This window comes from Bradyrhizobium diazoefficiens (genome assembly GCF_016616885.1).
Lineage (GTDB): Bacteria > Pseudomonadota > Alphaproteobacteria > Rhizobiales > Xanthobacteraceae > Bradyrhizobium > Bradyrhizobium diazoefficiens_F.
In genome coordinates this window covers 7,992,840-8,050,510 of record NZ_CP067102.1, presented here as the reverse complement: position 1 = coordinate 8,050,510, position 57,671 = coordinate 7,992,840, and the positions used below count along the sequence as shown (strand labels likewise).

General features: G+C 63.9%; 44 protein-coding genes and 1 pseudogene (2 of these 45 cut by a window edge). 18 read left to right on the top strand and 27 right to left on the bottom strand.

Annotated elements, in window-relative coordinates; all coding sequences use genetic code 11:
- The 13 genes from JJC00_RS37540 to JJC00_RS37480 all read right to left on the bottom strand — a co-directional run.
- On the bottom strand, positions 1-724 hold the 5' portion of the coding sequence (locus JJC00_RS37540) for a sensor domain-containing diguanylate cyclase (RefSeq protein WP_200470728.1). The gene continues 356 nt to the left of window position 1, outside the view; only the first 724 of its 1,080 coding nucleotides appear in the window; the start codon lies at positions 722-724; the stop codon falls past the left edge of the window.
- Position 725: 1 nt separating this feature from the next.
- Positions 726-3,815, bottom strand: a complete 3,090-nt coding sequence (locus JJC00_RS37535; protein WP_433996539.1) for a bifunctional diguanylate cyclase/phosphodiesterase — start codon at positions 3,813-3,815, stop codon at positions 726-728.
- 195 nt (positions 3,816-4,010) lie between these two features.
- Positions 4,011-5,096, bottom strand: a complete 1,086-nt coding sequence (locus JJC00_RS37530) for a branched-chain amino acid ABC transporter permease (protein ID WP_200470726.1) — start codon at positions 5,094-5,096, stop codon at positions 4,011-4,013.
- The gene (locus JJC00_RS37525; RefSeq protein ID WP_200470725.1) at positions 5,093-6,103 is read right to left on the bottom strand and encodes a branched-chain amino acid ABC transporter permease; all 1,011 of its coding nucleotides are present in this window, start codon (positions 6,101-6,103) and stop codon (positions 5,093-5,095) included. Before JJC00_RS37525 ends, JJC00_RS37530 begins: the two co-directional genes overlap by 4 nt.
- Positions 6,100-6,822, bottom strand: a complete 723-nt coding sequence (locus JJC00_RS37520) for an ABC transporter ATP-binding protein (RefSeq protein WP_200470724.1) — start codon at positions 6,820-6,822, stop codon at positions 6,100-6,102. Before JJC00_RS37520 ends, JJC00_RS37525 begins: the two co-directional genes overlap by 4 nt.
- Positions 6,819-7,595, bottom strand: a complete 777-nt coding sequence (locus JJC00_RS37515; RefSeq protein WP_200470723.1) for an ABC transporter ATP-binding protein — start codon at positions 7,593-7,595, stop codon at positions 6,819-6,821. The genes JJC00_RS37520 and JJC00_RS37515 overlap by 4 nt, the downstream gene beginning before the upstream one ends.
- Before the next feature lie 68 nt (positions 7,596-7,663).
- A complete protein-coding gene (locus tag JJC00_RS37510; RefSeq protein ID WP_200469293.1) occupies positions 7,664-8,851 on the bottom strand; it encodes an IS481 family transposase in 1,188 nt (395 codons plus the stop codon).
- A gap of 189 nt (positions 8,852-9,040) precedes the next feature.
- Positions 9,041-10,225 carry a substrate-binding domain-containing protein gene (locus JJC00_RS37505; protein WP_200470722.1) on the bottom strand — a complete coding sequence of 395 codons (1,185 nt, stop codon included), beginning with the start codon at positions 10,223-10,225 and terminating at the stop codon, positions 9,041-9,043.
- Between the two features lie 111 nt (positions 10,226-10,336).
- Positions 10,337-12,376 (bottom strand): acyl CoA:acetate/3-ketoacid CoA transferase, encoded by a 2,040-nt coding sequence (locus JJC00_RS37500; protein WP_200470721.1) that lies wholly within the window; start codon positions 12,374-12,376, stop codon positions 10,337-10,339.
- 81 nt (positions 12,377-12,457) lie between these two features.
- Entirely contained in the window at positions 12,458-13,768 is a 1,311-nt protein-coding gene (locus JJC00_RS37495) for an MFS transporter (RefSeq protein ID WP_246774050.1), read from the bottom strand.
- A gap of 195 nt (positions 13,769-13,963) precedes the next feature.
- Complete coding sequence (locus JJC00_RS37490; protein WP_200470719.1) at positions 13,964-15,406, bottom strand: sigma-54 interaction domain-containing protein; 1,443 nt, start codon at positions 15,404-15,406, stop codon at positions 13,964-13,966.
- Positions 15,407-15,666: 260 nt separating this feature from the next.
- Positions 15,667-17,403, bottom strand: coding sequence for a putative bifunctional diguanylate cyclase/phosphodiesterase (locus tag JJC00_RS37485; RefSeq protein ID WP_200470718.1), 1,737 nt, complete (start codon positions 17,401-17,403; stop codon positions 15,667-15,669).
- A 262-nt stretch (positions 17,404-17,665) separates the two neighbouring features.
- Positions 17,666-18,631, bottom strand: coding sequence for a sensor histidine kinase (locus tag JJC00_RS37480; protein WP_200470717.1), 966 nt, complete (start codon positions 18,629-18,631; stop codon positions 17,666-17,668).
- 194 nt (positions 18,632-18,825) lie between these two features.
- Here JJC00_RS37480 and JJC00_RS37475 point away from each other — a divergent pair.
- A pseudogene (locus JJC00_RS37475) lies at positions 18,826-18,966 on the top strand (SDR family NAD(P)-dependent oxidoreductase); the annotation flags it as partial.
- Between the two features lie 172 nt (positions 18,967-19,138).
- On the opposite strand, the gene JJC00_RS37470 reads toward JJC00_RS37475, so the two are convergent.
- Positions 19,139-20,515, bottom strand: coding sequence for a cytochrome P450 (locus JJC00_RS37470; protein WP_200470716.1), 1,377 nt, complete (start codon positions 20,513-20,515; stop codon positions 19,139-19,141).
- Positions 20,516-20,656: 141 nt separating this feature from the next.
- Positions 20,657-21,892 (bottom strand): LLM class flavin-dependent oxidoreductase, encoded by a 1,236-nt coding sequence (locus JJC00_RS37465; RefSeq protein WP_200470715.1) that lies wholly within the window; start codon positions 21,890-21,892, stop codon positions 20,657-20,659.
- A gap of 237 nt (positions 21,893-22,129) precedes the next feature.
- Between JJC00_RS37465 and JJC00_RS37460 the strand changes: the two genes are divergently transcribed.
- Entirely contained in the window at positions 22,130-23,533 is a 1,404-nt protein-coding gene (locus tag JJC00_RS37460) for an MFS transporter (protein ID WP_200470714.1), read from the top strand.
- Between the two features lie 140 nt (positions 23,534-23,673).
- Positions 23,674-24,843, top strand: a complete 1,170-nt coding sequence (locus JJC00_RS37455) for an extracellular catalytic domain type 1 short-chain-length polyhydroxyalkanoate depolymerase (protein WP_200470713.1) — start codon at positions 23,674-23,676, stop codon at positions 24,841-24,843.
- Positions 24,844-24,877: 34 nt separating this feature from the next.
- Here JJC00_RS37455 and JJC00_RS37450 read toward each other — a convergent pair whose 3' ends face one another.
- Positions 24,878-25,570 carry an MBL fold metallo-hydrolase gene (locus JJC00_RS37450; RefSeq protein WP_200470712.1) on the bottom strand — a complete coding sequence of 231 codons (693 nt, stop codon included), beginning with the start codon at positions 25,568-25,570 and terminating at the stop codon, positions 24,878-24,880.
- Positions 25,571-25,741: 171 nt separating this feature from the next.
- Here JJC00_RS37450 and JJC00_RS37445 point away from each other — a divergent pair, with 171 nt between their 5' ends.
- Entirely contained in the window at positions 25,742-27,346 is a 1,605-nt protein-coding gene (locus JJC00_RS37445; RefSeq protein WP_200470711.1) for an alpha-amylase family glycosyl hydrolase, read from the top strand.
- 51 nt (positions 27,347-27,397) lie between these two features.
- Here the strand turns inward: JJC00_RS37445 and JJC00_RS37440 are convergent, their stop codons facing one another.
- Positions 27,398-29,071 (bottom strand): alpha-amylase family protein, encoded by a 1,674-nt coding sequence (locus JJC00_RS37440; RefSeq protein ID WP_200470710.1) that lies wholly within the window; start codon positions 29,069-29,071, stop codon positions 27,398-27,400.
- Positions 29,072-29,205: 134 nt separating this feature from the next.
- Here JJC00_RS37440 and JJC00_RS37435 point away from each other — a divergent pair, with 134 nt between their 5' ends.
- Entirely contained in the window at positions 29,206-29,697 is a 492-nt protein-coding gene (locus tag JJC00_RS37435) for an MmcB family DNA repair protein (RefSeq protein WP_200470709.1), read from the top strand.
- A 98-nt stretch (positions 29,698-29,795) separates the two neighbouring features.
- Here JJC00_RS37435 and JJC00_RS37430 read toward each other — a convergent pair whose 3' ends face one another.
- Together JJC00_RS37430 and JJC00_RS37425 are read right to left on the bottom strand one after the other, a co-directional pair.
- Positions 29,796-30,350 (bottom strand): ActR/PrrA/RegA family redox response regulator transcription factor, encoded by a 555-nt coding sequence (locus tag JJC00_RS37430; protein WP_276575394.1) that lies wholly within the window; start codon positions 30,348-30,350, stop codon positions 29,796-29,798.
- 103 nt (positions 30,351-30,453) lie between these two features.
- Positions 30,454-31,764: an ActS/PrrB/RegB family redox-sensitive histidine kinase gene (locus JJC00_RS37425; RefSeq protein ID WP_200470707.1), complete on the bottom strand. Its 1,311-nt coding sequence runs from the start codon at positions 31,762-31,764 to the stop codon at positions 30,454-30,456.
- 134 nt (positions 31,765-31,898) lie between these two features.
- Here JJC00_RS37425 and JJC00_RS37420 point away from each other — a divergent pair, with 134 nt between their 5' ends.
- The 4 genes from JJC00_RS37420 to JJC00_RS37405 all read left to right on the top strand — a co-directional run bounded on the left by JJC00_RS37420 (position 31,899) and on the right by JJC00_RS37405 (position 36,122).
- Entirely contained in the window at positions 31,899-32,705 is an 807-nt protein-coding gene (locus JJC00_RS37420; protein WP_200470706.1) for an ABC transporter ATP-binding protein, read from the top strand.
- Positions 32,702-33,520: an ABC transporter permease gene (locus JJC00_RS37415; protein WP_200470705.1), complete on the top strand. Its 819-nt coding sequence runs from the start codon at positions 32,702-32,704 to the stop codon at positions 33,518-33,520. The genes JJC00_RS37420 and JJC00_RS37415 overlap by 4 nt, the downstream gene beginning before the upstream one ends.
- 121 nt (positions 33,521-33,641) lie before the next feature.
- Positions 33,642-34,970 carry a polyhydroxyalkanoate depolymerase gene (locus JJC00_RS37410; protein ID WP_200470704.1) on the top strand — a complete coding sequence of 443 codons (1,329 nt, stop codon included), beginning with the start codon at positions 33,642-33,644 and terminating at the stop codon, positions 34,968-34,970.
- A 312-nt stretch (positions 34,971-35,282) separates the two neighbouring features.
- A complete protein-coding gene (locus JJC00_RS37405; RefSeq protein ID WP_200470703.1) occupies positions 35,283-36,122 on the top strand; it encodes a M48 family metallopeptidase in 840 nt (279 codons plus the stop codon).
- A 323-nt stretch (positions 36,123-36,445) separates the two neighbouring features.
- Here JJC00_RS37405 and JJC00_RS37400 read toward each other — a convergent pair whose 3' ends face one another.
- Positions 36,446-38,665: a transglycosylase domain-containing protein gene (locus JJC00_RS37400; protein WP_200474365.1), complete on the bottom strand. Its 2,220-nt coding sequence runs from the start codon at positions 38,663-38,665 to the stop codon at positions 36,446-36,448.
- Between the two features lie 169 nt (positions 38,666-38,834).
- Here JJC00_RS37400 and JJC00_RS37395 point away from each other — a divergent pair, with 169 nt between their 5' ends.
- Positions 38,835-39,260: a DUF1330 domain-containing protein gene (locus JJC00_RS37395; RefSeq protein ID WP_200470702.1), complete on the top strand. Its 426-nt coding sequence runs from the start codon at positions 38,835-38,837 to the stop codon at positions 39,258-39,260.
- A gap of 59 nt (positions 39,261-39,319) precedes the next feature.
- Here the strand turns inward: JJC00_RS37395 and JJC00_RS37390 are convergent, their stop codons facing one another.
- From JJC00_RS37390 to JJC00_RS37380, 3 genes are all read right to left on the bottom strand, one after another.
- Complete coding sequence (locus tag JJC00_RS37390) at positions 39,320-40,546, bottom strand: ABC transporter substrate-binding protein (RefSeq protein WP_200470701.1); 1,227 nt, start codon at positions 40,544-40,546, stop codon at positions 39,320-39,322.
- 261 nt (positions 40,547-40,807) lie between these two features.
- Positions 40,808-42,049, bottom strand: coding sequence for an ABC transporter substrate-binding protein (locus tag JJC00_RS37385; RefSeq protein WP_200470700.1), 1,242 nt, complete (start codon positions 42,047-42,049; stop codon positions 40,808-40,810).
- A gap of 162 nt (positions 42,050-42,211) precedes the next feature.
- Positions 42,212-42,616 carry a DUF1304 domain-containing protein gene (locus JJC00_RS37380; RefSeq protein WP_246774321.1) on the bottom strand — a complete coding sequence of 135 codons (405 nt, stop codon included), beginning with the start codon at positions 42,614-42,616 and terminating at the stop codon, positions 42,212-42,214.
- Between the two features lie 47 nt (positions 42,617-42,663).
- Between JJC00_RS37380 and JJC00_RS37375 the strand changes: the two genes are divergently transcribed.
- Positions 42,664-43,194 carry a methylated-DNA--[protein]-cysteine S-methyltransferase gene (locus JJC00_RS37375; protein ID WP_200470698.1) on the top strand — a complete coding sequence of 177 codons (531 nt, stop codon included), beginning with the start codon at positions 42,664-42,666 and terminating at the stop codon, positions 43,192-43,194.
- A 7-nt stretch (positions 43,195-43,201) separates the two neighbouring features.
- On the opposite strand, the gene JJC00_RS37370 is transcribed toward JJC00_RS37375, so the two are convergent.
- Positions 43,202-45,991, bottom strand: coding sequence for a [protein-PII] uridylyltransferase (locus tag JJC00_RS37370; protein WP_200470697.1), 2,790 nt, complete (start codon positions 45,989-45,991; stop codon positions 43,202-43,204).
- A gap of 251 nt (positions 45,992-46,242) precedes the next feature.
- Between JJC00_RS37370 and JJC00_RS37365 the strand changes: the two genes are divergently transcribed.
- Both JJC00_RS37365 and JJC00_RS37360 read left to right on the top strand, forming a co-directional pair.
- Positions 46,243-46,752 carry an OsmC family protein gene (locus tag JJC00_RS37365; protein ID WP_200470696.1) on the top strand — a complete coding sequence of 170 codons (510 nt, stop codon included), beginning with the start codon at positions 46,243-46,245 and terminating at the stop codon, positions 46,750-46,752.
- Positions 46,753-46,792: 40 nt separating this feature from the next.
- Positions 46,793-47,599, top strand: a complete 807-nt coding sequence (locus tag JJC00_RS37360) for a hypothetical protein (protein ID WP_200470695.1) — start codon at positions 46,793-46,795, stop codon at positions 47,597-47,599.
- A gap of 29 nt (positions 47,600-47,628) precedes the next feature.
- Here the strand turns inward: JJC00_RS37360 and mutS are convergent, their stop codons facing one another.
- Positions 47,629-50,367: a DNA mismatch repair protein MutS gene (gene mutS, locus JJC00_RS37355; protein ID WP_200470694.1), complete on the bottom strand. Its 2,739-nt coding sequence runs from the start codon at positions 50,365-50,367 to the stop codon at positions 47,629-47,631.
- 307 nt (positions 50,368-50,674) lie between these two features.
- Here mutS and pcaF point away from each other — a divergent pair, with 307 nt between their 5' ends.
- The 5 genes from pcaF to JJC00_RS37330 all read left to right on the top strand — a co-directional run bounded on the left by pcaF (position 50,675) and on the right by JJC00_RS37330 (position 55,476).
- The gene (gene pcaF, locus JJC00_RS37350; protein WP_200470693.1) at positions 50,675-51,883 is read left to right on the top strand and encodes a 3-oxoadipyl-CoA thiolase; all 1,209 of its coding nucleotides are present in this window, start codon (positions 50,675-50,677) and stop codon (positions 51,881-51,883) included.
- 116 nt (positions 51,884-51,999) lie between these two features.
- Positions 52,000-52,893: a dioxygenase gene (locus JJC00_RS37345; RefSeq protein WP_200470692.1), complete on the top strand. Its 894-nt coding sequence runs from the start codon at positions 52,000-52,002 to the stop codon at positions 52,891-52,893.
- 115 nt (positions 52,894-53,008) lie between these two features.
- Entirely contained in the window at positions 53,009-53,710 is a 702-nt protein-coding gene (pcaH, locus tag JJC00_RS37340; protein WP_200470691.1) for a protocatechuate 3,4-dioxygenase subunit beta, read from the top strand.
- A gap of 1 nt (position 53,711) precedes the next feature.
- Complete coding sequence (gene pcaG / locus JJC00_RS37335) at positions 53,712-54,326, top strand: protocatechuate 3,4-dioxygenase subunit alpha (RefSeq protein ID WP_200470690.1); 615 nt, start codon at positions 53,712-53,714, stop codon at positions 54,324-54,326.
- A gap of 88 nt (positions 54,327-54,414) precedes the next feature.
- Positions 54,415-55,476, top strand: a complete 1,062-nt coding sequence (locus tag JJC00_RS37330; protein WP_200470689.1) for a phosphotransferase — start codon at positions 54,415-54,417, stop codon at positions 55,474-55,476.
- Positions 55,477-55,480: 4 nt separating this feature from the next.
- Here the strand turns inward: JJC00_RS37330 and JJC00_RS37325 are convergent, their stop codons facing one another.
- Positions 55,481-57,037 carry an MDR family MFS transporter gene (locus JJC00_RS37325; protein WP_200470688.1) on the bottom strand — a complete coding sequence of 519 codons (1,557 nt, stop codon included), beginning with the start codon at positions 57,035-57,037 and terminating at the stop codon, positions 55,481-55,483.
- Between the two features lie 4 nt (positions 57,038-57,041).
- On the bottom strand, positions 57,042-57,671 hold the 3' portion of the coding sequence (locus JJC00_RS37320; RefSeq protein WP_200470687.1) for an HlyD family secretion protein. It continues 540 nt past the right edge of the window; 630 of the gene's 1,170 nt are visible here — the last part of the coding sequence; its start codon lies off the right edge, out of view; its stop codon occupies positions 57,042-57,044.

Sequence of the window (57,671 nt, the reverse complement as noted above, 5' to 3'; positions counted from 1 at the left end):
CCTCGCCACCATAGCGGCTGGCCAGGTCGAGCGGGCGCACCGCATGGCGGCTGACGACGCGCGCGACCTCGCGCAGGCATTCGTCGCCGGACTGGTGGCCGTGCTCGTCGTTGAACAACTTGAAATGATCGACGTCGACGAACAGCAGCGCCAACGGCTTCTGCGTCCGCTGCGCGCGCGCCCATTCGGTCATCAGCATCTGGTCGAAGGAGCGGCGGTTCGATAGCCCGGTCAGCCCGTCCTTGGTGGCGAGCTCCTTCAGCGCCATCTCGGCGCGCTTCTGGTCGGTGAGGTCGCGCAGCGTCTCCACCACGGCGATCAGATTGCCGGCCTCGTCATGGATGGGGCCGGCGTCGATCGCGAGATAGAGCTGGCTGCCGAGCTTCGGCATCACGCACCAGTTCTCCGCGCTGAACCCGAGCCCGTTGTGGCCGCGCGCGGCGTACTCCGAATAGAATTCAGGTAGCTGCTCGGGGCGGTCAAGCGCGACCAGATCGGCAAGGCAAGGGCGCTTGGTCTCGTAGAAGGCCTGCCAGTGTTTCGTCGTGCCGATCACCTCGGCGGCTGCAACGCCGGTCAGCCGCTCGCACGCCCTGTTCCAGATCACGACGCGGCGCTTCGGGTCGATCACGAAGGTCGGCACCACCAGATGCTGCATCAGCCGCACCGCGTAGGAATCCGCCACGTCGACGGTTTTGACAGAAGTCTTGATGAGTTTTGCCATCTCAGGCCACCGCCGCCACTGGCATGGCATCGCCCGGGCCGAACAACCCGCGCACCTCGGCCGCCGGCTTCGGCTTGCTGAACAGATAGCCCTGCATCTCCGTGCAGCCGAGCGCGCGCAGCATCTCGCGCTGGGCCTCGGTCTCGACGCCTTCGGCCACCGTGGTCATATTGCTGGCGGAGGCGATGTTCACCACCGCCTGGACGATCACGGGTGATCCGCCGGAATCCGCGATGTCGGCGACGAAGCAGCGGTCGATCTTGATCTTGTCGAACGGGAAGCGTTTCAGATAGCTCAGCGAGGAATAGCCGGTGCCGAAATCGTCGAGCGCGATGCGCACGCCGATCGAACGAAGCTGGTGCAGGATCGAGAGTGCCGCCTCGTCATCGCGGATCAGCACGGCCTCCGTGATCTCGAGCTCGAGCCGTCGCGGCTCAAGCCCGGAGGCGGCGAGGGCGCCTGCGATCCGCAGCGCCAGCGTGTCGCATTTGAGCTGCACCGGCGAGACGTTGACGGCGACGCGCACATGAGCCGGCCAGGTCGCGGCCTCGTTGCAGGCCGTACGCAGCACCCAGTCGCCCAGCTCGTTGATCAGGCCGGTGTCCTCGGCGATCGGAATGAATTCGGCCGGCGAGACCATGCCGCGCACGGGATGACGCCAGCGCAGCAGCGCCTCGCAGCCGGAGACCTCGCCCGAATGCAGATTGACCAGCGGCTGGTAATGGATCTCGAAGCCGCCATTGACCAGCGCCTGGCGCAGATCCTGCTCCAGGGAGAGGCGAGCCCTGGCGCACGCATCCATCTCTGGCACGAAGAAGCGGTAGGTACGCCGCCCTTCCGCCTTGGCGCCGTACATTGCGAGGTCGGCATTCTTGATGAGCTGGTCGAGATCGGTGCCGTCCTGCGGTGCCAGCGCGATGCCGATGCTGGCGTCGGTGGAGAGCTGGTGGCCGAGGCAGTGATAGGGGCGGCGGATCGCTTCATGGAGCCGCGTCACGAAGGACAGCACGTCGGCAGACGATTCGATTCCGGTCTGGATCACGGCAAACTCGTCGCCGCCGAGCCGCGCGATCAGATCGCCCGGCCTGAGGCAGGCGCGGATGCGACCCGCGATCGCCTTCAGCAGCTCGTCGCCGACATGGTGGCCGAGCGAATCGTTGATGCCCTTGAATTCGTCGACGTCGATATAGAGCAGCGCGAACTGTTCGCCGCCGGCGACCTTCTCCAGCTCGCGCTCGATCTGCTCGCGGAACAGCGTTCGGTTCGGCAGGTCGGTCAGCGCGTCATAATGCGCCATATGCGCGATCTTCTCGTGGGCGCGCCGCCGCTCGGTGACATCCTCGACGACGTTGATGAGGTAGCGCGGCTCGCCCGACGTGTCGCGAATGCCGATTCGGGTCGAGGTGATGTAGCGCAGCCCCATGGTCAGGCTCGGCCAGGGATGCTCGTCCCTGAACAATCCCTCGGTCGTCTCCAACGCCTTGCTGTCGTCTTCGGTAACTTTCCTTGCGGTGTCACCCGGATAGATGTCGAAGGGGGTCTTGCCGACTACCGCTTCGCGCGATTGGCCGAACTGCTCTTCGGCGGTACGGTTGATCAGCAGATATTGCCGTGTCCGGGCATCCTTCACCGTGATCTGCGATGGGATGTGGTCGATGATCTCGCGGAGGAACGTGTAGTTGCGGTCGCGCTCCTGCTCCAGATTGCGCCGTTCGGTGATCTCCTCGATCGTGGCGACCCATCCGCCCTGCGCGAGCGGGGTGTTGATGACCTGGAAGGCGCGGCCGTTGGGCAGCAGGTGAGCTCTCGTCGAGACCTCGCCTTCGGCCACGACCTTCATGACGTCGGCGCAAAACGCTTCGACATCGCCGCCGAACGCGTTACGTTCCTTGCGATGAGACATCGCCTCGCGAATGTGACAGCCGGGCTTGATGACGTCGTGGGAGAGGCCGAACATGTCGGCATAGCGGCGATTGCAGGTGACGATGTACCCGGCTGCGTCGTACAGGATCAGCCCTTGGGACATATTGTTGAGGGCGGTGTCGAGCCGCAGCCGCTCCGCCTCCAGGCGCTGCTGGGCCTCGCGGTTCTGCCGGTCGATCTGGCGGATGATCATGAACAGGATCAGCGCGATCACGGCCGCCGAAAGCGTCGCGGTGGTGACCATGAAGCCGGTCTGCTGCCGCCAGTCGGCAAGCGCGGACGACATGGTGTTGGTGGCGACGATGACCAGCGGGAAATGCGTGAGCGACGCAGCCGAACCGAGCTTCTCCTCGCCGTCCACCGGGCTCTTGACGCGAAGCGTGTGCTGACCGCCGCGGGTCAGCACCTTCTGCATCAGCGGCGCACTCTTGTAGCTGACCCCGATCATCGATTCGACATTCGGGTAGCGCGCCAGCATCACGCCTTCGCGGTCGAACAGCGAGATGGCGGCGCCATCAGCCAGAGCGACCGAGGCGAAATAGCGCTGATAGCTGTCGGGATCGATCCGCCGGACCATCGCTCCGACGAAGGTGCCGTCGGGCAGGCTCAGCCGGCGGGCGACGATGGTGGTCCATTTGTCGATGATGAAGCTGCGCACCGACTCCAGCAGCACCGGCTCCGACATCGGACTCGATTTGAAGGTCTGGAAATAGGTGCGTGAGGAGATGTTGATCTTGGGCAGGGGCTCGGCCCGAGACCAGCTGATCAGGTCGCCGTCGGCATCGTAGATCGCGATGTCGCCGAGATAGGAGACCGGGCTGATTTTGCTCCTCAGCATCCGGTTCGCTTCGGGCCCCGACATGCGCTCGCGGAACATCTGCGGCGAGGTGATTTCCGGCAAGTGCATCTGCCCGATCAGGTCGGCCGCGATGACGTCGGAATCTTCGAATTGCTGGTCGAAGTGCCGTGCGATCAGCTGCACGGTGTTCTCCAGCTCGCGCTCGCGGTTGACCAGTGTGCGCTCGCGAAACTCGCCGGACGCCATGGCCGTCACTGCGAAGATGCCGGCGACAAGCAATGCGCCTGATAGGATCAGCCACAGCACGGGGCCGCGTCGCATGGCAGCGTCCCAGCCGCCCTTGACGGCTAGCGACAGTCTGGATGCCATCCCTGAGAATAGGTCGCGCATTTCCTCCCCCTGGGGGACAGAAATACACCGTACAAATGGCCCAATGCTTAGGAAAACCAGTTACCTGAGGATTAATCCAGGTTGCGCAAGCGTATCGGGGCCGAGCGCAGCGCGAATCGCTTCCTGGTTGCGCTGCGTTCGCGATAACCGCTGCGCTGCATCGTTAATGGAGGCTTAATGCGAGGCGCCAGCGCTCTTGTCGCCGCCGCCACTGCGCAGCCGCCCGACCACGCCGGTCGGGAAGAAATAGACGCTGGCGATGAAGAGCAGCCCGAGCCACAGCAGCCAGCGATCGGGATGCAGCAGCCCCGGCAGCAGCGGCAGACCGGCTTCGCTCGCCGCCTTGGAGGCGACGCCCATCAGCGATTGCAGATAGTTCTGCGCCAGGATGAAGATCGTCGCGCCGATGATCGCGCCGTAGATCGTGCCCATGCCGCCGATCACCACCATCAAGAGAATGTCCAGCATGATGGAGAAGCTCAGCGAGGTGTCCGGGCCGGCATAGCGCAGCCACAGCGCGTTCAGGATGCCGGCGCCCGCGGCGACGAGGGCCGCGAGGCAGTTGGCGTAGGTCAAATGGAAGACGGTGCGGAAGCCGAGTGCCTCGGCGCGAAAACGGTTCTCCCGGATCGCCTGCAGCACGCGACCGAACGGCGAGTTCACCACCCGCAGCAGCGCGAGGATCATCAAGGCCGAGACTGCGAACACCAGGTAGAAGGTCAGGATGCGGCCGTTGATCTCGAAGCCGAACAGGCTTTTGGAGATCAGTACCGTGCCGGGACGGAGCAGCTCCGGGAGCTGGAAGCTGCGCCCGTCCTCGCCGCCGGTCAACCAGGACAGCTGCGAGGCCAATACCTGGAAGGCGGAAGCGACGGCGAGCGTGATCATGGCAAAGAAGATCGCGGCGACCCGCAGCGAGAACAGACCGATGGCGAGGGCGAGTAGCGCTGCGAGCGGCAGGCCGACGACGATGCCGGTCGCGACCGCGGCCCAGTTTGGTCCCATGCCATAGAGCGCAATCGCGATCGCGTAGCTGCCGATGCCATAGAACATCGTATGCGCGAACGACACCGAGCCGGTATAGCCGAGCAGCAAATCGTAGGAGGCGACCAGCGCGGCGAACACGCAGATCTTGGCCGCCACGTTCAGCGCCTTTGCGCCCGGGAACAGGAACGGCGTCGCCGCCAGCGCCAGGATGATGACGACGAGAACAAGCGTGAGCACGCGGCTCCGCGGCGGATCGCCTGACAGGATCATCATCGGCTGGTCACCGCATAGAGGCCGCGCGGCCGCCACATCAGAATGGCGACCATCAGCAGGATGTTGGAGACGAGGGCAAGTTTCGGCACCAGGAAGCCGCCGTAATTGGCGACCATCGCCACCAGGATCGCACCGATGAAGCAGCCGCCGATCGAGCCGAGGCCGCCGATGATGACGACGACAAAGATCAAGACCGTGAGCTCGTCGCTCATGGAGGCGTGGACCTGCTCGCGATAGAGCGCCCACATCACGCCGCCGAGGCCGGCCAGCGCCGAGCCGGTCATGAACACGCCAAGGAAGAGACGACGGATGCGATAGCCGAGCGCCTCGACCATCTCGCGGTTCTCGACGCCGGCGCGGATCAGAAGGCCGAGCTTGGTGCGGTTGAGCACGAGCTGGATCGCGATGAAGACGGCAAGCCCGATCAGCGTCGCCAGCACGCGGTATTTCGCGATCGCGACGTCACCGAGGATGAAGGAGCCGCGCAGCGAGGCCGGCAGCGGCATCGGGATGATCTGCGGCCCCCACAGCGCATAAAGCGTCTGTTCTGCGACAATCAAGCCGCCCGTGGTCATCAGGATCTGCTTCAGATGCTGGCCGTACACGGGAAGGATCAGCACGCGCTCGACGACCAGGCCAAGCGCGCCGGACACCGCCATCGACAGCAGCGCTGCCGGCGCCAGCACCGCGAGGTTCACCCACAGCGAATCCGCCTGCACCGAGGCCGCGAACGGCGCGAACACCAGCGTTGCCACATAAGCGCCGACGGCGATGAAGGCGCCGTGGCCGAAATTCAGCACGTCCATGAGGCCGAAAACCAACGTCAGGCCAGAGGCCATGATGAAGATCATCATGCCCATCGCGAGGCTCGCGGCGGTCAAGGTCAGCCAGGTGCTGGGCGAGCCGATCAGCGGGATCGTGACAAGCGCGAGCGCGATCGGCAGCAGGATCGGCGCGATGTCGCGCTTCGGCTTCGGCAGCGGATCATTTGCGGCAAGTTCAGTCACTGATGCGCCTCCAGGCTCAGGCCCAGGAGTCGCTCCTGCAGCGGCACGTCGGCGGCCAAGGCCGCCATCTCGCCGCGATGGGCGATGGTGCCGTTGTCCATCACCAGCACGCTGTCGCCGAGCTCGCGGGCGGCAAAGAAATTCTGCTCGACGAGGAGAATGGTCGCGCCCTTGCGCTTGATCTCCTTCAGGCATTCGATCAGCGCCATGACGATGGCGGGCGCCAGCCCCTTGGTCGGCTCGTCGATCAGCAAGAGCTTGCGCGGCTCGATGATGGCGCGTGCGATCGACAACATTTGCTTCTGTCCGCCCGAGAGGCTACCGGCGCGCGACAGCCAGAACCGGCGCAGCGCCGGAAAGAAGCCAAAGATCCATTCCAGTTGCTGGTCGTCCATCGGCGCGTCGCGCGCCGCAAGCACCAGATTTTCTTTCACTGTCAGATCGGAGAACACTGCCATGCTTTCCGGCACGTAACCGACGCCGAGACGCGCAATCTCGGGCGTGGCGCGGCTCTCGATGCCCTCGCCGCCGAGCGTGATCTCGCCCGTGGAGGCGTGCCACAGGCCCATGATGGTGCGCAGCGTCGTGGTCTTGCCGGCGCCGTTGCGGCCGAGCAGCATCGTGACCTGTCCTTGCGGGACGGCGAGGTCGATGCCCTGGAGGATGTGGTAGCGGCCGATATGGGTGTGCACGCCCGAGAGCTTTAAGAGATCGGTCATGCGGCACTCTCTGGAGCGTTTTTGGGTGCAACGCCGAGATACGCTTCCTGCACGATCGGCGAGGCGATCACCTCGGCCGGCGGGCCGTCGGCGACGAGCTGGCCGTTATGCAGCACGATGATGCGATCGGCGAGCGAGCGCACCACGTCCATCTTGTGCTCGACCAGCAGGATGATCTTGCTCTTGTCCTGCTTGAGCTGCGCGATCAGATTCAGCACGACCGGCACCTCGTCGATGCTCATGCCGGCGGTCGGCTCGTCGAACATGAAGACATCAGGCTCCAGCGCGATCATCAGTGCCACCTCGAGCTTGCGCTGGTCGCCATGCGACAGCGCGGTTGCGGCCACGCCGCGGCGATTGCCGAGCGCGACCTGGTCGAGGATGGCGTCGGCGCGCGCGATCAGATCGCGGCGGACCGTCCAGGGCCGCAGCATGTCGTAGTGGGTGCCGTTGGCCGCCTGCACCGCGAGGCGGACGTTCTCTTCGACCGTCAGGTTCGGAAAGAGATTTGTCAGCTGGAACGCGCGTCCGAGACCCGCACGGGTCCGCAGCGGCGCGGAATGCTCCGTGATGTCGGTGCCGTCGAACAGGATGCTGCCGTGGGAGGCGCGCAGCTGGCCCGAAATCAGGTTGAAATAGGTGGTCTTGCCGGCGCCATTCGGCCCGACGATAGCGGTGAGCTCGCCCGGGCGAAACGTGCAGGTGACGTTGTTGACCGCGACATGCCCGCCGAAGCGGATGGTGAGGTCGCGCGTTTCGAGAGAGAGCGTCATTCGAGGTCTGGTGAATGATGAGATGAAGATGTATCCGCGGCCACGCTGCACTCCCTCCCCCGCTTTGTTCAGACCGGGGACATGGTGGACGGGTGTTCGGAGACATCGTGGACACTTTCGAGCCTGCCGTCGAGAGGCCGAATATCGACGGTTGCAATTGTCTGGGTTCGGAAGACGACGTCGAAGAGGCCGTCCTGTGTGGTTGGCCGGAAGGCGATCGCCTTTCCGCGGAAGGCCTTGGGGACTTTGATGGCACGGCCGAGGAAGCTGACGTGACCACCCTGCTGGACGCGGCGCACGATGTCGCCCGGGGCGTATTCGAAGGGCGCGATGGTCTCGACATAGGCGCGCTGGCTCGGCTGATAGCGGCTGGCCGGGACGGCCAGCTCGATAGCCTCGTGTGGTCGCTGCGTGTTGTAGACGTTGCGCCAGTGCTCGAAGGCGCGCGCGGCGGCGGCGAGATCGGCGAAGGGCGGAGCGGACAGCACTTCGGCCTTGAGGCTGCGGTGGAAGCGTTCGTCCTTGCCCATGGTCTGCGGATGATAGGGCCGCGAATGGCTGATCCTGATGCCAAGCTCGATCAGCCAGACGCCGAGCGGGGTGAACGGGCTGCCCGGGCCATCGCCCCAGGGCGAACCGTTGTCGGTAATCAGCCTCTCGGGCAGGCCGTAGCGGCGGAATGCGGTGATGAGTTGCTGCTGGACCGTTTCGGTCTGCTCGTTGGCGCAAGCCGCAAGCACCACGGAAAAGCGCGAGTGATCGTCGAGCACGGTCAGCGGATGAAGCCGGCCGGCGTGCATGGCCACATGGCCCTTGAAGTCCATCTGCCACAACTCGTTCGGCCGCCCGCGCTCGAAGCGGGTGAAGGGGGCCTGACCACCGCCGAATGTGCCGAGCTCGATACCATGCCGCTTCAGGATGGCCGTCACCGTGGAGGGCGCCGGAACTTCATCGTGGCCGAGATCCTTCAGCCGCCTGGCAATCTTGCGGCCGCCCCAGGCCGGATGCTCCGTGCGGACCGAAAGCACCGCATCCTCTGTCGCCGCAACGCTGCGCAGCGGCGAATGCTGCGGCCGCCGCGACTGCTCCTGAAGCCCCGTCGTCCCGCTTGTCCGCCAACGCTCCAACCACTTGTAGCCCGTCGTCGGACTGATCCCGAACCGACGGCACAATTGCCGAACGTTGGCTCCCTCTGCCGAGGCCAACATCACAAACTCCAATCTCGCGTCCATCCGAGACACCTCGCGGAACGGCATCCGACAGCCTCCTTGATTCGCTGTCGAAACTGTCCACGATGTCTCCGAACACCCGTCCACCATGTCCCCGGTCTGAACACGCTTGCGGGGGAGGGTTGGGGAGAGGGTATCGCCACAGGCGAGGACCCCCAAGAGGTGAGAGCCCTCTCCCGGCCTCCCCCGCGAGCGGGTGAGGTGAAGCAAGAAAGCTCAGCGCTTGTTGCGGACGGGAACGTTCATGTCCTCGATCTTCAGCTCGCGCACCCGCTCGAGAATGGCCCAGGCGACGTTCGGATCGACCTTGACCTTGAAGTGATACATGCTCTGCAGCGCCTGATGGTCTTCCTTGCGGAACACCATCTTGCCCTTCGGCGTGTCGAACTCCAAGCCTTCCATCGCCGTGATCAGCTTCTCGGTGTCGGTCGATTTCGCCTTGGTGACGGCGGCGACGACGGACATCGCGGCGGCGAAACCGCCCGCGGTGAAGAAGTCCGGCGGCGCGTTGAAGCGCTTCTGGTGCTCGGCGACGAGCCAGTCGTTCACCGGGTTCTTCGGAATGTCGTAGTAGTAATAGGTCGCGCCTTCCATGCCCGGCAGGCTCTTATAGGCGGCGAGCGCCGGCAGGATGTTGCCGCCGGTGGAGAGCTCGATGCCGTAGCGCTTCGGGTCCATGTCCTGGAGTTTCGCCAGCGGATTGCCGGCGCCGGCCCAGATCACCCAGATCACCTTGCGGCTCGGCTTATCTTTCAGCGCATCGAACAGGCGCTGGCCGACCGCAGTGAAGTCGGTGGTGTTGGTCGGAGCATATTCTTCCGCGGCGAGGGTCGCGCCGGTCTTGGCCAGCGCCTCCTTGAAGGCGGCGACGCCGTCGCGGCCGAAGGCGTAGTCCTGCGCCAGCGTTGCGACGGTGACGCCCTGTTTGCCGATCGCGACCGCGTTCGAGATCGCGTCCTGCGATGAATTGCGCGCGGTGCGGAAGATGTAGCGATTCCACTTCTCGCCGGTAATCTGGTCCGCGACTGCGGGCTCGACGATCAGGATCTTCTTGTTCTCCTCGGCGACGGGGAGAATCGCGAGCGCAGCCGCCGACGAGGTCGTGCCGATCGCGATGTCGGCCTTGTCGTCCTGATAGGCTTCGGCGAGCGCGGCCTTGGACAGATCCGGCTTGCCCTGGTCGTCCTTGGTAATGATGACGATCTTGCGGCCGTCGATCGTCATGGTGCCCTTGGTAGCGTATTCAAAACCCATCTGCAGGCCGGTCTCGGTCTGCTTGGCATAGGCCTCGAGCGGGCCGGTCTTGCCGTAGATCAGCGCGACCTTGAGATCGTCGGCTTGCGCGGAGGTGACCGCGGCCAAGGCGAGAATGGTTGTTGTTATGATGAATGATCGACGCACGATGGTCCCTCCTGAGTAGGATTTGTTGGGCAATAGCGATTTGCACAGCCTGAAGAACATTGCAATTCGACCTTACGGCTGAGGCTGCTGCCCGCAAGCTCTGCATTATTCTTAACCCTGCCGTGCCGCGAGCTGCGTGCCTTCGCTCGCGCCATTTGCCTCGATCTGCCAGTCCGACCGCGCCTCCTCGGCACTCTCGAAAATATGCGGCGCGACGCCGCGCCGTTCGAGCGCCTCGCCGAGCTTGATACGCAGGAAGCCGGACGTGGTGTACCGCGATACGCCGGCATAGAAGCGGTCGACCAGGCTGCGCACCATGGCCGAATAATCGTCCAGCAGCTCCGGCAGGATCGAGAAGTTGTCATAATTGACGATGGCGTAAACCTTGCGGCCGAGCGGCGCGAGCCTGGCCTCGACGATGCGCGCTATGGCGTCGATATCGGCCTTGCTGCGCAGCGGATAGCGCTCCAGATTGATGAAGAACAGGTTCTGCTGCTCGTCCAGCGCAAAGCGCTGATCGAGCGGGATGGTCAGCAGCCGTTCGCGCAGGTCCATCGGACCATCACGGAAGATGCGCGCATCCATCAGGCCGGGATCGCGCGGGATCAGCGGCCTGAAATCCATCAGGCGCAGGATGTCGCGCTCGATGTCGATGCCGGGCGCAACCTCAATCAGCTCGAGCCCGTCGGGCCGCAGCGCGAAGACACAGCGTTCGGTGACGTAGAGCACGCGCTGCCCGCGCGCCGCCGCGAACCGGCCGCTGAACGTGACGTGTTCGACCTCATCGACGAATTTGCGCGACTTTGCCTCCTCCACGATGGCGAGCTTGCCGTCGTGGATCGCAATCCGCTGCTTGCCGGCCGCAAAGGTGCCGACGAACACGACCTCCTTGGCATTCTGGCTGATATTGATGAAGCCGCCGGCGCCCGCGAGTTTTGGTCCGAACTTGCTGACATTGAGATTGCCGACGCGATCGACCTGAGCGAGCCCGAGGAAGGCGGCATCGAGCCCGCCGCCGTCATAGAAGTCGAATTGGTAGGGCTGGTCGATCACGGCCTGGGTATTGATCGCCGCGCCGAAATCGATGCCGCTTGCGGGAATGCCGCCGATCACACCGGGCTCTGCCGTCAGCGTGATGAGGTCGATGATGCGCTCTTCATTGGCGACGGCGGCGATCCCCTCGGGCATGCCGATGCCGAGGTTGACGACGCTGTTGGCCTTCAGCTCGAAGGCCGCGCGGCGGGCGATGATCTTGCGCTCGCTCAGCGGCATCACCGGTAGCGACGCCGCACGCACCCTGATCTCGCTGGAAAAAGCGGGGTTGTATTGCGTGCCAAAGGTCTGCCAGTGATGCTCGGGCTTGGCGACGACGACGCAATCGACGAGCACGCCGGGGATCTTGACCTGGCGCGGATTGAGGCTGCCGCTCTCGGCGACGCGCTCGACCTGGGCGACGACGATGCCGCCGGAATTGTGCGCAGCCATGGCAATCGCCAGCGCTTCCAGCGTCAGCGCCTCTTTCTCCATGGTGAGGTTGCCGTCGGGATCGCCCGTGGTGGCGCGGATGATCCCGACATTGATCGGAAACGTCCGATAGAGCAGGCATTCTTCGCCGCGCAGCGTGATCAGCTCCACCATGTCTTCGGTGGTGCGTGCATTCAGCTTGCCGCCGCCGTGCCTGGGGTCGACGAAGGTGCCCAGACCGACACGGCTGATGTGGCCGGGCCGATGCGCCGCGATGTCGCGGAACAGATGCGTGATCACGCCCTGCGGCAGATTATAGGCCTCGATCTGACTGGCGATCGCGAGCTGCTGAAGCTTGGGCGCAAGGCCCCAATGCCCGCCGATCACGCGGCGGACCAGGCCTTCATGCGCGAAATGGTTGAGGCCGCGATGCTTGCCGTCGCCCTGGCCCGCGGCATAGACCAGCGTCAGATTGCGCGGCTTGCCTTGCGTGTAGGGCGCATCGCCCTCGTTGGACAGATAGAGCTCTTCGAGCGCCAGCGCGATCTCCTCGGCAAAGCCGATGCCGACGAAGCCGCCGGTCGCGACCGTGTCGCCGTCGCGGATCAGCATCACGGCTTCGGCCGCAGTGACGATCTTGCCTTTTTCGAAATGGGGCAGGTCAGTCAAGGCAGGATGCAGGCTCACGGCGGTTCCTCCCATGTTGCTGTTGACCGGAGCGGCCTGCGGCCAGGCGCTCCGGTCTCGTGCGATTTGCGATCAATCGTTTCAGGACTGACCGACCTTGCGCGTTTCGGTGGCGAAATAGACCGAGACGATGGTGATGATCGCGAGCGCGATCATGTAGAGCGAGATCGGCCAGGTCGCCGGCGCATAGGCCGTCATCAGGCCGGTCGCGATCAACGGCGACAGCGCGCCGGCGAAGATCGAGGCGAGGTTGTAGCCGAGCGAGACGCCGCTATAGCGCACCTTGGTGCCGAACAGCTCCGACAGGAAGCTTGCCTGCGGGCCGTACATCGCGGCATGGCCGATCGCGAGACCCAGCACGATCGCGATCCAGGCGAGCTGCGGGTTCTTGGTCGACAGCAGCATGAACAGCGGGAACGACATCAGGGCGGAGAACACCGCGCCGAAGATGTAGATCGGCCGCCGGCCGAGGCGGTCGGACAGCGCGCCGAAAGCGGGAATGGTGAAGGTCTCGATCGCGGCCGCGATCAGCACGCCGTTCAGCATGTCCTGCTTGTTCATGCCGAGCGATTGCGTCGCATAGGCAAGCACGAAGGTGGCGTAGATGTAGAAGAAGCCGTTCTCCGCAAAGCGCGCGCCCATCGCAAGCAGGATATTCTTGGGATACATCCGGATCGCCTCGACGATCGGCATCTTCACTTCCTGCTTGGTGTCCTTGACCTTCTGGAATTCCGGTGATTCCGCGATGGTGAAGCGGATCCACAGGCCGACCAGCACCAGCGCGATCGAGAACAGGAACGGGATGCGCCAACCCCAGGCAAGCAGCTGCGCGTCCGTCAGCATCGCCGAGACCACCGAGAAGACCAGCGTGCCGAGCACGAGGCCGAGCGGGGCGCCGAGTTGCGGCCAGCTTCCATAGAAACCTTTCTTGTCCGCGGGCGCATGCTCGACCGCCATCAGCACCGCGCCGCCCCATTCGCCCCCTAGGCCAAAACCCTGGACTAGGCGGCAGGTGACGAGCAGGATCGCGGCCCAGATGCCGGCGCTGTCGTAGGTCGGAAGGAATCCGATCGCCGCCGTCGCCGCGCCCATGATCAGCAGTGTGAGATACAGCATGGTCTTGCGGCCGATCTTGTCGCCGTAGTGACCGAACACGACCCCGCCGAGCGGGCGCGCGATGAAGCCGAGCGCATAGGTCGCGAACGCCAGCAGCGTGCCGATCATCGGATCGAAGGTCGGAAAGAACAGCTTGTTGAAGATCAGCGCGGCAGCGGTGCCGTAGAGGAAGAAGTCGTACCACTCGATGGCCGTGCCGATCAGGCTCGCAGCTGCGACCGTGACATGGGACGGCTGCTTTGCCCCGAGCTCATTGACGGTGATCGCTCCACTCATCTGGCGTCCTCCCTGTTTGCGAATGCGCATGTGCGGCATGCGTCATTGTGCAAAGCGAAGAGCAAGGTCCGCGCCAGATGCGGTGGTTTTGCGCAAAATGGCTGAAAATCCGGCAATTCCGCCGATGGCTCCGGGAAAGAGGCGCATTGCGCGCTGTCAGGAATCCGAGACTCCAGACAAAAGGAGTCTCGAAACTCAGACGGAGGCCGGTCCGGAGGCGAGGCCGAACTTGGCGAGCTTCTTGTAGAAGGTCGCACGCGAGATGCGCAGCATCTTGGCGGCTTCGGAGATCTGGCCGTTGCTGGCGGCGAGCGCCTGCTCGAGCGTGTGCTTCTCGAACTCCGCCTCGGCCTCGGCATAGGGTACCACGATGCCGGCTGTTCGCACCGTCGAAGCCGGCCTCGCATCCGTGCCGACGGGGAGGATGCGGGCAAAATCATCGCCGGTGAGGCGCCCGGAATCGCTCAGGATCAGCGCGCGTTCCAGGATGTTGCGAAGCTCCCGGACATTGCCCGGCCAGTCGTAGCGGGCGAGCGCCGACAGCGCGCTCGGCGTGATCTTCGCGCTGACGTAATCGCCGGAGGCGCTGATGTCGTCGAGCAGCCGGGCGCTGATATCAGGGAGATCACCGAGGCAGTCGCGCAGCGGCGGCAGGTCGATCGAAAGTACGTTGAGGCGGTAATAGAGATCGGGCCGGAACGCGCCGTCGCTGACGCGCTTGCGCAAATCGACATTGGTGGCGGCGACCACCCGCACGTCTACCTTGGAGATCTTGTCCGATCCGAGCGGCTCGATCTCGCGCTCCTGCAACACGCGCAACAGCTTGGCCTGCAGTTGCAGCGGCATCTCGCCGATCTCGTCGAGGAACAGCGTGCCGCCGTCGGCAACGCGGAATTTGCCTTCGCGCCCCTTGCGATCGGCACCGGTATAGGCCCCGGGCGCCGTGCCGAAAAACTCCGATTCGATCAGCGTGTCGGGGATCGCAGCGACGTTGACGCTGACAAACGGCTTCTCGGCGCGGGATGATGCATTGTGAATGGCTTGCGCCAGCATCTCCTTGCCCGTTCCGGTCTCGCCGGTGAGGAGCACGGTGACGTTCTGCCGGGCGGCGCGGCCTGCGAGCTCCTTGGCATGCGCGATTCCCGCGGTCTTGCCGACGAAGTCGGCAAAGGTGAAGCGCGCCGCGCGAGCGCTCGACAATTGCCGCCGCGCCAGCCGCAAATCGCTCTCGAGCTGCGCGACGCGCGCAAGCAGCGGTTTGAGGCTTTCGAGATGATCATAAAGCACGAAGCCGATTGCTCCGATGACGTTGTGCCTCTCGTCCTCGATCGGCATGCGGGTGACGACGAGCTGCTCGCCGCCAAGCTCCATGATGTCGAGCAGGATCGGCTCGCCGGTCTCGACGACCTTCCGCATCAGGCTGTTCGGAATGACCTCCTCGATCGGTCGTCCGATCGCTTCCGCGGTCTGCTTGAGGCCGAGCGAGGCCAGGTACTTCTCATTGACGTAGATGACCCGCCCACCGCGATCGATCGCGATCGCGCCCTCGCACAGATGCTCCAGCCGCTCGAACAGCGTCACCATCGCCCGCGCGCGGACATAGGCGGGATCGCTGACGTCGGAAGAGGAAGGTGACATGGCGTGCCCCAGGGAAGGTCCGCCTGTTTATTACAAAAAGGGCTGTAATTTCAAAGGGAATTGGTGCGGCGGGCTACGGCCGATACCCGCTCGCCCGCGATCTATCTCCCGTCATCCTGAGGTGCCGGAGCGTAGCGGAGGCCTCGAAGGGCGACGGGCCCGGCTCGCAGCTCGGCCGTTCATCCTTCGAGGCTCTGCCCACGATGCGTTCGCATCGTGGGCCTTGCACCTCAGGATGACGGGATGGGGAACATGCGATGTTACCGCCGATACCCGCTCGCCCGCGAATAGCCCTGGCGGTTCTGCTGCATCGGGCGGGCGGACACGCTGGCGCGGGACTCGCTCGAGGCGGGCGTGGCGAGCTTCAGCTCCTCCAGGAAGATCGGGCGGGCGAAATAATAGCCCTGCGCGTAGCGGATCTTGGTCGCGGCCTGGAGATAGGCGAGTTCCTCGTAGGATTCGAGGCCTTCGGCGATCACGGTCATGCCCAGCGCTTCGCTTAAGGACTCGATCGCGCGCAAAATGCCCTGGCTGCGCGGGCGCTTATGGATGTCGGTGATGAAGGAGCGGTCGATCTTGATCTCGTCGGCGGTGATGTCGGCGAGCGCCGACAGCGACGAATAGCCGGTGCCGAAATCGTCGATCGAGATGCCGACGCCGAGCTTGCGGAACATCGGCAGGATTTCGCTCTGGAAATGATTTTTGGCGACGAAGGCGTCTTCGGTCACCTCGATCATGAAGCGCTGCGGAAAGCCGGTGTCCTCCAGCGCCTGCGCGAAATCACGCATGAACTCGGGATTGCCGGCCTGCTTGGCGGCGACGTTGATGCTGATGGTCGCTTCCGCGCCAAAGGTGCCGTTGATCAGGTCGATCGACTTGACGATCTCGGCCAGCACGAGATGGGTCAGCTCGTCGATCAGCCCGAGCTCGCTGGCGAGGTTGATGAACGAGCCCGGCGCCTGGATCACGCCCTCGTCGTCGCGCAGGCGCACCAGGGCTTCGATACCCATCACGGCCTGGGTGCGGATGTCGACCTTGGACTGGAAGGCACAGCAGAAGCGCTTTTCGAGGATGGCGAGCCGCAGCGACTGCTCGATCTTCATCCGCGCCAAGGCCTCGCGTTCCATGCCGGAATCGAAGAAGGCGGCGGATCCCTTGCCGTTGTTCTTGATGCGGTACATCGCGATGTCGGCATTCTGGCGCAGCATCTCGAAGCTGCGGCCATGGTCGGGAAAGAGGCTGACGCCGACCGAGGTGGAGACGAACACTTCCGAATGATCGATGAAGAACGGTGCGGTCAGCCGCTCCAATGTCGCGTTCAGGAATTCGGCGACTTCCTCCTGGCTCCGGATCGGGGAGAGCAGCAGCAGGAATTCGTCGCCGGAGATACGCGACAGCACGTCGGAATCGCGCAGGTCGCGGCCGAGCCGCTTCGACAGCTCGACCAGCAGCGCGTCGCCGACCGCGTGACCGTAATAGTCGTTGATGTGCTTGAAATTGTCGACGTCGAGAAAGGCGAGCGCAAAACGCTCGCCGCCGCGCTCCTGTGCCAGCAGGATGTTGGCACGATGCTCGATCACGCGCCGCGAGGGCAGGCCGGTCAGCTCGTCGAAATAGGCCGAGCGAAACAGCTGGTCCTCGAAATTCTTCTGCTCGGTGATGTCGGCGGAGGCCGAGATCAAGAGGTCGCGGCCGGCGAGCTGGACCGGCCGATGGGTGGTCAGCAGCACCTGGCGGGCGGCGCCGTCCTGGAGCGCTTCTTCGGAAGTGACCGGCTGTCCGGCCCTCAGCGCGCGCTCGCAGGCCTCGCGGCGTTGCGCGAGATCGGGCGATGGACGGCTGCCGTCCATGCCGAGCTGGGCGGCTGCCACATCGTTGACCAGGAGAAGCTTGCCTTGCGCGTCCTGCACGGTCAGGCCGGCAGGCAGCATTCTAACGATTTCCTTGAGAAATCCGAGTTCGGCTTCAGTCGCGCCGCTATATGCATTGTCGTTCATAGAAATCATGAATCTTGTTGTTTCAGCGCGCCTTCGCAATGGGCGCGATCATGCGCAGTTCCCTCTTAGGTTTGGTTAAGGGGTCCGCATAAATACGGGGGTGTTCTGGGGGAAACCTGTGGCGTTGCGAGGTGCGCCGCCGATCGTCATTAACAGAAGGTCAACAGCGCTTGCGAAAGCGCGAGCGTCGCGCGCGATCTCTTTCGTTTGAATCGATGCGGGCCGTCGACACCTCTCTCCGCCGGGGAGAGGTGACCGAACGTCACTCGCCCTTGGGAATACGACACTGCATGATGCAATGCAGCCCGGTTTTCAAATAAGTGACTTCGGTCTTGCCGTCGAAGGCGGAGAGCGCCGACTTCAGCAGCTTGGTGCCGAAACCAGGCTCCGAGACTTTGTCGATGCTCGGTCCCTCGGTTTCGTCCCACGTGACGGTCAGGCGATCGTCGCTGACGGTCCATGACACCTGCAGCAATCCGCGAGGTGAGGAGAATGCGCCGTATTTGCCGGCATTGGTTGCGAGTTCGTGAAACATCAGTGACAGCGTCACCGCAAGCTTCGGCGGCAGGAACAGCCGGTCGCCGTTGAGTGTGAAGCGGACATGGCCGTAAGGGCCGAGCTCGGAGATCAGAAGATCGCGGATGTCGCAGCCGGCCTTGTCGATCTTCGAGATCAGATCGTCGGTCGCGGCCAGCGAACGCAGCCGCGGGTCGATCCGGGCCCAGACCTGCGGCTGGTCGTGCAGCACCTGGTGCAGCACGGCGTGCACGGTCGACAGCTTGTTCTTCAGCCGGTGCTGCAGCTCGTCGACCAGAACCTTGCGATAGTCCTCTTCCTCGATCAGGCGCTTGGAGATCCGGCGCTGCTCCGCCAGCATCGTGCGATAGTGCTCGACGCCCCAGATGGTCAGCGCGGAAACGCCCCAATAGAGCGTGAGCAGGGCGAACCGTGCGCGATCGGCAAAGGCATCGCCGAAATTGACGACGACGCCGAGCACGCCGCCGACCAGTGCCGTCACCACGCCGATCCGCAAGCCGCCGAAGGCGGCTGCAAAGAACACGGCCGGAAAATACGGCGTGAAGTAGACGTCGGGGCGCACATGCGCGAGCCCCCAGCGCGCCAGGGTCGCGACCAGCAGGCAGGCCACCGCGAACGCAATGCTCAGGCCGAGCGATGGCGATGCCACGCCCTGCCAGCCCTTGCGGAATTCGTCGATCAGCTTCCCCATGCGCAGCCCGGTTGCGACAGCCGCCCGAAAGTCGAGAGGCGGGCCACGATGTTACGCATCTCGCATGCGCAAGCAAAGCTTGCCTTGTCGCCAGCCGGCAGGAATAGTGATTGTTGCGGCGCCGATTGTCGGCGTGACGTCATCAATCGGTGTCCGCCATTTGGCTTCAAATCATTCGAAATCAGCGACATTCTATGGGCAGGCTCGACGGCAGGGTTGCGGTGATCACGGGTGCGACGAGCGGGATCGGATTGCGGACCGCGGAAGTCTTCGTTGCTGAAGGTGCCAAAATTGTGATCGCGGGCCGGCGTATACCGGAAGGCGAGACGCTTGCGATGGACTGCGTCGCTTTGCGCAAAGCGTTTGATCGGTGAGCGTAGCAGCGAGCAGAGGTGCCGTAAGTTGGGCAAAGGCGCGCTCTTCGCGCGCCGTGCCCACCATCGATGTTCAAACGAGAAGAGAAGTGGTGGGCACGGCACTCTGCGCCTTTGCCCACGAGAGCGAAGCTCACACCGCCTTCAGCCTGACCTTTAACCCATCCTTCGGCTTCGGGATCGGCCACATCTGCCAGTCCGGCTTGTAGCCGGGCTCCAGCGACACCTCGATGTTCTGCAGGAAGTGCCGGGCAAAACATTTCGCCTGCATGTAGGCGAAGTGCAGGCCGAGGCACATATGCGCGCCGCCGCCGAACGGCACCCAGGCGAAGCGGTGGCGGTTGCGCTGGGCTTCCTCGGTGAAGCGCAGGGGATCGAAGCGATCCGGCTCCGGCCAGATGTCCTTCATGTGATGCGTAAAGAGCGGATTGACGCCGACCGCGGTGCCGGCGGGAATCGTATAGCCCTTGAAGGTGAAATCGCGCATGGCGCGGCGCGGCATCGAGGGCACCGGCGGCTTGATCCGCAGCGCCTCCTTGAAGGCCATCTCCGTCAACGGCATCTTTTCCAGATCGTCGAAGCTGCTCGGCGCGCCGGGAGCAAGCCCGAGCGCGAGAACTTCTGCGCGCAGCCTGCTCTGCCAGTCCGGATTGGCGGCGAGCTCGCCGATGAAGGACGTCAGCGACGAGGTCAGCGTGTCGTGCGCCGCCATCATCAGGAAGCTCATATGATCGATGATGTCCTGGTCGGACAACAGCGCACCATCCTCATGGGTGGCCCGGCAGAGGTGTGAGAACAGATCATCGCCGCCGTGGTTGCCGCGGCGGAGCGGAATCTGCTCGCGGAAATAGGCGATGATACGTTTGCGTCCCTTGACGCCGGCCGCCATCTGGGTGCCGGGTAGGGGACGGCGGATCGGGGCGACCGCAGCGGCGACCATATCGACGAAGGCGCGGTTGATCTCGTCAACCTCGGGCCCGATGTCGGCGCCGAGAAAGGACGTTGCGGCGAGATCCAGTGTGAGCTGCTTCATCGCCGGATAAAGCTGCATCTCGCCGGGCTTGGCCTTCCACTGCGCGACACGCGCGGAGATGCCGCGATCGAGATCGCTGAGATAAGACTTCATCGGCCCTGACTTGAATGCAACCGAGAGCGCCTTGCGATGCAGCCGGTGCTCGTCGAAATCCAGCAGCATCAATCCGCGCGGAAACAGCAGGCCGAGCACCTTGCTCCAGCCATGGGTCGACGAGAATAGCTTCTGCTGGTCGAACAGCACGAGCTCGTTCGCCTCAGGGCCGAGCAGCACGATGTTGGTTTCGCCGAAAATGTGGGTACGATAGACGAGCCCGTACTTGGCACCGTTCCTCTCGATATGCCCCTTGGGGTCGGCGAGCACCTTGAAAGTCATGCCGACGATCGGCCAGCCCTCGTCGCCCGGGATATGCGTGAGCTCGTTGCGTTTGGGTGCGGTGTAGCCGAGCTCGGGCGTGGCGACATTCTGCATCGACATGACGATTGCTCCGGTTGGCTGACCGACGGGAATCGCGCGACCGCGGCAACAATACGGCCTGCGCCAGCTGACCGGGTCAGCATAGCACAGGCCTATGTGTTTTGCTTGTGAACGTGGTTACGAGCGTAGCGCCAAGGGGGCCTATCGCTTCGCCGCCTCCTTCTGCAAATCCGGCGCGTTGACGGCGGGAATAGCGACCCGGCCGGGGCCTGTGACCTTCAGCGCCTCGGCGGCTTTCTCGTTCTGCATGATCTTGGCCATCACGGCCTGACCGGCACGCTCGAAAATCGCGCGATTCTCGATCACGAACTTTTGCGACTTGCGCAAGCCTTCGGTGTAGCCGTTGATCTCCGGCACGACATAACGCGCCACCATGTCCCAGCTCCGGCGCGTCGCTTCCGGATTGGCCCAGTCGTGCACGAAGCCGATGACGGCGCCGACGCCGCCGGACACGTCCATCACGTTCTTGATGGTTTTGACGAGATCGTCGGGCGTGCCGATGGTGGACGCCGCGCCCTCGACGAAAGCGGTCTTGTCCACGGCCTCGTCGGGCGAGGAGAATGCGGTGAGGCCCGGCCGCTGCAGTGTGCCGACATTATATTCGTTGTGCCAGCGCATCAGCCCGGCGCCGGCCTCCTTGCGCGCCTGCTCGCGGCTCTCGGCGATGTGGAAGCTCAGCAGCACGCGCCAGTCGGCGCGGCTGACCGAGGTGCCGTGCTTTTTCGCGGCATCCTCGGCGAACTGCCATTGCTGTTGCAGCGACATCAGGCCCTGCGTCGTCATCGAGCCAAGCGAGATGATGCCGATGCCGTATTTGCCGGCGAGCGTCATGCCCGATGGCGAGATCTGCGACGCCACCACGAACGGCATCTCCTCCTGCAACGGCAGGATCTGCAGCGCGGCGTCGTTCATGGTGAACCAGTCGCTCTTGGCGGTGACACGCTCGCCGTTGAACAGCCGGCGGATCACGGCGATCGCCTCGTCCTGGCGGTCCCGCTGCGTCATCGGGTCGATGCCGAGCGTGTGCGCGTCCGACGCCAGCGCGCCCGGGCCGGAGCCGAAAATGGCGCGGCCGCCGGTCATGTGGTCGAGCTGCACCATGCGCTGGGCCACGTTGAAGGGATGGTGATAGGGCAGCGACACCACGCCGGTGCCGAGCTTGATGCGCTTGGTGCGTTCCCCGGCCGCGGCCAGAAACATCTCGGGCGAGGCGATCGTCTCCCAGCCGGAGGAGTGATGCTCGCCGCACCAGAACTCGTCATAGCCGAGCGCATCGAGCTGCTCGACCAGGTCGAGATCGCGCCGGAACTGAAGCATCGGATGCTCCCCGATCGGATGATGCGGGGCAAGGAAGGCTCCAAACTTCAGGCGCGCCATGGCGTTCTCTCCGGCCGTCATTTTCTGCTTGTTAGGTAGGCGGAGGCTACGTGCCCGATGCCGCGAACGCAATCGCGCGATGTCCCGTGCAGCGGAATGCAGGCATGCGTGTTTCTCTTCCCTGTTCCCGCTCACCCGGGAGAGATGAAGAGCCCAGCAATCCTACCTCTGAGGTAATAGCAGCGCGGTGTGCAAAACTGAAATCATCGGTCGACCATCGCCCAGAGTCACGTACCGATGCATCAGACCCTCACAAAGCCTGTCGATTCGACCCGCCGCTGGTGGGTGCTCGCGATCGTCGTCGCCGCGCAGTTCATGTTCGGCGTCGACGCCTTCATCGTGAACGTTGCGATTCCGACCATTGCCGTCGACCTGCATGCGACACCGGCGCAGATCGAGTCCGTTATCGCGATCTATCTGATCGCCTATGCGACGCTGGTCGTCACCGGCGGTCGCCTCGGCGACATCCATGGCACCAAGAATGTCTTTCTCGCCGGCGTGCTCGGATTCACCGCGACTTCACTCTGGTGCGGGCTGGCACAATCCGGTGCTGAGCTGATCGTCGCCCGGCTGGCGCAGGGCGCGACCGCCGCGCTGATGGTGCCGCAGGTGCTGGCGACACTGCATCTGCTCTTCAACGACGAGTCACGCAGCCGCGCCTTCGGCATCTACGGCATCGTGCTCGGGCTTGCGGGCGCCGCGGGCTTCTTGCTCGGTGGCCTCCTAGTCACGATCGACCTCGCCCACACCGGCTGGCGATCGGTGTTCTTCGTCAACGTGCCCTGTGGGCTCATCATCGCGGTCGCCGCCTGGCGCATCATGCCGTCGGTGCCGCGCCGGGCCGGCACCAGGCTCGACATCAAGGGCAGCGTCGTGCTGTTCGCCGGGCTGTTGTGCCTGATCGGCCCGCTGCTGTTCGGTCACGATGTCGGCTGGGCGCCGTGGCTGTGGGGGGTGATGCTGGGCGGCGGCGCGATCCTCGCAGGATTCCTCAAGCTCGAACACGTCGTTGCGCGCGCGGGCATGTCGTTGATCGATCTGACGCTGTTGGCGGATGCAGCCTTTCTGCGCGGGCTCGGTGCCGCCTTCTTTTTCTTCGTCGCCAATCTCTCGTTCTATCTGGTGATGACGCTGTTCATGCAGCGCGGCCTGAAGATTGCGCCGCTCGCCGCCGGCCTCGCCTTCATTCCGCTCGCGCTGGCTTTCGTCGTGGCCTCGCGCCACAGCGGCGCGCGGGCAAAACATCGCGGCACAAAAGTGCTGATCGAAGGCTGCGCGTTGCAGATCGCGGGTCTCGCGGCGCTCGCACTTGTTGCTGGCGTTATCGACGCGCCGACGCCGGTCGCGCTCATCATGATCATCTTTGGCTATGGCCAGGGCCTGGTGATGGTGCCGCTCTCCGGCGCGGTGCTTTCGACGGTGAAGCCTGTCGCCGCAGGCTCGGCCTCGGGCATGTACGGCACCACGGCGCAGATCGGAAATGCGGCCGGAGTGGCCGCAATCGGCGCGGTGTTCTTCGCAATCGAATCGCTGCAATCAACGCGCGCAGGATTTCTGGCCTCGCTCGCGCTGTTCGCGGCGTTAATCATGATCTGCGCCGCATTCCTGACGTGGATGCGCCGCGCATCTGCACGAAGTTGAGGCATTCGGTTAATTCATGCGGATTCCTGCTGGATTCTGCGTGATCCAGGGGTAATCGACAGCACACGGCCTTTTCATTTTGCACTGCAGCAACTATCTGGTCTGGGTAAACGTTGAAAGCCGCCCACCAGGAATTTGCCGTGTCGCTTGCCCGTAATGTCGACCTCTTGAGACATCTGCCGAAGATGGATGGTCTCCGCTTGCCCGACTTTGGCGCGAGCGCTGATGCCTCCAGTCCGCTGGAGGAAGTCACAGGCTTCGGCGATAATCCCGGCAATCTGCGCATGTATGCGTTCGTGCCGGCGCAATTGCAGAAGCCGCGCGCGCTCGTTGTCGTGCTGCATGGCTGCGGCCAGACGGCTGCGGCCTACGATCTCGGCGCGGGCTGGTCGACACTCGCGCGGCACTACGGCTTTGCGCTGGTGATGCCCGAGCAGCAGCGCATCAACAACGGCAACACCTGCTTCAACTGGTTCAATCCGGAAGACACAGCGCGCGACAGCGGCGAGGCGCGTTCGATTCGCGAGATGGTCGCGCATATGGTGCAGACGCATCGCATCGATCCCAGGCGCGTCTTCATCACCGGCCTGTCCGCCGGCGGCGGCATGGCCTCGGTGATGCTCGCGACTTATCCGGAAGTGTTCGAGGCCGGCGCGATCATCGCCGGACTTCCTTACGGCATCGCGTCGAATTTACGCGAGGCGCTGGACGGCATGTTTCATTCGCCGGCGCGGCCCGAGCGCGAGCTCGGCGATCTCGTGCGGCGGGCTTCCAATCATCGCGGGCCCTGGCCAAAAATCTCGGTGTGGCACGGCGGCGCCGACCGCACCGTCAATCCCGGCAATGCCAACGAGATCGTCAAGCAGTGGCTCGATTTGCACGATCTGCCGATGACGCCGATGGCCGAGACCAATGTCGACGGCTATCCGCGCCAGGCCTGGTGGAACAAGGACGGCGAGACGCTGGTCGAATCCTACGCCATCACCGGCATGGCGCACGGCACGCCGCTGGGGCTCGCCGACAACGATCAGCGCTACGGCGTCGAAGGCGCGTTCCTGATCGAGGCCGGTATTTCGTCCTCCTACCACATCGCAAAGTTCTTCGGTCTCACCGGATGGATTCCGGACGCGACCAGGAAGAAGGTGGAGGCAAAAGCAGTGCCCGCGCGCTCGCCCGCCCCGCACCTCGCCCGCTCGATCCGCGCCGCGGTCGCCCAGGAATCGGCCGAGCCGAAGCCCGAGCAGGCCCGCGGCTTCGATCTCGGCCAGATCATCACCCGTGCGCTGACCGCCGCGGGATTGATGAAGTAGGTCCTGTCGTCCCGGATCACGCCGCCCGCGCGCTTTACGTCTCGCCGGTGATGAACGGATTGGTCATCCGCTCCTGGCCGATGCTCGAGCCGGCACCATGGCCGCAGATGAAGCCGACATCGTCGCCGAGCGGCAGCAGTTTTGTCACGATCGAATTGATCAACGTGGCGTGACTGCCGCCGGGCAAGTCGGTGCGCCCGACCGAGCCGGCAAACAGCACGTCGCCGACATGGGCAAAACGCAGGTCCTTGTTGAAGAACACCACGCTGCCCGGCGAGTGGCCGGGGCAATGGAAAATGTCGAACGTCAGGCCGCCGATCGACACGGTGTCGCCTTCGTCGAGCCAGCGGTCCGGCTCGAAATTGCGCACCCCCGTCATGCCGAAGCGCGCGCCGCTCTCGACCACGTTGTCGAGCAGATATTTGTCTGCGACGTGCGGGCCCTCGATCGGCACCTTCAGCGCATCGCGCAATTCGGCCGCGCCGCCGACATGGTCGATATGGCCGTGGGTCAGCCAGATTTTCTCGACGGTGACGCCGGCCTGCTTGATCGCCTCAAGAATCTTCGGCACGTCGCCGCCGGGGTCGATCACGACGGCCTTCTTGCCGGGCTCGTCCCAGATGATGGTGCAGTTCTGCTCGAACAGCGTCACGGGGACGATGATCGCGCCGGCCTTGGCTTGCGCGGATCCTTGCGAGGATTCCCGGGTGTCGTTTTGCTCGGTCATGGGCTCACAATGCTGATTTTTGCTGCGCCGCCAAGCAAAAAAGTCGTGGCCTGGCTGCGGAACAACCGCGCCGGCCGTCACACGGCCGTCCCAATTCGCGTGGCTGTTTGAACCGGGGCGCTGCTTCCGCGTTCTCTCGCGCAAGGCATATTCCAGGGTGGGTTTTCCGACATGGCTCAGGGCGGCGAGAACTGGTGGCGCGACGGCATCTTCTATCAGATCTATCCGCGCTCGTTTCAGGACAGTGACGGCGACGGCGTCGGCGATCTCGCCGGCATTTTACGGCGGCTGCCTTACGTGAAATCGCTCGGCGTCGACGCGATCTGGCTGTCGCCGATCTTCCCCTCGCCGATGGCCGATTTCGGCTACGACATCTCCGACTATACCGGCATCGATCCACTGTTCGGCACGATGGCGGATTTCGATGCACTGCTCGCGGCCGCGCATGACAATGGTCTGAAGCTGATCCTCGACCTCGTCCCGAACCACACCTCCGACCAGCATCCCTGGTTCGTCGAGAGCCGCTCTTCGCGCGACAATCCCAAGCGTGATTGGTACATCTGGCGCGATCCCGCCCCCGATGGCGGCGTGCCGAACAATTGGCTGTCCGAGTTCGGCGGCAGCGCGTGGCAGGTCGATGCCGCGACCGGTCAATATTACTACCACGCCTTCCTGGCCCAGCAGCCGGACCTCAACTGGCGCAACCCGGACGTCCGCGCCGCGATCTACGACGTGATGCGGTTCTGGCTGGAGAAGGGCGTCGACGGCTTTCGCGTCGACGTGATCTGGCACCTGATCAAGGATGCCGAGTTTCGCGACAATCCGCCCAACCCGCATTATGTCGAGGGCCGGCCGCCGAACGAAAAGATCCTCACCCAATACTCCACCGACCAGGCGGAGGTGTTTGACGTCATTGCCGAGATGCGGCGCGTCACCGATGCCTATGACGCGCGCGTGCTGATCGGCGAGGTCTATCTGCCGCTGCATCGCCTCATGGCCTATTACGGCAACGATCTCACCGGCGCACAGATGCCGTTCAACTTCGCGCTGCTCTCGACCTTCTGGAGTGCGCGCTCGATCGAAAAAATCATCGAAGACTATGAGAAGGCGCTGCCGAAAGGCGCCTGGCCGAACTGGGTGCTCGGCAATCACGATCGCCCGCGCGTCGCCAGCCGTGTCGGGCCCGAGCAGGCGCGCGTCGCCGCCATGCTGCTGCTGACCTTGCGCGGCACGCCGACGCTCTATTACGGCGACGAGATCGGCATGCATCAGCTCGCCATTCCGCCCGAGGATGTCCGCGATCCCTTCGAGAAGAACGTGCCCGGCATCGGGGTGGGGCGCGACGGCTGCCGCACGCCGATGCAGTGGGATTCGTCCAGCTTCTCCGGCTTCTCGGAGGTCAGGGCGTGGCTGCCGCTGCCGGAGGATCATACCCGCGAGAACGTCGTCAATCTCGACGCCGATACGCGCTCGATTCTCAGCCTGTACAAGCGGCTGATTGCGTTGCGGAAGGCCTCGCCGCCGCTGGTCTCTGGCGATTACCATCCTATCGCGGCGCAAGCCGATCTCCTGATCTATCGCCGCGAGGCCGAGGGTCGGGCACTCATCGTCGTGCTCAATCTCGGCCCCGAGCCGATCGCGGTCACCACCAGCGCCATCCGGTTTGGCAGCGAGATATTGCTGTCGACGGTTTTGGATCGCGAGGGCGAACGGCTGGAGGGCGTGCTGGATTTGCGTGGAAATGAGGGCGTGGTGGTCGTGCCGCCACATCCTTAGCTGTCGTCCCCGCCAGGCGCAGCGCGACGGTTGTGGAAACGGCGGAACAAACTAATGCGTCTCGATGTCACTCCGCTTCAGCAGATAATCCAGCCCGCCGACCCGGTACCAGCGATATCCATAAGGCTCCAGCACGATGCGATGCTGGCCGCGCTTATCGGCGTGGCTGTGGTCTTCCGCCAGCAAATTGATCAGGTGCTCGCCGGCATCGCCGGGCAGCCGCGCTGCAAACGCGATCTCGCGCGGCTTCTCGTCGAGATTATGCACGAACAGCACGGAATTGTTGCGCCAGTCATAGCGGATGATGAACACGGCGGGATCGCGGGTCGGGATGATCGCAAAGTCGCCCCAGCCGATCTCGGGCACCTCCTTGCGCATGCGGACAATGCGCTCGGTCCAGTTAAGCATCGAGTTGGGATCACGCCGCTGCTTTGCGACGTTGACATGCGGGTAGCCGTAAGGCCCCTTGTCGATGACGGGGGTGGCCGGCCTGTCGCTCTTGGTGAAGCCGCCATGCGGCTCGGTCGACCATTGCATCGGCGTGCGCGCGCAATTGCGTTCCGGCAGCGAGAGATCGTCGCCCATCGCGATCTCGTCACCATAGCGGATCACAGGCGTTCCCGGCAGCGTGCACATCAGGCTGTAGGCAAGCTCGAGCCGCCTGCGATCGCCGCCCAGCATCGGTGCAAGGCGGCGGCGAATGCCGCGGTCGTAGAGCTGCATGTCCTTGTCGGGGCCGAACGATTTGAACACGGTGTCGCGCTGCGCCTTGGTCAGCCGTCCCAGATCGAGCTCATCATGATTGCGCAGGAACAGCCCCCATTGCGCCGCGGCCGGCCGCGGCTTTGTTGCCTTCAGCGCCTTCGCCAGCGGGCGTGAATCGCTCGCGGCCAGCGCATAGAACAGGTGCTGGTTGACGTGGAAATTGAACATCATGTGCATGCGGTCGCCATCGCGGCCGAAATAGTCCATGTCCGTGTTCGGCAACACATTGGCTTCGGCCAGGATGATGGCGTCGCCCTCGCGCCATTGCAGGAATTCGCGAAACGCGCGCAGCATGTCGTATTGCTCGACCGGTGTCTTCACCTTCGCGCCCTTGGTCGCGATGATGAAGGGCACCGCGTCCATGCGAAAGCCGGAGACGCCGAGCTGGATCCAGAACCCCATGATCTTCAAAATCTCCGCCTGCACAAACGGGTTCGAGGTGTTGAGATCGGGCTGAAAATCGTAGAAGCGGTGGAAGTAGTACGCGCCGGCTTCCTTGTCCCGCGTCCAGGTCGATTTCTGCACGCCCGGAAACACCATGCCCTTGTTGGCGTTATCAGGCTTCTTGTCCGACCACACATACCAGTCGCGATAGGGCGAGTTCTTGTCGCGGCGCGCCTCCTTGAACCAGTGATGCTGATCGGAGGTGTGGTTGACGACGAGGTCGATGATGATTCGGATGCCGCGCTGCTTGCAGCCATGGGCAAACTCGACGAAATCGCCGAGCGTGCCGTAGCGGGAATCGACGCTGTAATAATCGGCGATGTCGTAGCCGTCGTCGCGGCCCGGCGAAGTCTGGAACGGCATCAGCCAGATCGTGGTGATGCCAAGGCCGTGCAGATAATCGAGCCGCCGCAACAGCCCCTTGAAATCGCCGACACCGTCGCCGTCGGCATCCATATAGGTGCCGACGGCGAGGCAATAGATGATGGCGTTCTTGTACCAGAGATCGTCGATCATGCGCGAGCGGCCTCGGTGCTGCCGCCTGTGCGGCGGCTGCGTGATAAGTGCGCGGGGGAAGGGAGGTTCCGTGCCCGATGTCGTCCTGGCTCTCCGCCAGGACAACAGCGGAGGAATCGGCTAATCTCCCCCGCATGGACAGCCCCGCCCGCAACATCGCCCTCGTGCCGCCGCTGGACCGTCGCCAGTCGGAAACTGCGCTCGCGATCGCGCGGGGCACGGCGCGGCTGCTGCGCTCGTTGGGCTTTTCCTGCATCAGCGAATTGCCGCTGCCGTCGGGCCGGCGCGCCGATCTCGTGGCGCTGAACGAGCGCGGCGAGATCTGGATCGTCGAGATCAAATCGTCGGTGGAGGATTTGCGCGCCGATCAGAAATGGCACGAATACCGCGCCCATTGCGACCGGCTGTTCTTCGCCTTCACGCAGGATCTGCCGTGCGAGATTTTCCCCGAGGGTACCGGCCTGATCATCGCAGACGCCTATGGCGCGCACATGCATTGCGAGGCGCCCGAGCACAAGATTGCCGCGGCGACGCGCAAGCAGATGACGGTGCGGTTTGGGATGGCGGCAGCGCTGCGGATCAACCGGCTGGTCGATCCGCAGGGGAACGCGGATTTTTGGGAGTGAGTCCGTAGGATGGGTAGAGCGTAGCGAAACCCATCACTTCCGGTGCAAGATACGAAGAAAGGTGGGTTTCGCTTCGCTCTACCCACCCTACGACGCCGTTACCGTGGCGCGCGCTTCGCCAAAATCCGCTGCAGCGTGCGGCGGTGCATGTTGAGGCGGCGCGCCGTCTCCGAGACGTTGCGGTTGCACATCTCGTAGATGCGCTGGATGTGCTCCCAGCGCACGCGGTCGGCGGACATCGGGTTCGCGGGCAGCTCGGATTTGTCCGTGCTGGTCGAGAGCAATGCTGCAACGACGTCGTCGGCATCCGCGGGCTTCGAGAGATAATCGATCGCGCCCATCTTCACTGCGGTCACGGCGGTGGCGATGTTGCCATAGCCGGTCAGCACGATGGCGCGGGCCTCGGGGCGCTTCTTCTTCAGCGCGGAGACGACGTCGAGACCGTTGCCGTCACCAAGGCGCAAATCGACAACTGCGTAGGCCGGCGCGGACTTGCCGATCTGTGCAAGACCATCCGAGACCGTGTCACACGACGTCACCGCAAAGCCGCGCGTCTCCATGGCGCGCGACAGGCGCTCCAGGAACGGCTTGTCGTCCTCCACGATGAGAAGCGAGCGGTCGGTCTGTTCGTTCAGTTCGGCGATGGCGTTCAAGATTTTGTCCTCTCTCCTGCGCATCCACATATGGCGTCGCAATCAGGCGGTGCCAAGGCCGCCAATAGTCGATCGGCCCTCACGTGCGACGCAAGGTCGCGGACTATCCTATTGTTTCTTCAAGGCTCTCGATAGCCTCAAAACGCTTCTTCGGCCACGCGATCTGCACCACTGCACCGTGTTCCGGAAAGGTCCGATTGGTAAACGAGACCTTGGCGCCGGTGCGTTCAAGCAGCGTGCGGGCGATGAACACGCCAAGCCCGAGGCCGCCGCCGGCATCCTGACTGCGCCGCCGCGACAAATAAGGCTCGCCGATCCGGTTCATGAGATCGGGCGGAATGCCCGGGCCGTCGTCGGAGATCACGATCTCGATCGTCTCATTGTTCCACCACGCGTTGACCTCGACCGTCGAATTGGCGAAATCGACGGCATTCTCGATGATGTTGCCGACGCCATAGAGCACCGCGGGATTGCGTGATCCGACCGGCTCGGCGGTCGCGGCCACTGCGATCCGCACCTTGATGTCGACGCCGAAGTCGCGGTGCGGCGCCACCACCTCTTCGATCAGCTCCGACAGTTTCATGCGATCGAACGGCGCGCCGGTGGAGGAGAGCTGGGTGATTTTGCTCAGGATGTCGCGGCAGCGCTGCGTCTGCTCGCGCAACGTCTTCAGGTCGGCCGCGAAGACCGGATCCGTCACGGTCTTTTCCAGCTCGCGCGAAATCAAAAAGATGGTCGCAAGCGGCGTGCCGAGCTCATGCGCGGCGGCTGCGGCCAAGCCGTCGAGCTGGGTCAGATGCTGCTCGCGCGTCAGCACCAGCTCGGTGGCGGCCAGCGCGTCGGCAAGCTTGCGCGCCTCCTCGGTCACCTGGAACGAGTAGAGACTGGTGACGCCGATCGCGACCACGATCGAAAGCCAGACACCGACGAGATAGATCGGCGGCAGCACCACGGGATCCTCGGAATCCCAGGGCAGCGGCAGATGAAAGAAGAACAGGATCGAGGCGCAGGCCACCGCCAGAAGTCCGAGCGCGAACGTCAGTCGGGCCGGCAGCGCGGTGGCTGAAATCAGGACGGGCGCGAGGAACAGGAACGAAAATGGGTTCTGCAATCCACCGGTGAAGAACAAGAGCCCGGCCAATTCCACGATATTCAGCGCCAGCAGTCCAGCGGCCTGGAGCGGCTCCAATCGCTGCATCGGGTTGGCGACGGTCTGCAGAGCCAGATTGAGCGCCGCCGAAACAGCGATGATGCTGACACAGGGAACAATCTCGACCTCGAACTCCAGCCCCTGCGCCACTATGAAGATCGCGGCGAGCTGGCCCAGCACCGCAAGCCAGCGCAGCCGCAGGATGGTGTCCAGGCGGATGTGTCGTTGCGAGGGACGGAAGTCGGAAGCGGCGGTCTCGGTCATCTCAGCCAATCTAGCGGTGCGCGTGTCCGATCACAAACACGCTGGCCCCGCACGTCCATGAGGGCAGAAGTCCCTGACATCAAGTCTTGTTACACTTGCGCTCTGCGCGGCAATGGCGGAAGAACGCCCCTAGCATGACTGAGAACTCCAAGGCTTCAAGTCGGCCGACTGTCGCGGACAGCACATTGTCCGCGGCCGTCGAGGTCGATCGCCTCGTCAAGCTCTACAAGCAGACCCGCGCCGTGGACGGCATCTCCTTTACGCTTTCCCGCGGCAGCATCACCGGGCTTTTGGGCGGCAACGGTGCCGGCAAGACCACCACCATCGCGATGATCATGGGGTTGGTGCTGCCGACCTCAGGCCGCGTCCGCGTGCTCGGACATCGGATGCCGGAGCAAAGCGCCGAAGTGCTGGGGCGGATGAATTTCGAGAGCCCTTATGTCGACATGCCGATGCGGCTCACGGTGCGGCAGAACCTCACCATTTTCGGCAAGCTCTATGCGGTCAAAAACCTCGCCGACCGCATCGCAAAGCTGGCCGATGATCTCGATCTCAACGATTTTATCGACCGCGCCAATGGAAAGCTTTCCGCAGGGCAGAAGACCCGCGTCGCGCTGGCGAAGGCGCTGATCAACCAGCCGGAGCTGCTGCTGCTGGACGAGCCGACCGCCTCGCTCGACCCTGACACGGCCGATTGGGTGCGGGCGCATTTGGAGCGCTATCGCAAGGCCAACAACGCCACCATCCTGCTGGCGTCGCACAACATGCTCGAGGTCGAGCGGCTCTGCGACCGCATCATCATCATGAAGCGCGGCCGCGTCGAGGACGATGATACGCCGGACGCTATCATGGCCCGCTACAACCGCACCACGCTGGAGGAGGTGTTTCTGGACGTCGCGCGCGGGCGGACGAATGGGGCCAGGGAGGAGGCGCCGCGATGAGCGAGCTTTCCCTCCACCACGGCATCTCGGTCCAGCGCATCGGCGCGATGATCCTGCGCTACTGGTATCTGTTGATGTCGTCCTGGCCGCGGCTGCTCGAGCTGCTGTACTGGCCGGCGCTCCAGATCATCACCTGGGGCTTTCTTCAGCTCTACATTGCGCAGAACGCTAATTTCTTCGCGCGCGCCGGCGGCACGCTGATTGGCGCCGTCATCCTCTGGGACATCCTGTTCCGCGGCCAGCTCGGTTTCTCCATCTCCTTCCTGGAGGAGATGTGGGCGCGCAACTTCGGCAACCTCATGATGAGCCCGCTGAAGCCGATCGAGTTTCTGCTCTCGTTGATGGTGATGAGCCTGATCCGGCTCGCGATCGGCGTCATCCCGATGACGCTGCTTGCGATTATCTTCTTTCACTTCAATGTTTACAGCCTCGGCCTGCCGCTGATCGCCTTCTTCTGCAATTTGATCTTCACGAGCTGGTCGGTCGGCATCTTGGTCTCGGGTCTGGTCCTGCGGAACGGCCTTGGCGCCGAGAGCATCGTTTGGACGTTGATGTTCGCGATCATGCCGCTCGCCTGCATCTATTATCCGGTCAGCGTGCTGCCCACCTGGCTGCAATATGTCGCCTGGTCGCTGCCGCCGACCTACGTATTCGAAGGCATGCGCGCGCTGCTGATCGAGAACACCTTCCGGACTGATTTGATGCTGGATGCGCTGGCCATCAATGCAGTGCTTCTGGTTGCTTCCTTTTGGGCATTCCTTGCCCTTTTGCGCAGCGCCAGGAAGCACGGCTCGTTGCTCGCGGGCGGTGAATAACCTCACTTTATCGTGGATTCCTGCTGATTTAACCGTCTGCGCCACGTAGATGTACGGAACCATGCATTGACGCAATATTACGCATTCGGCAGTATGCTGCGATGCGAAGAGGGATTTAACGATGCCTATTGGTGAGTTTGGCGGCGCGCCGCCCCTGGCGGCAGAAGGCAGCCCGGTCCTGACCACGCCGATGTACTGGATGTACGAGATGGCGCAGGCCTCCCTCAATCCGGCACGTGCAGTCACCGATGCGACCAAGCTGCTGTTTCAGAATCCGCTGAATCCCTGGGCGCGCACCGAGGTCGGCAAGTCGGTGGCTGCGGCCTGCGAATTGTTCGAGCGCACCACGCGCCGCTACGGCAAGCCGGAATGGGGCCTCGACGACACCGAGGTCAATGGCATTCGCGTCCCCGTCGAGGTCCGCTCGGTCTGGGAAAAACCGTTCTGCCGGCTGCTCTACTTCGATCGCAAATTCGCCCGTCCCCTGCGTAGCCCGCAGCCGCGCGTGCTGATCGTGGCGCCGATGTCCGGCCATTACGCGACGCTGCTTCGCGGCACGGTCGAGGCCTTCCTGCCGGCACATGAGGTCTACATCACCGATTGGGCCGATGCCCGCATGGTGCCGCTCAGCGACGGCCGTTTCGATCTCGACGATTACATCGACTATGTCATCGAGATGCTGCATGTCCTCGGCGGCAACACCCATGTCATGGCGGTTTGCCAGCCCTCCGTGCCCGTCGTCGCCGCCGTCTCGATCATGGAAGCGCGGCGCGATCCGTTCGTGCCGACCTCGATGACGCTGATGGGGGGGCCGATCGACACCCGCCGCAACCCGACCTCGGTGAACAACCTCGCCCAGGAGCGCGGCATCGACTGGTTCCGCAACCACGTCATCACCAAGGTGCCATTCCCGCATCCGGGTATGATGCGCGACGTCTATCCCGGATTCTTGCAGCTGAACGGCTTCATCAGCATGAATCTCGACCGGCACATGGACGCCCACAAGCAGCTCTTCGCCAATCTGGTGAAAGGCGACGGCGATCTCGTCGACAAGCATCGCGAGTTCTATGACGAATATCTCGCGGTCATGGACCTCTCGGCCGAATATTATCTGCAGACCGTCGACACCGTGTTCGTGAAACATTCGCTGCCGAAGGGCGAGATGACCCATCGCGGAACTCGCGTCGATCCTTCCAAGGTGACGCGCGTTGCATTGATGACGGTCGAAGGCGAGAACGACGACATCTCGGGTCTCGGTCAGACCGAAGCAACGCACGGACTGTGCAGCTCGATTCCGGATCATCGCCGCGTTCATTACGTCCAGAAGGGCGTTGGACATTACGGCGTGTTCAACGGCTCGCGCTTCAAGTCGGAAATCGTACCGCGCATCCATGATTTCATGGTCTCGGCTGCGAATCCGAGTTCGTTGCAGGCTCTCGCAGCCGAATAGAGCGTGTTTTCGAGCGAAGTGGACGCCGGTTCGCGTAAAGAAAACGCGTCAAAACCAGAATCTTGAGGCCATTCCGATTTCCATCGGAACGGAAATGGGCTTGAGACGCGTTTTTCGGCTTTCCCGTCGAAAATTAGGCCCTGCCGGGAGGGTCTGGTTCCCGCTAGATTCGAGGTATTTAGGTAGTCTTATAGGAGTGAGTCGCCCCTCACCTCTTGGGGGTGCCACATGCGTCCAGCGGGGGCGAAAAATTGGGGTTCCAACCCCAGTCTGTAGGGTCTCCCGGACGCCCGACCCCTGTATATTGGGCAAATGATTTGTTTTTGCGCCGAGCGCTTTCCGTGGCGGCGGTTATGGCAGAATCCGGGCGAACTCTTGCTCCCCGGACTGACAGACATGGCCACTCGTGCACTCCTTTATCGTCGGCCCCACGAACCAAAGACCCTTGTCATCACCCACGGATCGCAATTCTTTGCGATTCGACTGCGTAGGCACCGCCGAGCGCGCCGTTACACGCTCAGAATTCATCCGAGCGACCGCGAAGCGATCCTCACGATCCCGCCGCGCGGCACGCTCGCCGAAGCAAAAGACTTCGCGCAGCGTCACGGTGCGTGGATCGCGGCTCGTCTTGGTCGTTTGCCGAAGGCTGCACCGTTTCAGCCTGGCACAGTGATACCGCTCCGCGGCGTTCCCCATCGCATCGTGCATCGCGCCGGCGCGCGCGGCACGGTTTGGACCGAAATTCGCGACAGCGGCGAACGCATTGTCTGCGTCGCCGGCGGCCTCGATCACGTCGATCGCCGTGTCAGCGACTTCCTCAAGCGCGAGGCGCGTCGCGATCTGCAGCGCTCAGCCGAGACCCATGCCTGCGAGCTCGGCGTCAAGGTGAAGCGGCTCTCGATCCGCGACCAGTCCAGCCGCTGGGGCTCCTGCACCTCGGCGGGCTCGCTGTCGTTCTCCTGGCGCCTGATCCTAGCGCCGCCCTATGTGCTCGACTATCTCGCCGCGCATGAGGTGGCCCATCTGGTCGAGATGAACCACTCCGCGCGCTTCTGGCGCCTGTGCGGCAAGATCTGCCCGTCGATGGAGCGCGCCAAGAAGTGGCTCGACACGTATGGGAACGATCTGCACCGGTACGGGGTCGAGGATTAGGTTTCGCTGCTCGTCCAGCAAACGCTGTCATCGCCCGCGAAGGCGGGCGATCCAGTGCGCCGCGGCAGTCGTTTCAGATCTCGATGTCTCGGCGTACTGGATTCCCCGTTTTCGCGGGGAATGACAGCGGAGAATGAGGCGAGATCAGCGCGTTTCGTGCGACTCTCGGCCTACGCAACCAAGATTGCGCCAAATCGCCGATTTGCCCCGCCGCATCAACGCCTTCAACCAATCCAGCGCGCATCATGCTGTAAGCCGCCGCCTACTGTGCATGGGGTTGTTTTCGCGTTTTTGTTTGGGGTCACCACGACCTCCGGCCGAAGCTATCGATTTCCGCCAAACAGCCGGTCCATCAGCCAGCCATCAAGCCCCGCGGCAGCCTCCGGTCGCACATTGGCACGCGTCGGCGGTGGGGCACGATAGCCGCCATTGCCGACCGGCGCAGGTGCAGGCCCGGGCGTCCCCGCCTGTGTCGGCGGCGACACCTGCGATGAGATCTGCACGAGGTTCGCCGGACCCCAATTGCTTTGCAAATTCGGCAAGGCTGCCACCTGCACGCCCTCGTGCGCGGCACGCATGAAGCGCGTCCAGACTTCGACCGGCAGGCCACCGCCGGTCGCCTTCTTGGTCGGCGAGTTGTCGTCATTGCCGAGCCAGACGCCGGTAACGAGGTTGGCGGTATAGCCGATGAACCAGGCGTCGCGGTAATCCTGGCTGGTGCCGGTCTTGCCGGCCGCCTGCCAGCCTGGGATCTCGGCCTTCTTCGCGGTGCCGGAGATCAGCGTCTCCCGCATCATCGTGTTCATCATGCCGACATAGCGCGGCTCGATCACCTGGTTGTGCTCGTCCGCCTGGCGCATGTAGAGCAGTTTGCCGTCGAGCGTCCTAATCCGCGTCACCACATGCGGCACGGCTGCGAAGCCGCCATTGGCGAACGGCGCATAGGCGCCGACCAGCTCGACCACAGAGACTTCCGAGGTGCCGAGCGCGATCGAGGCGTTGGGCTCGAGCTTCGAGGAGATGCCGAGCCGGTGGGCGGTGCGCACCACGTTCTTCGGCCCGACCTCGAGGCCGAGGCGGATGGCGACGGTGTTGAGCGACATCGCCAGCGCCTGCGTCAGCGTCACCGCGCCGAAATATTCATGGGTGTAGTTCTCGGGCTTCCAGCCCTTGACCTCGATCGGTGCGTCCTGGCGCACGGTGTCGGGCGTCAGGCCTTGCTCCATGGCCGTCAGATAGACGAACGGCTTGAACGACGAGCCCGGCTGCCGCCTAGCGGTGACCGCGCGGTTATACTGGCTGTCGGAATAGTTCCGGCCGCCCACCATGGCGCGCACCGCGCCGTCGGGCGTCATCGCCACCAGCGCGCCCTGGCTGACATTGAACTTCACGCTCTTGGCCGCGAGCTCGTCGATGACGGCGGCCTCGGCCACGGCCTGGAGTTTTGGATCGATCGTGGTCTCGACCTTGATGCTGTCGTCGATCTGGCCGACGAGGTCGTCCCGCACCTCGCCGATCCAGTCGGCGACGTAGTTCACGGTGCCTGCGCCGACCGGCTTCACATTGTAGGAGGGGTGGCCGATCGAAGCCTGGGCCTGCGCCTCGGTAATGAACTTGGCATCCGCCATCGCCGCGAGCACGATCTGCGCGCGCGCTTCCGCGCCTTCCGGATTGCGGTTCGGGGCGAGGCGCGAGGGCGATTTGACCAGGCCCGCCAGCATCGCGGCCTCTGCGATGGTCACGCTCCTGGCCGGCTTGCCGAAATACTTTTGCGCGGCGGCTTCGACGCCATAGGCGCCGGAGCCGAAATAGACACGGTTGAGATAGAGCTCCAGAATCTCATTCTTGGAATGCTTGCGCTCCAGCCAGATCGCGAGCTCCGCCTCCTGCAGCTTGCGCGCCATGGTGCGTTCCTGGGTCAGGAACAGGTTTTTGGCGAGCTGCTGCGTCAGCGTCGAGCCGCCCTGCGACACGCCGCGATGAAGCACGTTGGTGACGAGTGCGCGCAAGATGCCGACGGGGTCGATGCCGAAATGCGAATAGAAGCGGCGGTCCTCGATCGCGATGAAAGCCTTGGGCAGATAGGGCGGCAGGTCCTTCAGCGACACGTTGGCGCCGGCCATCTCGCCGCGCTGCGCCAGCAGGCTGCCGTCCATGCCGACGATCTGGATCGTCGGCGGGCGTTTTGGAATTTCCAGCGACTGGATCGGCGGCAGGTGGGCGCCGACCCAGATCACGACGCCGATCACGGCGATCACGCCCCACAGGCTCAGCACGGCGCCCCAATAAACGAGGCGGCCGAGGCCCGCGCTGATGGATGATTTCGACCGGCGCTTGGCGCCGCTGCGGCTCGGTTGCGCCTTCCGCTCGCGCGGCGGCTCGTCGTCGGATATTTCGGTCTTGCGCTTGGTGGAGGACTTTTTCGGCTTGTCGTCGCCGCCGCCGGGAACGCGGTCCGCCGCCGTCAGGCGCAGATCGGCAAGCGCTGCGGGCAAGCCGAACAGCGGCTCCTTCCGCCCACCCTTTTTCTTTCCCGACCCCATACGCAAACGCCCGGTCATCCCGCCCCGCCGCACGCTAGCGGTCGCTGTTTAAGGCCCGGTTACCCCGACGTTAACGCGCGATTAGGAGGTGCGGCATTCCCAGGCCGCAGTTCCGCTCATTCCACGGCAGCGCTAGGATCGCGGCCATCAAGGAGAGGGAACCCCACGCATGGGCCACATCGATCCGACCAAGGAAATCTTTGCGCAATTCCGGGACAACGACCGCCCCGGGCCGATCCACATGCTCAATCTGGTGCGGCTGCGCAAGGACGCGGCCTATGCCGACGGCCACAAGGCCAGCGGCGCGGAAGCCTATGCGGCCTATGGTCGCGAAAGCGGCCCGGTGTTCGAACGCCTCGGCGGCCGCATCGTCTGGCAGGGTCGGTTCGAGCTGATGCTGATCGGCCCGCAGGAGGAGCGCTGGGATCACTGCTTCATCGCCGAATACCCAAGCGTCGCCGCCTTCGTCGAGATGATACGCGACCCCGTCTATCGCGAGGCAGTCAAGCATCGCCAGGCCGCGGTGGAGGATTCGCGCCTGATCCGGCACGCGGTGTTGCCGGTGGGGAAGAGCTTTGGGGAGATACCGACGTAGGCGCCCCCAGACAAAATCGGCGGCCCGCAGGCCGCCGATTGCATTTCAGAATTCAACCACTAGCCCGCCGGGCCTGCGTCCTCCAGGATCGGTCCGAACAGCTCCCAGCGCTCGCCGTTGAACTTCATCATCTGAAGCTGCTTGTTGACGCGGTAGTCGGTCGCCGAGGTGTTGGCCTTGATGCCGGGCAGCACGACGTCGGTGGCGACGTCCTTCAGTGAAGCGGCCTGCTTCATGACGTTCTCGCGGGTCAGGTCGTCACTGCACTGCTTCAGCACGTGGACCAGGAGCTGGGCGGTGCCGTAGCCATAGGTATTGAAGTTCGAATCCTTGTCGCCGTCCGGATAGTACTTGGCCATGAAGTCGAAATACTTCTTCAGACCGGCGTCGTCCTTCCAGGTCGGATCCAGCGGCTCCTTGCCGTAATTGACGCTGATCAGGCCCTTGGCGGCATCGAGGCCAGCCGGCTTCAGCACCGCGCCGACCGAGGTGGCGTTGATGTCGACGATCTGCACCGGATGCCAGCCCATCTCGGCGATCTTCTTGATCGCCTGCGCGGCCTGCTTCGGCGTGGTGGCGCTGAAGAATAGGTCTGCACCGGCGTCCTTGATCTTGAGGATCTGCGAGTCGACTGTGGGATCGGACACCTCGTAGGACGCTTCGGTCACGATCATCTTGGCGGCCTTGTCGCCGAGGCCGGCCTTGATGCCGTTCAGATAGTCCTTGCCGAGGTCGTCGTTCTGATAGAGCACGCCGATCTTCGCGTTCGGATGCTCCTTCAGAATGTACTGGCCGTAGATGCGGCCCTCGACGAAGTAATTCGGATTGTAGCCCATGGTCCACGGGAAGTTCTTCGGGTCGGTGAACCTCGAGGCGCCGGTGGCCGCGAACAGCTGCGGCACCTTCTTGGAATTGAGATATTTCTGGACGGCCGCGTTCACGGGCGTGCCGATGATCTGGAACGTCAGCAGCACCTCGTCGCTCTCGACGAGCTTGCGAATCTGCTCCACGGCTTTCGGTGGCGAATAGGCGTCGTCATACTGGATCAGATTGATCTTGCGACCATTGATGCCGCCCTGGTCGTTGATCATCTTGAAATAGGCGGCCTGGGTCTTGCCGATCGACGAATAGGCCGACGCCGGTCCTGAAAACGGCATGGTCTGTCCGACCTTGATCTCGGTGTCGGTCGCGCCCGGATCATATTTCTTCTGGGCATTGGCCGCTGAGACCGACAGCGCCAGGGTCAGCGCCGTTGCCGTGGCCAGATGCAAAATTCCATTCCTCATTCGCAATTTCCTCAGTCTGTTATCGCCAATGGTCTCCCGGGCGCACTGTGCGTCCGGTGCCATCGCTGAGGGCGAGTGTGGAGGAGGCGTTGCTGCTACGCAAGGTGGGGAGGTGGTGGCCGTTCGTAGGGTGCAAATTTGTAGGGTGGGTTAGCCTTGCGGCCGCGCGAAGCGCAGTCCGCTGGGCGTAACCCACCACTTTTGTTGCCGCGGATGCCAAAGGGGTGGGTTACGCTGACGCTAACCCATCCTACGCAGTCGCTAACCCGCCGGTCCGTTGTCCTCGATGATCGGGCCAAACAGCTCCCAGCGCTCGCCGTTGAACTTCATCATCTGCATCTGCTTGTTGACGCGGTAGTCGTTCGGCCCGGTGTTGATCTTGATACCGGGCAGCGCGAAGCTCGGCGTGAAGTCCTTGATGTTGGCGACCTGCTTCATCACGTTCTCTCGCGACAGGTCGTCGCCGCATTGCTTCAGCACCTGCGTCAGCAGCTCGGCCACCGAATAGGCGTAGGTGTTGACGGTGTTGAGCTTGTCGCCTTCGGGGAAATATTTGTCCATGAAGGCGAAGAAGGCCTTCACGCCCGGATCGTCCTTCCACTGCGGATCACCCGGCTCCTTGCCATACTGCGTCGAGATGATGCCCTTGGAGATGTCGAGACCGGCCGGCTTCAGTGTCGCCGAGATCGGGCTCGCATTGATGTCGAGGATATGCACCGGCGTCCAGCCGAGCTCGGCGACCTTCTTGATCGCCTGCGCCGCGAACTTCGGTGTCGAGGCATCGTAGAAAAGATCGGCGCCCAACGACTTCAGCTTGACCACCTGCGAATCCACCGTCGGATCGGTGACCTCGTAGGAGACCTCGCCGACGATCATGCCGGCGGCCTTGTCGCCGAGGCCGCTCTTCAGACCGGCGAGATAGTCACGGCCCATGTCGTCGTTCTGGTAGAGCACGCCGATCTTGGCGTTGGGATGCTCCTTCAGAATGTACTTGGCGTAGATCCGTCCCTCGGACACGTAGTTGGGATTATACGCGATGGTCCACGGATAGTTTTGCGGATCGTTGAAGCGCGCAGCGCCGGTCGACGCGAGGAGCTGCGGGATCTTCTTGCCGTTGAGATATTTCTGCACGGCGGCGTTCGCCGCGGTGCCGATGATCTGAAAGGTGAACAGCACTTCGTCGCCTTCGACGAGCTTGCGCACCTGCTCGACGGTCTTCGGCGGCGAATAGGCGTCGTCATACTGGATCAGGTTGATCTTGCGGCCGTTGATGCCGCCCTGATCGTTGATCATCTTGAAGTAAGCGGCCTGTGTCTTGCCGATATTGGCGTAGACGGAATAGGCGCCGGAGAACGGCACGGTCTGGCCGATCTTGATCTCGGTGTCGCTCGCGCCGGTGTCGTATTTCTTCTGGGCGAGGGCTTGACCTACGAAGACTTGGCTGACGGAGAACGCGAAGGCGAGCGCTGCCGTGGCAGCCAGATAGGCTCTGCGAGTCTTCATGTTGGGTTGTTCCTCCTGACGGAATTTTCCGGTCGACGGTCTTTTCCCGTTGCTTGCAACGGTCGCCATCGCTGCCGAAGAGTGTGGAGGAACGCGAGGGGCCGCGCAAGGATCGCGGCGCTGCGCCGTAGCGTCTCAGGCTAAGGTCTTAGGCCAAGAAGCTCAGGCCAGGAACAGCGCAGCCAGCGTAATCGCCGCCGGTAGTGCCTGCACGATCAGGATGCGCGTACTGACGGTCGCCGCACCATAGGCGCCGGCAACGATCACGCAGAGCAGGAAGAACACCTTGATCTGGAATGCGAAGGCCGGATTGCCGTGGACGAGACCCCAGATCAGGCCGGCGACGAGGAAGCCGTTATAGAGGCCCTGATTGGCGGCCAGCACTTTCGTGATCTCGGCCTTCTCGGGCGTATTGCGGAAAACCTTCAAGCCCTGCGGCTTGTCCCAGAGGAACATCTCAAGGATCAGGAAGTAAGCGTGCAGTGCGGCGACAAGTGCCACCAGGATATTGGCGATGAGAATCAAGTTGAGCCCCCAAAGCGTCAGCTTTCGGGTGGACGGTAGCATGGCCGGCATGGAAAGTGCGAAGCGTGTTTCGATGCAAGGTGTCGTAAATGGCTGCTCGACCAACCAGGACTCCTGAACGTTTCGGCCTCGATCGCCTGGCGACGCCGATCGGGATCGCGTTGCTCGTCACCGATGCCGACGGCGCGTTGCGCGCGCTCGACTGGGACGATTACGAGCACCGCATGCGCGAACTTCTGCGTTTGCATCACGGCGCGGTCGATCTGGTTGATCGGCCTGCGCCGACGGCGATGAAGGTGGCGCTGTCGGCTTACTTCGAGGGTGATCTCGGTCAGCTCGCGCGAATCGAATGGCGCATCGCCGGCACACCGTTCCAGCAGAAGGTTTGGACGGCGCTTGCGAAAATCCCTGTCGGCACCACGATGAGCTACGGCGCGCTCGCCGCAAAGATCGACATGCCGAAAGCCATTCGCGCCGTCGGCCATGCCAACGGCTCCAACCCGATCAGCGTGGTGCTGCCGTGCCATCGGCTGATCGGCGCCGATGGCTCGCTGGTGAAATATGGCGGTGGCCTGGAGCGTAAGCGCTGGCTGCTGCGGCATGAGGGCGTAGAGGTTTAGGCTCCGCTCACGCCGCCGGCTGAACCGCCTTGTCGCCGGCCATCACATGGGTCAACGCGCTCTTGATCGCGGCCTGGCGGGTCGGCGCGTTGATTTGCGCGCCGAGCAGGTCGGTGACGTAGAACACGTCGCGGGCACGCTCGCCGAAGGTCGCGACATGGGCCGAGGCGATGTTGAGGTTGAGCTTGGAGATTGCGGTGGTCAGCTCGTAGAGCAGGCCGGGGCGGTCGAGGCCTGACACCTCGATCACGGTGTAGCGGTCGGACCATTGGTTGTTGATGGTCACCTCCGGCTCGATCACGAAGGGACGTGCCTTGCTGCGCACGGTGCGCCGCGCCACCACTTCGGGCAGGCGCAGCTTGCCTTCCAGCACGTCCTCGATCATCTCGCCGATGCGCGTGGCGCGCCGGCCCTCGTCCTCGTCGCGGTCGTATTCCCGCGAGATCGAGATCGTGTCCAGCGCGCGGCCGTCGGTGGTGGTGTAGATCTGGGCGTCGACGATGTTGGCGCCGGCCGAAGCGCAGGCGCCGGCGATGATCGACAGCAGCCAGGGATGATCAGCGGCGAAGATCGTCAGCTCCGTGACGCCGCGCACCTCGTCGAAGCCGACATTGATCGCGAGCTTGTGGCCGGCCTGCTCGCTGGAGCGGACGAAGCGGGCATGGCGAATTTTGCGCGGCAGCTCGACCTTGAGCCAATAGGCCGGATAATGGCGGCCGACATAGGCATCGAGCTCGTCCGCCGGCCATTCAGCGAAGGCGTGCCGGAATTCGGCGTAAGCGGCCGTGAGGCGCTTGCCGCGGTCGACCTCCGAGAAGCCGCCGGTCAGCACCGGTTCGGTCTCGTAATAAAGCGAGCGCAGAAGCTGCGCCTTCCAGCCGTTCCACACACCCGGACCAACACCGCGGATATCGGCGGTGGTCAGGATCGTGAGCAGCTTCATCTGCTCGACCGACTGCACCACGGCGGCGAAATTCTCGATCGTCTTGCGGTCGGAGAGATCGCGCGACTGCGCGACCGTGGACATCGTGAGATGCTCCTCGATCAGCCAGGCCACGAGCTCGGTGTCGGCCGCGCTGAAGCCGAGCCGTGGGCAGAGCCGGCGCGCCACCTTGGCGCCTGCGATCGAATGATCCTCGGGCCGGCCCTTGGCGATGTCGTGCAGCAGCGTCGTGATGTAGATCACCGAACGATGCTCGGGTCGGATCTTGCGCATCAGGTCGCTGGCAAGCGTGAACTCCTCGATGCCGCCGCGCTCGATGTCCTGGAGAAAGCCGACGCAGCGGATCAGATGCTCGTCGACGGTGTAGTGATGATACATGTTGAACTGCATCATCGAGACGATCTTGCCGAAGGCGCGGATGAAATGGCCGAGCACGCCGGTCTCGTTCATTCGCCGCAGCACGATCTCGGCGTTGTCGGAGGTCAGGATCTCCATGAACAGCCGGTTGGCCTCGGGATTCTCGCGCATCTGCGCGTTGATCAGGCCGAGCGAGCGCGTCACGTCGCGCATCGCGTCCGGGTGGAAGGCGAGGTTGTTCTTCTGCGCCAGGCGGAAGATGCGGATCAGATTGACCGGATCGTGCTTGAAGACGTCGGGTGCGGCGACGTTGATGCGGTTATTGTCGACAATGAAGTCGTCGCTGTCAGGGACGCGCCGCTTCACCGGCGTAGGGCGAAGCCGCGCCATCATCCGGCTCAGCACCGGTGCAGGCTTGGCCTGCTGGTCCTCGAGCTTAGCGCAAAGGATGGCGGTGAGGTTGCCGACTTCCTTGGCGACCAGGAAGTAGTGCTTCATGAAGCGCTCGACGTCCTGCATGCCGGGATGCGAGGTATAGCCGAGCCGGACCGCGATCTCGCGCTGGAGATCGAAGGAGAGGCGCTCTTCGGCGCGGCCGGAGTAGAAATGCAGGTTGCAGCGCACTGACCAGAGAAAGTCGGCGCAGCGCCGGAACGTGCGGTATTCCTGCGCGTCGAACACGCCGCGCTCGGCGAGCTCGTCGGTATCGCGGACGCGATAGACGTATTTTGCGATCCAGAACAGCGTGTGCAGGTCGCGAAGCGCGCCCTTGCCGTCCTTGACGTTGGGCTCGACCAGATAGCGCGACTGGCCGCCACGGCGATGCCGCTCCTCGCGCTCGGCGAGTTTTGCGGTGACGAATTCGGACGCGGTGCCCTGCACCACTTCCTTGTCGAAGCGGGCGACCAGCTCGTCGTAGAGCGGCTGGTCGCCGGTGAGGAAGCGCGTCTCCAGGATCGCGGTGCGAATGGTCATGTCGCCGCGCGCTTGCCGGATCGATTCATCGACCGAGCGCGTGGCGTGGCCGACCTTCAGCCCCATGTCCCAGAGACAATAGAGAATGGCTTCGGCGACCTGCTCGCCCCAGGCAGTCTGCTTGTAGGGAAGGATGAACAAGAGATCGATGTCGGACTCGGGGGCCATCAGGCCGCGGCCATAGCCGCCGGTTGCCACCACCGCCATGCGTTCCGCGCCGCTCGGAATCGGGGAGCGGTAGAGATGACGGGTCGCGGCCGAATAGAGGATGCGGATGATCTCGTCCTGCACATGGCACAGCCGCTCGGCGCAGCGGCGGCCATGGCGGTCCTTCAGCAGGATTGCCTGCGCTGCGGCGCGCGCGGCAATCAGCTCGGCCTTGAGCAGTTGCGCGGTCGCGGTGCGGAACGTGTCCTCGCGGCCCTGATGCTTTTCGGCAAGCGCATCGACCGCGGCGGTGATCCGCGCGGTGTCGAAGCGATCATCCACCTGTGGCTTGTGCTCGGTCGCAACGCTGTCCATGTCTCACCGGATATAAGAGGTGACAGGCGCTGTCACCCGCCATTGTTCAAATGAGCCGTGGACGGGCCCGGTTGGCCGCATTGGGCATCCGCGAGCGTCGCCTCGGCGCTACCATAACGTAATGACTTTCTTAACTTTTTGAGCCCTCGCCCGGGCTGCTCATGGCAGCATCCATTAATCGGAGGCTGACACCAAACGGATCGCCTTCTATACCCGCTTGTCAGGTAATGACGTGCCGGGAGGGATCAAGAATGGACGCCGCAGAACTGCGCCAGATGCAGGCCCCGATCAAGGAACGCTACAAGACCGATCCCACGACCGCGATGATCACGCTGAAGGCCAAGGGCTCGACCGACAGCGAAGGCATCGCTTGCAAGGTCGAGACCGGCCGCGCGATCGCGATGGCTGGCCTGCATCCGGCCACCGGCGGCTCCGGCCTCGAGCTCTGCTCCGGCGACATGCTGCTGGAAGCGTTGGTCGCCTGTGCCGGCGTTACGCTGAAATCGGTCGCGACTGCGATCGAGGTGCCGCTCAAGACCGGCAACGTCTACGCCGAGGGTGATCTCGATTTTCGCGGCACGCTCGGCATCGACAAGGAGACCCCGGTCGGCTTCGCCGAGATCCGCCTGCGCTTTGAAGTGGACACCGATGCGCCGCAGGACAAGCTCGATCTGCTGCTGAAGCTCACCGAGCGCTATTGCGTGGTCTATCAGACCATCAAGAACGGTCCGAAGGTTTCGGTGTCGATGCAGCGGATGTAGCTGCCACCTTCCCCGTTGAGGGGAAGGCAAGAAGAACAAAATGCCTGCGGAACTGTCCTACATCCTCTTCCTTCTGCTGCGTATGGCGGTTGCGGCTGCCTTCGTGGTGTCGGCGTCTGTGATTACCGAGCGCTCCGGCCCGGTGATCGATGCGCTGGTGGCGACGCTGCCAATCTCGGCAGGGCCTTCCTATGTCTTCCTCGCGATCGACCATGACGCTGCCTTCATTGCGCAGGGGGCGCTGTCGAGCCTTCCGGTCAACGCGGCAACGATCTTGCTGGCGCTGACTTACGTCGTGCTGGCGCAGCGGCATAGCTTTGCCGTCAGTGTCGGAAGCGCGGTAGCGGTGTGGATCGTGCTGGCGTCCATCATCCGTCTGTTCGACTGGACCTTGATGGCCGGGCTCGCCGTCAACCTGATCGCCTTCGGCATCTGCATTCCGTTGCTTGCACAGTACCGCCATGTGAAGATGCCGCTGGTGACGCGCCGCTGGTACGACATTCCATTCCGCGCCTCGCTGGTCGCAGCCCTCGTCGCGATCGTGGTTTCGACCTCGGGCTGGGTCGGCCCGCGCGTCTCCGGCGTCATCGCGCTTTACCCGATCGTCTTCACCAGCATGATGGTGATCCTGCATCCCCGCATCGGCGGCCCGCCGACCGCCGCCGTGCTCGCCAACTCCGCCTGGGGCCTGCTCGGCTTCGGCATGGCGATCGCGGTGGTGCATGTGGGAGCCGTAAACTTCGGCTCGGCGATAGGCCTCAGCCTCGCGCTTGCGACCTGCATCGTTTGGAATCTGACGCTATGGTGGATGGGGCGAAGGAAGCGGTTGGCGGTGGCGGCCTCGTAGGGTGGCTTCGCAACCCACCTACGGCACCTTTACTGCTTCGGCAGCTTGGCCTTCAGCGCATACAACGCATCCAGCGCCTCGCGCGGCGACATCTCGTCGGGGTGGAGCGCCTTCACTGCGTCCATCAAGAGCTCCGCTTCGGTCGGCGGCGCGGCTTCTGCGGCGGCGCGCGAGGGCACGGCGAACAGCGGCAAATCGTCGGCGAGCGCGCGGGCAGTCTGGCCGCGGTCCTGGGCTTCGAGTTTTGCCAGCACGGATTTCGCGCGCGTGATCACGGCTGGCGGCAGGCCGGCGAGCTTCGCGACCTGGATGCCGTAGGAGCGGTCCGCCGAACCCGGCAGCACCTCGTGCAGGAACACGACGTTGCCCTGCCACTCCTTCACCCGCACTGTTGCGTTGAACATGCGCGGCAGCTTTGCCGAGAGCGCGGTCAGCTCGTGATAGTGCGTCGCGAACAGCGTGCGGCAGCGGTTGTTCTCGTGCAGATGCTCGATCGCAGCCCACGCGATCGAGAGACCGTCGAAGGTCGCGGTGCCGCGGCCGATCTCGTCCAGGATCACCAGCGCGCGCTCCCCGGCCTGGTTGAGGATTGCAGCGGTCTCGACCATCTCCACCATGAAGGTGGAGCGGCCGCGCGCGAGATCGTCGGCGGCGCCGACGCGCGAGAACAGCCGGTCGATGATGCCGATCCGTGCGCGCGTCGCCGGAACGAAGCTGCCGATCTGTGCGAGCAGCGCAATCAGCGCGTTCTGGCGTAGGAAGGTCGACTTACCCGCCATGTTTGGACCGGTCAGCAACCAGAGCTGGCCGGATTTCTGCGCTGGCGCCGGCGAGAGATCGCAGGCGTTCGCAATGAACGGCTCGCCGTTGCGCTTCAGGGCTTGCTCGACCACGGGATGGCGGCCGGCCTCGATGGCAAAGCCGAGCGAGCCATCGACTTCGGGCCGCACATAGTTTTCATCGACCGCGAGCTTGGCGAGCGACGTCGCGACATCGAGCAGCGCAAAGCCTTGCGCAGCAGCGCGCAGATCGTCGCTGATCTCGAGCACCTTGGCGCAGAGGCGTTCGAAGATGTCGAGCTCGAGCCCGAGCGCACGGTCGCCGGCGTTCGCGATCTTGGCTTCGATCTCGCCCAGCTCCGAGGTCGTGAAGCGCACCTGGCCCGCCAAGGTCTGGCGATGGATGAAGGTCGCGTTCAGCGGCGCCGACATCAGCTTGTCGCCGTGCTGCGCGGTGACCTCGACGAAATAGCCCAGCACGTTGTTGTGACGGATCTTGAGACCCTTGACGGAGGTCACGTCGGCGTAGCGCGCCTGCATCGAGGCGACCACGAGGCGGGAGGCATCGCGCAGGTTTCGCGCTTCATCAAGGGCCGGCTCGTAGCCGGCACGAACGAAGCCGCCGTCGCGCTTGATCAGCGGCAGTTGCTCGTCGAGCGCACGAGCCAATTCGGCTGCGAGCTCGCGCGAGGCACGCTTGAGCGCCGCCATGACGGCGGCGATCTCCTGCGGCGGCTGGTCGAGCTCGCCGAGGCGGGCCAGCACCTGATCGGCGGCGACGATGCCATCGCGCAAGCCCGCGAGGTCGCGCGGGCCGCCACGGCCGACCGAGAGACGGGCGAGCGCCCGCGACATGTCAGGCGCGCCACGCAGAATGCTGCGGATGTCCTCGCGTGTGGCCGAATCCGCGACGAAGGCGCTGACGGCATCGAGCCGCCGCGCGATCGCCGGTGCGTCGGTCAAAGGCGCGGCGAGCCGTTGCGCCAGCAGGCGCGAGCCGGCCGAGGTCACCGTGCAATCGATGGCATCGAGCAGCGAGCCGCGGCGTTCGCCGGCAAGCGTCCGCGTCAGCTCGAGGTTGGCCCGGGTGGCGGGATCGATCGCCATGGTCGCGCCCGAGGCTTCGCGTGCGGGCGGCGACAGCGGCGGGTGCTTGCCGACCTGGGTGCGGTCGACATAGGTGACGGCGGCGGCAGCAGCCGTAGCCTCCAGCCGCGAGAGCTGCGCCAGCCCATCCATGGTCGCGACGGCAAAGTAGTCGCAAAGCCGCTTCTCGGCGGTGGCGCCGTCGAAGACGTCGCGGGTCACCGGGGTCACCGCCGGCAGCTCGCGCAAGGTTTGTCCGAGCTCGTTATCGCTATAAAGCGCGTCGGTGACGATGGCCTCGTTCGGGTTGATGCGCGCCAGCGTCGCGGCGAGCTCACCGCCCGAAACTTCCGTCACCGTGAACTCGGCAGTCGAGATGTCGATCCAGGCAAGCCCGAAACGGTCGCCGCCGGCCGACGAGCGCGCTCGCGCAATCGCCAGCAAATAATTGTTGGCGCGCGCATCGAGCAGCGTGTCTTCCGTCAGCGTGCCCGGCGTGACCAGCCGCACCACGCCGCGGCGCACGACGCTCTTGTTGCCGCGCGCTTTGGCGGCGGCGGGATCCTCGGTCTGCTCGCACACGGCGACCCGGTGGCCGGCACTGATCAGTCGGTGCAGATAATCCTCGGAGCGCTCGACCGGCACGCCGCACATCGGAATATCGTTGCCCTGATGCTTGCCGCGCTTGGTCAGCACGATGCCGAGAGTCTTCGAGGCGATCTCGGCGTCCTCGAAGAACAGCTCATAGAAATCGCCCATCCGGTAGAACAGCAGCAGGCCCTGACGTGACGCCTTGATCTCCAGGTACTGTTCCATCATTGGCGTGACGCGCGCGGCGGCTTCTGCCTGCGGCGCGGGCGCTTCGTCGGGGAGCGGTACGGGAATGGGCTGTTGCATCGTCATTAGAGCGTTTTCGAGTGAAGTGGGGTACCGGTTCGCGTGAAGAAAACGCGTCAAAACAAGAATCTTGGAGCGCGGTCCTGACCGCGCTCCAAGGCGGCGCAACCTACAAAATTTCGCCCCTCGCTCCTATCGCTTTGGCCGGGAAGGGCAGGTTTTCCACGTTGTCCGCACCGCGGCATGCGCTAGCGGTGTGCGCACCCCCGGGAATACGCAGGAAACCGTCAATTGACCTGCCGCGGGTGCCCTCCTAAAACTCCGCCGACATTAACGAATTTCGGCCGAGCCGCGGCATTCAGGGAGAACAACGATGCGTGACGTCTTTATCTGCGATGCCGTGCGGACCCCGATCGGCCGTTTTGGCGGCTCGCTTGCCAAGGTGCGCGCCGACGATCTGGCCGCCGCGCCCATCAAGGCGCTGATGGCAAAACACCCCAATCTCGACTGGGCGCAGGTGGACGAAGTGTTCTTCGGCTGCGCCAATCAGGCCGGTGAGGACAACCGCAACGTCGCGCGCATGGCGCTGCTGCTCGCGGGGCTGCCGGACTCGGTTCCCGGCCAGACATTGAACCGGCTCTGCGCCTCCGGCCTCGATGCTGTCGGTGCGGCAGGCCGCGCCATCCGCTCCGGCGAGATCGAGCTTGCGATTGCCGGCGGCGTCGAATCCATGACCCGCGCGCCCTTCGTGATGGGCAAGGCGCAGGAAGCCTTCTCGCGCTCCGCCGAAATCTTCGACACCACGATCGGCTGGCGCTTCATCAATCCGCTGCTCAAGGCGCAGTATGGCGTCGATGCCATGCCGGAAACCGGCGAGAACGTCGCCGAGGAATTCCAGGTCTCGCGCGCCGACCAGGATGGCTTCGCCATCCGCTCGCAGCAGCGCGCAGGTGCGGCGATCGCAGCCGGCTATTTCGCCGAAGAGATTATCCCGATCACCATTCCCGGCGGCAAGGCCGGTCCTGTTACCATCGACAAGGACGAGCATCCGCGTCCCGAGACCACGCTCGAAGCTCTCGCCAAGCTCAAGCCGATCGTGCGCAATCCCGGCACCGTGACCGCCGGCAATGCGTCCGGCGTCAATGACGGCGCCGCCGCGATGATCCTGGCCTCGGAAGCTGCCGTGAAGAAGCATGGCCTGACGCCGCGCGCCCGCATTCTCGGCCTCGCTTCGGCCGGCGTTCCGCCGCGGATCATGGGCATCGGTCCCGTGCCCGCGACCCGCAAGCTGATGGAGCGTCTGGGCAAGAAGATCACCGATTTCGACCTGATCGAGCTCAATGAAGCTTTCGCCTCGCAGGGCATCGCCTGCATGCGCCAGCTCGGCGTCGCCGACGATGCGGATTTCGTCAATCCGCATGGCGGCGCCATCGCGCTCGGCCATCCGCTCGGCATGAGCGGCGCCCGCCTCGCGCTCACCGCGGTCCACGGCATGGAGAAGCGCGGCGGCAAGCTCGCGCTCGCCACCATGTGCGTCGGCGTGGGCCAGGGCGTTGCCGTTGCGATCGAGAAGCTGAATTGACGAGACGCGGAGCGTCTCGTCATCCCGGAGCCGCTCGCTAGAGCGGAATCCGGGATCTCGAGGTTCCGGGTTCAGCCCTTCGGGCTGCCCCGGAATGACCGGGGAGAGATAGTGCCATGATCATCGAGCGCGAGCAGGACATCACGGCTGCAGCACTTGCTGTGATGGAACAGACATCCGATCCGCGGATGCGGCAGATCATGGTCTCGCTGGTCAAGCACCTGCACGGCTTCGTCCGCGACGTGCGCCTGACCGAGAAGGAGTTCCGCGACGCCACCGCTGTGATTGCCGAACTCGGCAAGCTGACCACCGACACGCATAACGAAGTCGTGCTGATGGCGGGCTCGCTCGGCGTCTCGCCGCTGGTCTGCCTGCTCAACAATGGCGATCAGGGCAATACCGAAACCGATCAGTCGCTGCTCGGGCCGTTCTGGCGGCTGAATTCGCCGCGGGTGGAGAACGGCGGATCGATCGTCCGCTCCGAGACACCGGGTGCGCCGCTGTTCGTCAACGGCCGTGTCGTCGACAAAGACGGCCGCCCTGTCGCGGGCGCTGAGGTCGATGTCTGGCACGCCTCGCCCGTCGGGCTGTATGAGAACCAGGACCCCGAGCAGGCCGACATGAACCTGCGCGGCAAGTTCACGACCGATCAGGACGGGCGCTTCTCTTTTCGCTCGGTGATGATGGTCGGCTATCCGATTCCGACCGATGGCGTGGTCGGCCGCCTGCTCAAGGCGCAGAGCCGGCACCCGTACCGTCCCGCGCATCTGCATGCCCTGGTCTTCAAGCCGGGATTCAAGGTGCTGATCTCGCAGGTCTACGATCCCAACGACCCCCATATCGACAGCGACGTGCAGTTCGGCGTGACACAAGCCCTGATCGGCCAGTTCGTGCGCCACGAGACGCCGCATCCGACCGCGCCTGACGTTTCGACGCCATGGTATTCGCTTGACCACAGCTACCGGCTCGAGGCCGGGGAAGCCGTGCTGCCGCGTCCGCCGATCAAATAGCGCGCTGGAGGGGCAGGACGCCCGCCAAACCTGCTTCCCTAGATTAGTTATATTCTATAATGATTGGCGGAAAGGTTGACCGGCTGGCCCAAAATGGCCGGGGAGGAGTTCGCCAATGACATTCATCTATCCCGTCGACAGCAACAAGGCGCATCCGCTGCCGCTGTCGCCCGAATACAAGAGTTCGATCAAGCGCGCGCCGAGCAAGCCCTTGATCCCGATGCGCCACACGCTGTCGGAACTGACCGGCCCGGTCTATGGCCACGAGACCGTGCGGGACGGCGACAATGACCTCACCACCCAGCACAAGGGCGAGCCGCTCGGCGAGCGCATCATCGTGCACGGCCATGTCCGTGACGAAGATGGCCGCGGCGTGCCGAACTCACTGGTCGAGATCTGGCAGGCCAATGCCTGCGGCCGCTACGTCCATGTCCGCGACCAGCATCCGGCGCCGCTCGATCCCAATTTTACGGGCGCGGGCCGCACCCAGAGCGACGCCTCCGGTTACTATCGCTTCGTCACGATCAAGCCCGGCGCCTACCCCTGGGGCAATCACCACAATGCCTGGCGCCCTGCTCATATCCATCTTTCGGTGTTCGGCCATTCGTTCGTCACGCGCCTGGTGACGCAGATGTATTTCCCGGGCGACCCGCTGTTCCCGTTCGACCCGATTTTCAACTCGGTGCCGGACGAGAAGGCGCGGATGCGCATGGTCTCGTCGTTCGACCTGGAGAATACCAAGCCCGAATGGGCGCTGTGCTATCGCTTCGACATCGTGCTGCGCGGCAAGAACGCCACCCCCATGGAGAACCACTAACGTGCAGGACTCTGTGAAGCCCTCTGGCAAACCCAACGGGATCACCCCATCGCAGACCGTCGGTCCGTTCTTCAAATACGGCCTGACGCCGACGGGCGATTACGCCTGGAACGACGCCTTCACCAACTCGACGCTGACGCCCGACGTCACCGGTGATCGTGTCCGCATCGAGGGCCGGGCGTTCGACGGCGATGGCGTCGTCGTGCCTGACGCCATGCTGGAGATCTGGCAGGCGGACGCGCAAGGCCGCTACGCCGATCCGCAGGACAAGCGCGCATTGCCGAATGCCAGCTTCCGCGGCTTCGCCCGCTGCGGCACCGACAAGGACGGCCATTATTCGTTCGACACCATCAAGCCGGGTGCGGTGCCCGATCCCGACGGCAAGCCGCAGGCGCCGCACATCGTTCTGGCGGTGTTCGCGCGCGGCATGCTGCGGCATCTCTACACCCGCATCTATTTCAGCGACGAGGCCGGCAACGCCGCCGATCCCGTGCTGGGATTGGTACCGGCCGACCGCCGGGTCACGTTGATCGCGGTGCGCGAGGCCGGCAAGCCGGTCTATCGCCTCGACCTGCGCCTGCAGGGCGACAACGAGACCGTGTTCTTCGACGTGTGAGGCCACCAGGCCGCCACGTCCGGCGGCCGATGCTGCTGGCGCTTCCCCGGGTGATCATGCAGAATGGCTGCAGCACCGGGGGGCGCTCATGACATCCTCACAACTGCCGGCGGTCGCTGAGCCCAGTTACCTCACAGCCGCACTGCGCAAAGCCGGCGCGCTGGACGCCGGCGCCGTGCGCGAGGTGAAGGTGCTGCATGAGCGGGACACGGTGGTGTCACATATCGTTCGGATCGGCCTGCGCTATGTCGGGGAATCCACTGGTGCCCCGCAATCGCTGATCCTGAAGACGCCGCATGCTCACTTCGCCAAGACACTTGCAGATCGCGGCGAGCACGAAGTGGCCTTTTACACGCAGCTCGTGCCGAACATGCTGCCAGGACTTGTGCCGCGCTGCTTCGATGGGCATTTCGACGAGGAAAGCGGGGCCTGGCATCTCCTGCTCGAAGACCTCACCGATAGCCATGAACTCGCGACGGTACCGACGCTGCCGCCGTCGCGCGATCAGGCGATGGCCATTGTGACGACGTTGGCGCGCATGCATGCGGCGTGGTGGAATCATGCGGGCCTCGGCGAGACCGTTGGCACCTGGGCGAGCACCGAGGACAGCGCGACGCGCATGGAGGCATTCGCCGGTCACTATGACCGCTTCGCCGATCAGCTCGGCGACCGCCTCAGCGAGGAGCGACGTATCCTCTACCGTCGTCTCATCGAGCAGTCGGCCCGGCTATCCCAGCGCTACCATTCGCGCCGCCACGTCACGATCACTCACGGCGATGCGCATACCTGGAATTTTCTGCTGCCGCGTGCCGGCGTCGCGAACACCGTACGCATCTTCGATTTCGACCTGTGGGGCATCAACGTGGCCACCAGCGACCTCGCCTACATGATGGCGATCCAATGGTATCCGGAGCGGCGGCAGGCGCTCGAGCGGACGCTGCTCAACCGCTATCACGAGACACTACTCGCGCATGGGGTAGCCGGTTACACGCGCGGCGCGCTCGACCAGGATTATCGCTTGTCGGTGCTCTGGCACATCACCAAACCGGTCTGGCAATGGAGCATCAACATCCCGCCGGGGATTTGGTGGAACAATCTGGAGCGGGTGATGATGGCGGTCGAGGATTTGGGGTGCGAGGAGCTGTTGTAGCCAACTACTCCATCACCGCATGTTCCGGTCCCGCCACCTGCTTGCGCAGCGACGCCTTGGTCGAGCCGATCATCAGCGCCAGCGGAATGGTGCAGAGGATGAAGATCATCACCAGCATATAGTCGTGCGCGAACGCAATGATCTGCGCCTGCACGCTGACCATGCGGTCGGCCATGGCACGGCCGGCATCGGTGGAGAGGTTGATCATGCCGCGGACATCCGGCATCTGCAGCGCGTGGTTGAACGGGTTGATGTACTCGGACAGGATCGCATAGGTCTTGCGCGTGCCCTGCGTCAGCTGGGCGATCACGATCGAGATGCCGACCGAGCTTGCGACATTTCGCAGCAGCGTCAGCATCGAGGTGCCATCCGTGCGCAGATGATTCGGCAGCGTCAGGAATGCGACCGTCGAGAGCGGCACGAAGACGAGGCCGAATCCGAAGCCCTGGATCACGCTGACGATGACGATCTCCGGCACTTGGGTCTGGTCGGTCCAGCCGGTCATCTGGAACAGCGAGGCCGCCGTCAGCGTCAGGCCGCAGATGATCAGCGTGCGGGCCTCGATGTAGCGCATGATACGGCCGACCATCATCATGGCGAAGAAGGTGCCGAAGCCGCGGCTCGCAAGCAGCCCGCCGGCGGTCATGATGGGATAGCCGATGACGTTTTGCAGGTAGGGCGAGGCCAGTGCCATGGTCGAGTACAGCACCAGGCCCATCACGGTCATGAAGATGCAGCCGGTGAGGAAGTTGCGATCCCGAAATAGCGCGAACTGGATGAACGGCCGCGATGTCGTGAACGAGTGGGCGAAGAAGTAATAGAAGGCGACGCCTGAGACGATGAACTCGGTCACGATCTCGACCGACTCGAACCAGTCGAGCTGCTCGCCGCGGTCCAGTGCGAGCTGCAGTGCGCCGATGCCGATCGCCAGCGCGGCGAAGCCGAACCAGTCGAACTTCAGGCTGCGATTCTTGTCGGTCTCGTCCATGAAGACGCCGAGCCCGAGCACGGTAATCGCGCCGAACGGCAGGTTGACGAAGAACACCCAGTGCCAGGAGTAGGTCTCGGTCAACCAGGCGCCTAACGACGGCCCCATGATCGGCCCCATCATCACGCCCATGCCCCAGATCGACATCGCGGTGGCGCGTTCCTGGAGCGTGTAATAATCGAGCATCACCGACTGCGACAGCGGCACCAGCGCCGCGCCGAACACGCCTTGCAGCAGGCGGAACAGCACCATCTGGTTGATGTCCTGGGCGAGTCCGCACAGCACGGACGCCAGCGTGAAGCCGGCTGCACAGCCGATGAAGATGCGCTTGCGGCCGAAGCGATTGGAGATCCACCCCACCGGTGCGGTCATGATCGCGGCGGCGACGATGTAGGAGGTCAGCACCCAGTTGATCTGGTCCTGTGAGGCCGACAGCGTGCCCTGCATGTAGGGCAGCGCAACGTTGGCGATCGTCGTATCCAGCGCCTGCATGATGGTCGCCGTCATGGCGCAGATCGTCACCATGTTCCGGCGCATGCCGGGGACCATCAGGCTGGCATTGGGGCCGGACATCGGCTTAGTCCTGGTCTTTGTCTTGGCTTGCGGTCGCTGACAGGCCGAGCAGGCCGGCGAGCGAACGCTGGTGGCCGGTGTCGATGGTGGCATAGACGCTCATGCCGGCCTTCAGCTTCTTCACGTATTTGTCGCTCTCGTCGAAATAGATCCGGACCGGCACGCGCTGCACCACCTTGACGAAGTTGCCGGTGGCGTTCTGCGGCGGCAGGATCGCGAATTGCGCGCCGGTGCCGGGCGAGAGCGAGCCGATCTTGCCCTTGAAGACGTGGTTCGGGAACGCGTCGACTTCGAGGGTCACAGGCTGGCCTTCGGTGACGTAGGTGAGGTCACTCTCCTTCGGATTGGCGTCGACCCAGGGATGGGCAACATCGATGATGGAGAACACCGGCGTGCCGGCGGTGACGTAGCGGCCGAGCTGGATCTGCTCGACCTGGGTCGCGATGCCGCCCATCGATGCGCGCACCACGGCGTGGTCGAGATTGCGCTCGGCGTTCTCGAGCTTGGACTTGGCCTGCGCGTAGGGCGGGAACTTCTCCAGCGGCAGATCGGTGTCGCCGAGCAGCTGGGTCTTGGCGGTCGAGATCTGCTGCTTGACATATTGTGCGATCGAGCCCGACGTGACCAGCGCGTT

Coding starts and splice junctions, on each gene's coding strand:
- JJC00_RS37495 (WP_246774050.1), bottom strand. CDS start 13,768: ATGAGTGGAGCGATCACCGTCAATGAGCTCGGGGCAAAGCAGCCGTCC.
- JJC00_RS37410 (WP_200470704.1), top strand. CDS start 33,642: ATGCCTATTGGTGAGTTTGGCGGCGCGCCGCCCCTGGCGGCAGAAGGC.
- JJC00_RS37330 (WP_200470689.1), top strand. CDS start 54,415: ATGACATCCTCACAACTGCCGGCGGTCGCTGAGCCCAGTTACCTCACA.
- pcaH (WP_200470691.1), top strand. CDS start 53,009: ATGACATTCATCTATCCCGTCGACAGCAACAAGGCGCATCCGCTGCCG.
- JJC00_RS37460 (WP_200470714.1), top strand. CDS start 22,130: ATGCATCAGACCCTCACAAAGCCTGTCGATTCGACCCGCCGCTGGTGG.
- JJC00_RS37405 (WP_200470703.1), top strand. CDS start 35,283: ATGATTTGTTTTTGCGCCGAGCGCTTTCCGTGGCGGCGGTTATGGCAG.
- JJC00_RS37440 (WP_200470710.1), bottom strand. CDS start 29,071: ATGATCGACGATCTCTGGTACAAGAACGCCATCATCTATTGCCTCGCC.
- JJC00_RS37485 (WP_200470718.1), bottom strand. CDS start 17,403: ATGAACGACAATGCATATAGCGGCGCGACTGAAGCCGAACTCGGATTT.
- JJC00_RS37360 (WP_200470695.1), top strand. CDS start 46,793: ATGCCTGCGGAACTGTCCTACATCCTCTTCCTTCTGCTGCGTATGGCG.
- mutS (WP_200470694.1), bottom strand. CDS start 50,367: ATGACGATGCAACAGCCCATTCCCGTACCGCTCCCCGACGAAGCGCCC.
- JJC00_RS37470 (WP_200470716.1), bottom strand. CDS start 20,515: ATGTCGATGCAGAATGTCGCCACGCCCGAGCTCGGCTACACCGCACCC.
- JJC00_RS37465 (WP_200470715.1), bottom strand. CDS start 21,892: ATGGCGCGCCTGAAGTTTGGAGCCTTCCTTGCCCCGCATCATCCGATC.
- JJC00_RS37515 (WP_200470723.1), bottom strand. CDS start 7,595: ATGACGCTCTCTCTCGAAACGCGCGACCTCACCATCCGCTTCGGCGGG.
- JJC00_RS37425 (WP_200470707.1), bottom strand. CDS start 31,764: ATGACCGAGACCGCCGCTTCCGACTTCCGTCCCTCGCAACGACACATC.
- JJC00_RS37450 (WP_200470712.1), bottom strand. CDS start 25,570: ATGACCGAGCAAAACGACACCCGGGAATCCTCGCAAGGATCCGCGCAA.
- JJC00_RS37325 (WP_200470688.1), bottom strand. CDS start 57,037: ATGTCCGGCCCCAATGCCAGCCTGATGGTCCCCGGCATGCGCCGGAAC.
- JJC00_RS37480 (WP_200470717.1), bottom strand. CDS start 18,631: ATGGGGAAGCTGATCGACGAATTCCGCAAGGGCTGGCAGGGCGTGGCA.
- JJC00_RS37395 (WP_200470702.1), top strand. CDS start 38,835: ATGGGCCACATCGATCCGACCAAGGAAATCTTTGCGCAATTCCGGGAC.
- JJC00_RS37400 (WP_200474365.1), bottom strand. CDS start 38,665: ATGGGGTCGGGAAAGAAAAAGGGTGGGCGGAAGGAGCCGCTGTTCGGC.
- JJC00_RS37385 (WP_200470700.1), bottom strand. CDS start 42,049: ATGAAGACTCGCAGAGCCTATCTGGCTGCCACGGCAGCGCTCGCCTTC.
- JJC00_RS37380 (WP_246774321.1), bottom strand. CDS start 42,616: ATGCTACCGTCCACCCGAAAGCTGACGCTTTGGGGGCTCAACTTGATT.
- JJC00_RS37390 (WP_200470701.1), bottom strand. CDS start 40,546: ATGAGGAATGGAATTTTGCATCTGGCCACGGCAACGGCGCTGACCCTG.
- JJC00_RS37345 (WP_200470692.1), top strand. CDS start 52,000: ATGATCATCGAGCGCGAGCAGGACATCACGGCTGCAGCACTTGCTGTG.
- JJC00_RS37445 (WP_200470711.1), top strand. CDS start 25,742: ATGGCTCAGGGCGGCGAGAACTGGTGGCGCGACGGCATCTTCTATCAG.
- JJC00_RS37365 (WP_200470696.1), top strand. CDS start 46,243: ATGGACGCCGCAGAACTGCGCCAGATGCAGGCCCCGATCAAGGAACGC.
- JJC00_RS37490 (WP_200470719.1), bottom strand. CDS start 15,406: ATGTCACCTTCCTCTTCCGACGTCAGCGATCCCGCCTATGTCCGCGCG.
- pcaF (WP_200470693.1), top strand. CDS start 50,675: ATGCGTGACGTCTTTATCTGCGATGCCGTGCGGACCCCGATCGGCCGT.
- JJC00_RS37375 (WP_200470698.1), top strand. CDS start 42,664: ATGGCTGCTCGACCAACCAGGACTCCTGAACGTTTCGGCCTCGATCGC.
- JJC00_RS37520 (WP_200470724.1), bottom strand. CDS start 6,822: ATGACCGATCTCTTAAAGCTCTCGGGCGTGCACACCCATATCGGCCGC.
- JJC00_RS37530 (WP_200470726.1), bottom strand. CDS start 5,096: ATGATGATCCTGTCAGGCGATCCGCCGCGGAGCCGCGTGCTCACGCTT.
- JJC00_RS37420 (WP_200470706.1), top strand. CDS start 31,899: ATGACTGAGAACTCCAAGGCTTCAAGTCGGCCGACTGTCGCGGACAGC.
- JJC00_RS37535 (WP_433996539.1), bottom strand. CDS start 3,815: ATGGCATCCAGACTGTCGCTAGCCGTCAAGGGCGGCTGGGACGCTGCC.
- JJC00_RS37510 (WP_200469293.1), bottom strand. CDS start 8,851: ATGCCGTTCCGCGAGGTGTCTCGGATGGACGCGAGATTGGAGTTTGTG.
- JJC00_RS37370 (WP_200470697.1), bottom strand. CDS start 45,991: ATGGACAGCGTTGCGACCGAGCACAAGCCACAGGTGGATGATCGCTTC.
- JJC00_RS37435 (WP_200470709.1), top strand. CDS start 29,206: ATGGACAGCCCCGCCCGCAACATCGCCCTCGTGCCGCCGCTGGACCGT.
- JJC00_RS37415 (WP_200470705.1), top strand. CDS start 32,702: ATGAGCGAGCTTTCCCTCCACCACGGCATCTCGGTCCAGCGCATCGGC.